Origin of the sequence: Arthrobacter sp. B3I9, assembly GCF_030816935.1 — a bacterium.
In the GTDB taxonomy this organism is placed as follows: domain Bacteria; phylum Actinomycetota; class Actinomycetes; order Actinomycetales; family Micrococcaceae; genus Arthrobacter.
Genome location: NZ_JAUSYO010000001.1, coordinates 336465 through 392570 on the forward strand (window position 1 = coordinate 336465; position 56106 = coordinate 392570).

Here is a 56106-nt window from a genome sequence, read left to right on the forward strand (position 1 = left end):
ACCTCCGGGGTCTGCTCCGACGCCCGGTCCTGGGTCCTGTTCCGTGGCGGACGCCGCTCCGCGGGGTGTACCTCTGTTCCTCATCCACGCCCCCAGGGCCCGGTGTGACGGGCATGCCGGGGTTCCACGCCGCGAGATATGCCTTGAAAGACATATTTAGCCTAGCGGTGCCGGGCCTTTCGGCGTAGCCGGCGGCTCGGGGTCCGGGCGCTGCGCTGCCGGCCTTCACGAGGTGCGGCCGGGTCCGTGTCCTTTGTGTCCGTCCCGCGGTCCCCGCAGCGGGCGGAAATCGAGCAATGTCGCCAGCCCGGGGCATAATGGCGCGGTGGGGAACTCATCAAAACTTTCACTTGTCCTTGTCGGTCTCGTTCTCGGCGCCTCCCTTGTGGGCTGCGATGACGGCCGTGCGGGCGCCCAGGAGGCGGCGAAGCAGCTGGCGTCGGCCGTAGCCGCCCAGGACGTCAGTTCCGTCGCTTTCGACGGCAAGGACTCCGGCGCCGCCAACGGGCAGCTCCATGACGTGTTCAAGGCGCTGGATCCGGACAAGCCCACCGTTGACACGGGCGAGCTGAAGCTCGAGTCGGGCACGGCCACGGTCCCGCTGACCTACAGCTGGAACATCGGGCCCAAGGAGTGGAAATACACGGTATCCGCCCAGCTGAAGAAGTCGGGCGACAAGTGGCTGACCGTCTGGACCCCGGCAATGCTGGTTCCCGAGCTGGCTGAGGGAGAGGTCCTCAGCCTGGCCGCGGAGTCGCCGCAGCGCGCTGCCATTCTCGGCGCCGGAGACGTCCCGCTGGTCACGTACCGCCCGGTGGTGAATGTCGGCATCGACAAGCCACTGCTCGCCGGGGCCGACGCCGCGGAGTCTGCGGGCAAACTCGCCCAACTGGTGGGAGTGGACCCCGCGGCCTTCGTACGGCAGGTGGAAGCCACCGGAGCGGAGGCCTTCGTCACCGCCATCACCTTGCGGGCGGAGGGGCGCACCATCACCGACGAGCAGATCGCTGCGATTCCGGGTGCCCGCGCCATCCCGGACTCGCTTCCGCTTGCTCCCACCCGGACCTTTGCCCGCGCCTTGCTGGGAACAGCCGCCCCGGCCAGCGCGGAGCAGATCGAGGCGTCCAACGGAGCTTTGAAGCCCGGAGATACCACCGGAACAGGCGGTCTCCAGCAGCAGTATGACGCCCAGCTTCGCGGCACCGATTCAACCGTGATCCGGGCGCAGAAGGCCGGCCTGACTGCAGAGGAACTCCGGGCCTCCCCCGATCCGCGCAGGATACTGTTCCAGGTGGAGGGTGCGCCCGGAACGCCTCTGAAAACCACCCTCGACGTGAACCTCCAGCAGCTCGCTGAGAACGTCCTCGCCAAGGTGGGCCCGGCGTCGGCCATCGTCGCCCTCCGACCCTCCACCGGCGCCGTTCTGGCGGCCGCGTCCGGCCCCGGCAGCAACGGCTATGACACGGCCCTGCTGGGGCAGTACGCGCCCGGCTCGATCTTCAAGATCGTGGATTCGCTGGCCATGCTCCGCAACGGCATGACCCCGGATTCAAAGGTCGAGTGCACCCCGAGCCTGACGGTGGACGGCCGGACCTTCAAGAACGCCGAGGGCTATCCCGCCTCGTCCCTGGGGTCGGTGACGCTCCGTGATGCCTTCGCCCACTCCTGCAACACCGCCTTCATCAATGCCCGGGACGGTGTGAGCCAGGCCCAGCTGGAGAGCGCCGCGACGTCCCTGGGGGTCGCCGTCGAAGCCCCCGCCCTTGGCGCGGCAGCATTCCTGGGGTCGGTGCCTGGCCAGTCCGAGGGCACCGAGCATGCCGCTTCCATGATCGGCCAGGGCAAGGTGCTGCTGTCCCCCTTGGCCGCCGCCGTGATGGCCGGATCGGTTGGCAAGGGTGCGCCGGTCTCGCCGCAACTGGTGTTGAATCCCGGTGCGGGCACCGGCCAGTCGGCGCCCACCGCTTCCACTCCTCCAGCATCGGCCTTGCCGACGGCATCCACCCCGACGGTGTCGGCGGAGCCTCCGGCGGAAAGCCCGGGTACTCCGGTGACACCAACCGAGGCAGCCTCGCTGGCGGACATGATGCGCGCCGTGGTGACTTCCGGCCACGCGGGCTTCCTGTCAGCCGTGCCGGGCGCTCCGGTGGGCGCCAAGACCGGCACTGCGGAATTCGGCAACGATAATCCACCCAAGACGCATGCCTGGATCGTGGCCGTGCACGGGGACCTCGCTGTTGCCGTGTTTGTTGAGGACGGCGGTCTTGGTGCCACCACGTCCGGGCCCCTGCTCAAGGAGTTCCTCACCGCCGCCGGCTGAGGCCCGCTGCCGCTCAACGCTGTGCGGGGTTCCTGGAACGGCGGGGAGCCGCGCAGAATGCGACCATTGACGCAAGGCCAAGCCTTTCACTTTGACCCAGCTGCGGTACTTCGCGGTGGTCGCCGAGCTGGAAAACATGACAGCGGCAGCCGAACGGCTCCTCGTAACGCAGTCCACGCTCTCCACCGCCATGGCCCAACTCGAAGCCAGCTTGTCGACCCAGCTGTTTGTCCGGCTCAGGACCCGGGGCCTGCGGCTGACGCCATCCGGCCGGCAGCTTGCCCAGGACATCAAGGTGCTGTTGGAGCATGCCGATTCCCTGTACGAGTCGGCCCGGGGGCTTGCGACAAGCCTCGTCGGGGAGCTCAAGGTGGGCGTATTTGCGCCCCTTGCCCCCTTCAGGCTCCCGGCCATCCTGCAAACCTTCGAAGTCCAGCATCCGGGAGTCGAAGTCTCCTTTCTTGAGGCCGATTTGGCGAGCCTGCAGACGGCTCTCCTCGAAGGACAATGTGACGTCGCGCTGACGTACGGTCTCGGCCTGGGACGCGGCTTCACCTACACAGTGCTCGAGCGTGTGCCGCCTCATGTGCTCGTCCACGCCGAGCACCCTGCGGCGTCCCGGCCGGAGCGGAGCATCGCCCTGAAGGATCTTCAGGGTGAACCTGCGGTGGTGCTGGATCTCCCGCACAGCCGGGAATACTACGAGCAGCTGTATGCGATCGCAGGAGTCGTTCCCAACGTCCGGCACCGCTTCGCCGGGTACGAGACTGTGCGCTCGTTTGTGGCGAAAGGGCATGGTTACGCCGTATTGAACCAGCGTCTCTACAGCGACCTGACGTACTCCGGCGGAAGGGTGGTGGCCCTGACCCTGACGGACGACTTCCCGCCGATCGAGGTAATGCTGGTCCGGCCCGAGGGGGTGCAGCCCACCCGCCGGGCGCTGGCCTTCGAGGAGACATGCATCCGGCTCTACGGTTCCGCCCGCGAGTAGTGGTGCGGCGGCCGCCTAGCCCGTACCAACGGCTACGCCGCGACCCAAGGCGGAGGTTCGTCATTGGCAAAATCTATCGGTCCGCCCAAAACTATCCATTGGACAGATGTGAGGCGTATCACAGAGAGTTGTTCAAGTGCGTGGTGCTGGTGGCAGTCCAGCGGCAAATCCCACGCAATGACGGCTCTGGCCGCACCCTGAAGCGCGACAACCATGTTGATCAAAGGAGATTCAATGGTTCCGAATCACGCCCCAAGTGTCCGACACATGTCAGGACCGTGGCTTGCCGGCAACACAGCGGCAACATCAGCAGATTTGATTTCCCGCACCCGTAACACGGCGGGAAATTTCGGAAACACGGCGCCCGTAGCGTGGCGTTCATGATTATCAACGAGATCAACGACCCGCCGTTGTCCGCTTCCCAGGCGGCACAGCCCGCCCAGGCCCTGACCCCGCCCCTGGCCAAGGACGAGACGCGGTCCGGACCGCTCGGCATCACCAAAATGCAACGGCGTGTCCTCGCCGGCGGCAGCATCGGGCAGTTCATCGAGTTCTACGACTTCACCCTCTACGGCCTCACGGCTGTCATCTTTTCCCAGCTGTTCTTCCCCGGCAGCAACCCCGTCGCGGCCATGCTTGCCACTTTCGCCACTTTCGGTGTCGCTTTCGTGGTCCGTCCCGTCGGCGGCCTGTTCTTCGGCGCGCTCGGTGACCGGATCGGTCGTCGCCGGGTCCTGACGATCACGCTCATCGCAATCGGCGGGGCCACCGCCCTCATGGGGCTGCTGCCGACCTACGGCCAGATCGGTGCTTGGGCCCCGGCATTGCTGGTCCTCTGCAGGCTGATCCAGGGCTTCTCCGCCGGCGGCGAGTCGGTGGGAGCACCGTCGTTCGTCTTCGAGCATGCCCCGGTCAGCCGCCGCGGCTTTTGGCTCAACATCACCATTGCCGCCACCGCGCTGCCCTCCGTCGTCGCCGGGTCGATGATCCTCATCCTGAGCCAGTCGATGCCCAATGAAGCGTTCATGGCGTGGGGCTGGCGCTTCCCGTTCCTGCTGGCTTTGCCGCTCGCCTTGTTTGGCGTCTGGATCCGTAGCCGGACGGTGGAAAGCGACGCGTTCAATGAGGCGAAGGCCGCCAGGACCAAGGAGTTCAGCCCGGTGCGCGAAGCTTTCCGCGAAAACCGGCTCCGCATGGTCCAGGTCATCTTCGTGATGGGCCTGACCGCCATGGGCTTCTACTTCCTCTCGGCCTATTTCGTCTCCTACGTCCAGACCACAGGCCACCTGAGCCGCGAGCAGTCCCTCCTGGTCAACGCCGGTGCCCTCGCCCTCTATGCCGTGCTGCTGCCTCTCGGCGGCCGGCTGGGAGACCGCTTCGGCCGCAAACCGATGCTGATTGCAGGTTCGGCCGCGTTGGCAGTGCTTTCAGTGCCGAGCTTCATGCTGGTGACCAGCGGAAGCCTCGCTCTCGCCCTGGTGGGTCAGTCGCTCTTCGTGGTGGCCCTCTGCATCTATGGCGGAGGCTGCTACACCTTCTTCGTCGAAATCTTCACCACCCGCACCCGCTTCACCTCTGCGGCGATCAGCTACAACGGCGCCTACGCGGTCTTCGGCGGCACCGCGCCGTTCATCGGCACCGCCTTGGTCGGCGGCACCGGAGTGCCGCACGCTCCCGGTTTCTACATGGCCGCCGCAGCCGCCATCGTGTTCCTTCTGGTGCTGTTCACCAAGGTTCCCGAGACGCGCGGACGCATGGGCTAGTCCCACAAGCCCACCGTTCTCCCCCGCAACATACAAAGGATTCCCCATGACTTCAGCAGCTTTCCTCGAAGACTTCCACCACGTCGCCGGCATCGGTGCCACACCCGACAACGGTGTCGACCGCCAGGCAGCCACCCCGGAGGATGCGCAGACACGCAACTGGTTCGCCGGTTGGGTGCGCGACGCCGGCTGGGAACTGCAGGTGGACGGCATCGGCAACATGTTCGGGCTGGTGGAGTGGACGCCGGGGGCGCCCTTTGTGCTGATCGGTTCCCACCTGGACAGCCAGCCGCTCGGAGGCAGGTTCGATGGCGCGTACGGCGTCCTGGCCGCCCTGCACGCGGCCCGGCGGCTGGACGCCGAGGTCGCGGAAGGCGGTGTCGCGCCGAGGTTCAACCTGGCGGTGGTGAATTGGTTCAATGAGGAGGGCGGCCGGTTCGCTCCGAGCATCATGGGGAGTTCGGTCTTTGCGGGCCTCCTGGCGCAGGACCAGATGCTGAACGTGGCGGACCTGCAGGGCGTTACCGTCCGTGAGGCGCTGGACGGCATCGGGTACCTGGGCACGGACAAGGGGCCCGAGGTTGCCGGATATGCCGAGATCCACATCGAACAGGGCAGGATCCTGGAACGTGAAGGCATCTCCATCGGCCTGGTGGACAGCAGCTGGTACACCCAGAAACTGGACATCGAGGTGCTCGGCGAACAGTCCCATACCGGGGCGACCGCCATGGCGGACCGGCATGACGCCCTGGTGGCGGCTTCGAAGATCATTCTCATGGTGCACGACGTGACTGAAGATTTCGCGGAGGAGGCCCTGGTCTCATCGGTGGGGCAGCTGACACTCGAACCCAACTCGCCCATCGTGGTGGCGCGAAGGGTGCATCTCGTCGCCGACCTCCGCTCCGGTGACCCGGACATCGTCAAGGCGGCCCGCGCAAAACTCATCGAGCAGATCGATGTGCTGGCGCGCGAGCACGACATCAAAGTCAACGTCAAAGACTTCGATATTCGGCCGATCCGCCGCTTTCCCGAGGCCGGGCTGGAACTCGCGGACAAGGTGGCCGCAGACCTGGGTCTTTCCGCAAGGCGGATCCAGACTATGGCCGGCCACGATTCGGTGGCCATGAACACGGTGGCGCCGTCGGTCATGCTCTTTGTACCGAGCGTGGACGGCGTCTCGCACTGCGAACGGGAATTCACCACCGACGAGGACATGGTTGCCGGTGTGGACATGCTTACGGGCGTAGCCCGCGAGCTGGTTGCCGGCGCCCTGGCCGAAACCTCCTCCCAGCCGGCAACGGCCACCGCATGACAGAGCTGCACTACCTCGACGCGAGCACGGCGCTGCGGCTCTTCCGCTCCCGGGAGCTTTCCCCCGTGGAGCTGATGGAAGCAGTGATCGCGCGCACGGAGGCCGTCAACGGAGGAATCAACGCCCTGACGGAAACCCTGTTCGAGGAGGCGTTGCCGGCGGCACGGCAGGCAGCTGCCCGATATGCGCGCGGCAGGGACCTCACACCATTGCTGGGGCTACCGGTAGCTACGAAGGAAAAGCACGGGCTCAGCGGGCGCACCCTCTCCCAGGGGCTCGTGGCCCGCAAACATGAGCTGGCACAGACAGACCATCCCGTCGTCGACCGGATCCGGCGGGCCGGCGGAATCATCCATGCCCGCACCACCACCCCCGAATACAGCTGTGCCACCGTCACGCACAGTCCTCTGTGGGGAGTCACGCGCAACCCATGGAACCGGCAGTATTCCCCAGGCGGCTCGTCCGGCGGTTCCGGTGCAGCACTGGCGGCCGGGCTAGCGCCGCTCGCCACCGCCTCCGACATCGCCGGTTCCACGCGTCCGCCCGCCTCCTTCACCGGCACCGTCGGCTACAAGGCGCCCTATGGCAGGATCCCCGGCCAGGCCCCGCTCTCCGCGGACCACTACCGGGGCGACGGCCCGATGGCGAGGACAGTGGCGGACGCTGCGCTGCTCGCCAACATCATGGCGGGCCGTCATCCGGGGGACCACACCTCCCTCGCGGGGACTCCGGCGATATCCAGCCCGCCCGGCGCCGCCGCCGTTTCGGCAGTCGCCGGCATGCGCATCGCGCTGTGCATCCGGCTGGGGAACTACCCCGTCGCCGCAGACATCGAGGCGAATACACGCGCTGTTGCCGCCGACCTCCGTGACGCCGGAGCCGTGGTGGAAGAGGTCGAGCTGCCTTGGACCACCGAGGAAATCAGCCGGACGATGTTCACCCATTTCGGGTACCTCCTCGGACCGGCCATGGAGGACGAAACGGAGGCTTCCCTCGAATTGCTGGCCCCGTACACCCGGCAGTTCATGGCGGACGCCCGGGCGGCCGCCGGAGAAAACCGCTTCATCGACGGCATCCGGGCGGAAACCCGGATCCAGGCCCAACTGTCCGCGGCGATGTCGGGCTTCGACGCACTGGTGTGTCCGGCCTCGGCCGTGGCCGCCCTGGATGCGGACGGCACGTACCTCGACGGCATCGACGCGGAGGGCGTGCGTCTGGGGCACTACTGGCAGGGGCATATGACGGGACCGTTCAACATCAATAACCGTTGCCCCGTCCTCGCCGTGCCGAGCGGTATGGCCGACTGCGGCATCCCGACGGGCGTGCAAATCGTGGGCCATCCGTTCGAGGACGCCACGGTCTTCACCGTGGGTGCCGCCCTGGAGACGGTGCGGCCGTGGGCAGGGCGGCGTCCGGACCTCCTGGTAGGCAGCTAGCTGTACCCAGTACAGCTAGCCGCGCACCGCGGCCGCAAGGGGCAGGACGGTCCGTGGGAGGATTGACTGCGTGGCCCATATTGACGTTTCCAACATCGACTACTTCCTTTCCGACGGCACGCAACTGCTCAACGGCGTGACCTTCAAGGTCCCGGACGGCACCAAGACGGCACTGATCGGTCCCAACGGAACCGGAAAGACGACGCTGTTCCGGATCATCTCCGGCGATCTCGTTCCCGATGAAGGCGTGATCGGCCGCTCCGGGAACATGGGCATCATGCGCCAGTTCGTGGGCCAGGTCCGGGATGATTCCACAGTGCGCGACCTGCTGGTGTCGGCAGCACCGCCTGCGCTGGCAGCCGCGGCCCGTGCGGTAGATGAAACCGAAATGGCCATGCTGGAGCACGACGACGAGCCCACCCAGATGAACTACGCCCAAGCGATCGTGGACTGGGGCGATGCCGGCGGATATGACGTCGAAACGGTCTGGGACGAGGTCTGCATGGCGGCACTGGGCCTCCCCTTCGACCGGGCGCAGCACCGGCCGGCCTCGAGCCTGTCCGGCGGCGAGCAGAAACGGCTGGTGCTGGAGGCGTTGTTCGCCGGGCCCGACGACCTGCTCCTCCTCGACGAACCGGACAACTACCTCGACGTGCCGGGCAAGCGCTGGCTTGAGGCGAAGCTGAACGAGTCGAAGAAGACCGTGTTCTTCATCAGCCACGACCGCGAACTCCTCAACAACGCCGCCGGCCGCATCGTCACCCTGGAGCCGGGCATCAACGGCGCCGGCGCCTGGGTCCACGGCGGCGGCTTCGGCTCCTACGTCGAGGCGCGCGCAGACCGCAACGCCCGCTTCGAGGAGCTGCGCAAGCGCTGGGACGAGGAGCACGTGAAGCTCAAGGAACTCGTCAACATGTACAAGAACAAGGCCGCCTTCCGCTCTGACATGGCCAACAGGTACCACGCCGCGCAGACCCGGCTGGCAAAATTCCTTGAGGTCGGGCCGCCGGAGGCCCTGCCCATCGAGCAGAATGTGCGGATGCGGCTCAAGGGAGGCCGGACGGCCAAGCGCGCCATCGTCGCCGAAAAGCTCGAGCTGACCGGGCTGATGCAGCCGTTCTCCACCGAGGTGTGGTTCGGCGACCGTGTCGGCGTGCTGGGCTCCAACGGCTCGGGCAAGAGCCACTTCCTGCGCCTGCTCGCCACCGGCGGGACCGACCCGGAACGCGAGCACCTGCCGGTGTCCGACGTCGAGATCGCCGAGGTCCCGCACGAAGGCACCGTCAAACTCGGCGCCCGGATCCGCCCCGGCTTCTTCGCGCAGACCCACGTCCGGCCGGACCTGCTGGGCAAAACGCTGCTGGAAATCCTGCACCGCGGCGACGAACACCGGTCCGGACTCGGCCGCGAGGCCGCGGCAGGGGCGCTGGACGGCTACGGGCTGTCCTCACAGTCGGAGCAGAAGTACGAGTCGCTCTCCGGCGGCCAGCAGGCCCGCTTCCAGATCCTGCTGCTGCAGCTCTCCGGGGCCACGCTGCTGCTCCTCGATGAGCCGACCGACAACCTGGACCTGCACTCGGCCGAGGCGCTGGAACGCGCCATCGACCACTTCGAGGGCACCGTTCTCGCCGTCACGCACGACCGCTGGTTCGCCCGCACCTTTGACCGCTTCCTCGTCTTCGGCTCGGACGGCAAGGTCTATGAGTCGGCCGAGCCGGTCTGGGATGAAAAACGAGTGGAGCGCGCACGCTAGTGGTGGAAAGCAGTGATCGTATGGCTCAAACCGCAACGGCGCCGCAGCTCAAGGCCGCGTCCGCCGCCACTTTCGTGGTCTTCGGCATCAACGGACTGGTTTTCGCCAGCTGGGCCGCCCGCATCCCGGCAGTCACTGCCACCCTGCAGATCACTTCGGGACAGATGGGGACACTGCTGCTGTGCGTGGCAGTCGGTTCCCTCATTGCCCTGCCGACGGCGGGACATGTCGTGGGCAGGATCGGCACGTCCAACACCATCCGGGCGGCAGGCCTCCTGGCCGCGGCTGCCGGCGCGGGAATCGCGCTGTCGTTGGGCGTCGAAACCGTTCCGGGCACAGCATTGTCGCTCTTCTTCTTCGGCATTGGCATCGGGTTGTGGGATGTATCGCAGAACATCGAAGGGGCCGCCGTCGAGCATAAGCTCGGCCGCACCGTCATGCCGCAGTTCCACGCCGCCTTCAGCGGCGGTGCCTTCATTGGCGCCCTGATCGGCGCCGGACTGTCAACGGTCGGCGTCGGGCTGCCGGTCCACCTGCTGGTGATCGTTGCGGTCGTTGCGGCGACGGCATTGTGGGTGCCGCGCTACTTCCTGCCGTTCGAACCGGTGGCTGCCCGGCCCGCGGGAGAGACCGGCCTTCCCCGCGGGCCGCGCGCCTGGCGTGATGGCCGCACCCTGCTGGTCGGCGTCGTGGTTCTCGGCGCAACGCTCACCGAGGGCGGGGGAAACGACTGGATCGCGAAAGCCGCCGTGGACGGTCTGCGCACCGAGGAGTCCACGGGGGCCCTGCTGTTTGCCGTCTTTGTCCTGGCCATGACGGCCATGCGCTTCTTCGGCGGACGGGCGATCGATGCCTACGGCCGGGTGGCTGTGCTCAGGGCCAGCATGGCTGCTGCCGCGCTCGGGCTGGGCCTCTTCGTTCTTGCCGGCGACCTCTGGCTCGCGACCGCGGGCGCTGCACTCTGGGGAATCGGGGCTGCCCTGGCGTTCCCGGTGGGCATGTCCGCGGCCGCCGATGATCCCCAGCACGCGGCCGCCCGGGTCTCGGTCGTCTCGACCCTGGGTTACATAGCCTTCCTCGCCGGCCCGCCGCTGCTGGGTTACCTGGGCGACGTGACCGGCATCAGGATGGCCCTGCTGGTGATCGTGGTTCCGATTCTGGTGGCCCTCCTGCTCGCCGGCGCCGCGAAGCCCCTCCGCACCAGGTGACGCCCTACTAGCTGAGCGCCGCCGCAGTATGGTGGTCCAATGCGAAGCGTGCTGAGGAAAGCGCCCGGACGGCTGGCGGGGCTCGACCGGAAACTGGTGCGCGCCGTCTCCGCGTTTCCGGGAGGAAGCCATGATGATTTCTTCCGTCGGTTGTCCGCCGCGGCAACCAAGGGAAAGCTCTGGTTCGGCATCGCGGCCCTGATGGCCCTGGTGCCGGGAAGGACCCGGCGGGCGGCCCTTCACGGGTTGCTGGCGCAAGGCGTGGCATCCGCCATCACGAACCTGGGCTTCAAGACCCTCCTGCCGCGGGCACGTCCCCTTCCGGAACATCTCCCGGTCTACCGGTTTGTCCACCCGCAGCCGACGAGCTCCTCCATGCCCTCCGGCCATTCGGCCTCGGCCGTGGCCTTCGCCCTCGGTGTGGGGCTGGTCCGCCCGGCTGTGGGTGCTGCGCTGGCTCCCGTCGCGGCCGGCGTGGCCTACTCCCGGGTCCACACCGGGGCCCACTGGCCCTCGGATGTCGTTTTCGGCTCCGCCCTCGGTGCCGCCGCTGCCCTTGCCACCCGTAAGTGGTGGCCTGTCCGGCCACCCTTCCCCGAGGTCCGGCGGACCGCTGTCAGCGCCGCCAAACTCCCCGACGGCGAAGGGCTGGGAATCGCGGTCAACACCCTGGGCGGGTCCTATGCCGCGGAGACGGCCGCGGCCCTGCAGAAAGTATTCCCCAAAGCGTATATAAAGTTGATTCCGCCCGGCGCGGATATCGCGGAGGCGGTTGCCGCTGTGGCCACCAGGGCCGGAGTCCGTGCGCTGGGCGTCTGGGGAGGCGACGGAACCGTCGGCACCGCCGCCGCGACCGCCGTCGAACATTCCCTGCCACTGCTGGTCCTGCCCGGCGGAACGCTCAACCATTTCGCGCGTGACGCCGGAATCCCGAATCTGAAGGCTGCCGTCAAAGCGGCAACCCTTGGGGAGGCGGCCCGGGCGGACCTCGGGCTCGTTGCCGTCGAGAGGGGACTTCCGGACAGCCCCGAGGTGCAGCGCCTGACCATGCTCAACACCGCCAGCATCGGGCTGTACCCCAACCTTGTCCGGCGCCGGGAACTGCTCCAGGCGGCCCTGGGCAAACCCCTGGCCGGTGTGGTTGCCATGTTCCGGACCTTCGCCGCGGGAACGCCGTCCAGCCTCACCGTCGACGGTGCACGGCACAAGCTGTGGATCCTTTACATCGGCCGCGGGCGGTACTACCCCCGCGACCATGCCCCGCTGGTCCGCCCCGTCCTGGACGACGGGGTCTTTGACCTCAGGATGATTACCGCGGACGAGTCGTTTGCCCGGCTCCGGCTTCTCTGGTCCGTGCTGACGGGGACGGTGGCAACTTCGGGGATCACGCACCTGAGTGAAAGCAGGAGCATCCGGGTGGAACCGGGCGACACCAGCATGGTCCTGGCGGTGGACGGAGAAGTGATGCCCGGTGTGCGCGCCGTCGACTTCTCCGTCCTGCCCGGTGCCCTCACCTACTACTCGCCTGCACCCTGAGCAGCCGCCGTCATCCTGACGGACTACCCTGGACCGACCCTGAATCATCCCTGAGACCGGCGAAAACGGCCAGCGGCCTCGGTAGCGTGGTGTCTGCACCAAGCCCACCGCAACCAAAGGAACGCTTCCATGATCGAAGCACGAGGCCTGACGAAGGTTTACGGCGACAAGACCGCCGTCGCCGGCGTTAATTTCACTGTGGAAGCCGGCCGGGTCACCGGTTTCCTGGGTCCCAACGGGGCCGGCAAGTCCACCACCATGCGGATGATCATGGGACTGGACCGGCCGACGTCGGGCACCGTAACAGTCAACGGGATCCCGTTCGCGCGCCATGCCTCGCCGTTGCGCGACGTCGGAGCCCTGCTGGACGCCAAAGCCGTCCACACCAGCCGTTCGGCCTACAACCACCTCCTGGCAATGGCCGCCACGCACAGCATCACCAGGAAGCGCGTGCACGAGGTCATCGAAATGACCGGCCTGGCCGACGTTGCGAAGAAAAAGGTCAAGGGCTTCTCGCTGGGCATGGGCCAGCGGCTCGGCATCGCCGCAGCGCTCCTCGGCGACCCGCAGACGATCATCCTGGACGAGCCGGTCAACGGCCTGGACCCGGAAGGTGTCCTCTGGGTGCGGAACCTCGTGAAGTACCTGGCGTCCGAGGGCCGCACGGTGTTCCTGTCCAGCCACCTGATGAGCGAAATGGCAGTCACTGCGGACCACCTGATCGTGATCGGCCGGGGCCGGATCATTGCCGACGCCCCGATCCAGGAGATCATCAACGGCAAGGGCCAGAGCCGCACGCGCGTCCGCAGCGACCAGCCGGACCAGCTCATGCGCCTGTTCGCCGGAGCCGGTGTCACCGTGGAGCAACAGGAGAACGAACTGCTCGAGGTCACCGGCCTCGACCCGCGGCAGATAGCCCGGATCGCCCTGGACGGCCAGGTCCTCGTCTACGAGCTCACTCCGCTGCAGGCCAGCCTCGAGGAGGCCTACATGGAGCTCACCAAGGATGACGTCGAATACCACTCGCTGATCACCACGGGCGCCGACGCCCCCGTCCAGTCCGGAGGCAACCAGCCATGAGCTCAACCACCCTTAAGTCCGAAGCCTCCGTCCGTGGCGCCCGCACCGGCAACGGCACCAGCCCCGGCCCCGGACCGTCCTTCCTCCGGGTCCTGAACTCCGAATTCATCAAGTTCCGGACCCTGCTGTCCACTTTGATCCTGCTCGGCTCCACGGTCCTGGTGGTGGTGGGCTTCGGTGCCCTCTCCGCATGGGGCACCGGACAGTTCTCGGAGGCCGCCTCGAGGGATCCCCGCGCGGCCGCCGCCTTCGCCGCCCAGGGCGGGGATCTCGCCGTGGGCGTCCCCACCTCCGGCATCGCCTTTGCCCAGCTGATCCTTGGCTCGCTCGCCGTGCTGTTGATGAGCTCGGAGTTCACCACCGGCATGGCCCGCTCCACCTTTGCCGCCGTGCCGCGGCGGATCCCCGCGTTTGCCGCCAAGCTCCTCGTCGTCATGGTGACCGCCTTCGTCCTGACCGCGGTTTCCGTCCTCCTGGCGGGCCTCGTGTCGCTGCCCATCCTGGACAATTACGATCTCAAGCTTGATGTGGCCAGCTCCCAGTCGGTCAAACTGCTGCTGGTCAACAGCCTCTATGTGGCAGCCGTGGCCGCGATCGGCATGGCTCTCGGTTCGCTGATCCGCAACTCCGCCGGCGGCATCATGAGCCTGGTGGGGCTGTTCTTCGTGGCACCGATCGCTTTCCAACTGATCCCAGGGGACTTCTTCGTGGAGGCCCGGAAGTACCTTCCCGGCAGCACCGTTGAACCGATGACCGCCGTCGAGCACGTCCCTAAAGCGCTCGAGGCCTGGCAGGCGGCCCTGGTGCTGGGCGCCTGGGTGGTCATCCCGCTGCTTCTTGCCGCGTTCCTGCTGAAAAAGCGGGATGTCTAGGGCCGCCCGCCCGGCCACCGTCTAGGCTCGGGGAATGATCGATCCAGCCTCTGTGAAGGACGCACCAGCCAGCCAGGCTGATGCGTCCTTCGCCGAAATTACCGCGCGGCGGCGCGGCCGGCTCCGGCGCTACCTGTTCCAGCACCCTCGCGTCATGGACGCCGTCGTGGTGCTTTGCTATCTGATCCTCGTGACGCCGGCCGCGGTGGAATCTGTCCGGGCCGGTGCCTGGCCGGTCGCCGTGCTGCTCACGGTGGCTGCCGGAGTCTTGCTCCTCCGGCGGGCCTATCCTGTGCCGGTGGCGGCCATCGTGGCGGTGATCGAAATAGCGATCACCCTGATGCACCCCTGGGGATCCAACGTTTCCGCGGGGCTGTGGTTTTCGCTCTACGCGGTCGCTGCGGTGCGCACCCGGCGCTCCGCCGTCATCACGCTTGCGGCCGTCACAGCTCCGCTGGCGCTGATGTACTTCGTCCTCGCGGTGGGTCCTCTCGACGGCCGGCTGCCGGACACCGTGAGAACCACGCCCGAGAACTTCCAGCTCATGGCCGGCATCGCCGCGGGGATCAGCATCACGCTGTCCAACGTCATTGCCACCGGCATCGGAATTTCGGTCCGGCAGCGCCGGGAGCACGAGCACGAGATTGCGGCCTGGGCCGAGAGGTCCGCGCAGCTCGGTTCGGCCAGGGAACGCAACCGGATCGCCCGGGAAATGCACGACGTCGTGGCGCATTCGCTCACGGTGATGGTCAGCCTCTCGGACGGGGCCGCCGTCGTGGTCAAGAAGGACCCGGGGCGGGCCGGCGAGGTGCTGGGCGAACTCTCGCGCACCGGACGCAGCGCGCTGGCGGACATGCGGCGCGTGCTGGGTGTGCTGCGCGACGACTCTGCCGTCGGTGCCCCGCGGGAGCCGCTGGTGGACGGTGAGAACCTGGCCAAGCTGCTGGAGGGCTTCCGCACGGCGGGCCTGCCGCTGCACTATACGCACACGGGTCCCTCGCTGCCGGAGGACGCGGCGTTCCAGCTCGCCGTATACCGGATCGTGCAGGAATCTTTGACGAACGTGTTGCGCTACGGCCGTGCGCTGGGGCGCGTGGAGGTGAACGTTGTGCGCGACGGCGGCCAGGTCATGATCGACGTCTACGACGACGGCAAGGGCACCATGGAGACCGCGGCGTTCCTGGGCAGCGGCCAGGGGCTGGCCGGGATGCGCGAACGTGCCCGCATCTACGGAGGCACCGTGGAGGCGGGCCCCACCCCGGATGGCGGATGGCGTATGCGGGCAGTCCTGAACTGCAACGGGGGAATCGGAAATTGACGCAGGGGGAACTGATGAGCGAATCCGAAGCGATCCGCGTACTGCTAGTGGATGACCAGCCGCTGCTCCGGATGGGCTTCCGGCTGATCCTGGAGGGCGAGGACGACCTCGGCATTGTGGGCGAAGCGTCCGACGGCGCCGAAGCTGTGCGCCGGGTCCGGGAGCTGGACCCCGACGTCGTGCTGATGGACGTGCGGATGCCCGTCCTGGACGGGATCGAGGCGACGCGTGCCATCACCGCCTCGCAATCCTGCGCCAAGGTCATCATCTTGACGACGTTCGATTTGGACGAGTACGCGTTTGCCGGGCTGCAGGCGGGAGCCTCCGCTTTCCTGCTGAAGGACGTGGCACCGGCTGAACTCATCAGCGCGGTCCGGGTGGTGGCCAGCGGTGACGCTGTGGTGGCGCCGCGGATCACCCAGCGGCTCCTTGAGACGTACGTCAGGGGCGCCGGCCCAGGCGCGGGGCCGGGCGGCCCGGGCGCGGGGCCGGGCTCCCCGGGCACCGGGGCGGGGGCCGGGATCGCAGCTGCGGGCGGTACTGGCACCGGGGTGGGAGCCGGGATCGCAGCGGCGGACGGTACTGCCGGCGGTGCTGCCGGCGGTGCTCCTGCGGGCGGCACGGCGGATGCCGCGTCCAACCAGGCTGGATCGGGTGCAGCTGGACGACAGGCAAGGGACCCCCTGCTGGAAGACCTGACCCCGCGCGAAACGGAAATGCTTGGAGCCATGGCCGAGGGGCTTTCGAACGCCGAGATAGCTCATCGCTATTTTCTCTCGGAGGCTACGGTCAAGACGCACGTGCGGCGCATCCTGACCAAGCTGCACCTCCGCGACCGGGTGCAGGCTGTGGTCTACGCCTACGAAACCGGCCTGGTGGTGCCGAGCAACCCGGACTACTGAAGCCACGGTCCGGTGCCAGTGGTTTCAGGCACATCGTAGTGTTGCCTCGGAGGCAACCAAAGTTGCCAAATAGATCTTCCTCCTGTATTCCCGCCTGATTGCGCGGCGCGTCATTTGTCGCACTGCACAGAACGCGGAGCGCGCGCCCCGGTCTACTGTGGGACGACACTGTGGCCCGCCGCACATCAGGCCGGGCCATCGCTGACGCACCAACATCCCCTCTTAGGACGGCGCTACATGCAGGCTGACCAGCAACTCTCGAAATCCCTTAAACCGCGGCATTTGTCCATGATCGCCATCGCCGGCGTGATTGGTGCCGGGCTCTTCGTCGGCTCCGGTGCCGCCATTCAGCAGGCAGGACCTGGCATCCTCATCGCCTACATGGCCGCGGGCCTCGTGGTCATCATGGTCATGCGCATGCTCGGGGAAATGGCGGCGGCCAACCCGGAAACCGGTTCCTTTTCCACGTACGCGGACAAGGCGCTCGGCCGCTGGGCCGGATTCAGCATCGGCTGGCTTTACGCGTGGTTCTGGATCATCGTGCTTGGCATCGAGGCGACGGCGGGGGCGGCCATCATGCACCGCTGGGTTCCGGGCGTCGACCAGTGGGTCTGGGCGCTGGTCCTCATGGTCCTGCTGACCCTTACCAACCTGGGCTCGGTGAAGTCCTATGGAGAGTTCGAATTCTGGTTTGCCTCCATCAAGGTGGCGGCGATCGTGCTGTTCCTGCTGTTCGGCGTGGCCGCGATCCTCGGGCTCATCCCCGGCGTCCCTGCCCCGGGACTGAGCAACCTGATTGATAACGGCGGCTTCCTGCCCAACGGCCCCGGCGCGGTGCTGGCGGGCATCCTGGTGGTTGTCTTCTCCTTCTTCGGCGCCGAAATCGCGACCATCGCGGCGGGTGAATCCGAAAATCCGGTCGACGCAGTGAAGAAGGCGGTCAAGTCCACTGTCTGGCGCATCCTGGTCTTCTACATCGGCTCAATTGCCGTGGTGGTGACCCTGCTGCCCTGGAACTCCGCGTCGGTGGCCAAGAGCCCCTACGTCGCCGTGATCGAACTCTTCGGTATCCCCGGCGCCGGCACCATCATGGACATCGTGGTTCTGACCAGCGTGCTGTCCTGCCTGAACTCAGGGCTCTACACGGCCAGCCGGATGCTCTACTCGCTCTCCAGCCGCGGCGACGCCCCCAAATCCTGGATGCGCATTTCCAGGCGCGGCGTCCCGGCCTCGGCGGTTCTCGCCTCCACGGTTGTCGGCTTCATTACCGTGGGCCTGAACTACATTGCTCCGGACACGGTGTTCCTGTTCCTCGTCAACACATCCGGTGCCATCGCGTTGTTCGTCTGGCTGGTCATTTCCAGCTCGCAGCTGATCCTGCGCCGCCGGATGGGTGCGGCAGCCAAGGACCTGCAGCTGAAGATGTGGCTCTTCCCGTACCTGACCTGGGTGTCCATCGTCAGCATCGTGGCCCTGCTGATCGGCATGGTGATCCTGGAGTCAACGCGGGAATCGCTGCTGCTTTCGCTCGCCCTCGCGGCCGTCGTTGTCGGCATTGGTCTGTGGCGCTACCGGAAGCAAGGCGGGACGTCCGCCGGCCTGCCCGCAAAAGCCCCGGCCGAAGAAGCCCCGGCTGAAGAAGCCGCCCAGGAGCCCGCCCTCGGCGCGGGAAGAGCCTGATAGGTGCCAGGCACGACGGGACCCGGACCTGGACCCGGATTTCCGTCGGCCGGACCCGCGGGCACTGGACATGCTCCGTTGTGGCCCGCGGCCGCAGGGCATGCTCCGTTCTCGTGCCTCGCCACCGCTGGACATGCTCCGCTCTCAAGCCCAGGAATAAACATATTGGCGCCATGCCCCTCCTTCAGCCCTAGAGGAGGGCATGTCCGGTGCTGGGCGTGCCCGGAGGGGGACATGCCCATTCGTCGGCGCGACCGGAGAGCATGTCCTCGTAGGCTGGGACATCCCCAGTACCCGGCGGTGGGAAGGGGGACATGCCCATTCCTCCACGCTGGAGGAGGGCATGTCCGGGGGTGGACGGGGGACGTGTCCGGTCCTCGTAGCAGCCCAGGGCCGGGGCGCTGCCGGGGCGGGCATCGCGGCTCTGGTGCGGCGTTAGACTCGGTGCCATGCCTACCCATGCCAGTGCCACTGCCCACATCCAGGACCTGGGCGCATACGTCTCCGCGTCGCCGTCCAGTTTCCATGCCGTCCAGGAGGCGGCGCGCCGGCTGGATGAGGCCGGTTTCACCGTGCTGGACGAAATGCAGCCCTGGGACGAATCGGCAGGCAAGGCCGGCAAGCACTACGTGATCCGCGACGGCGCCCTGATCGCCTGGGTGATACCCGAGGGCGCCGGCCCCACCACCGCCTTCAACATCCTGGGCGCCCACACGGATTCGCCCTCCTTCAAACTCAAGCCCAAGCCGACCACCGGAAAGTTCGGCTGGCTGCAGGCCGGCGTCGAGGTCTACGGAGGGCCGCTGCTCAACTCCTGGCTGGACCGGGAACTGCAGCTCGCCGGGCGGCTCGTCATGCTTGACGGCACACAACACTTGACCGCCACGGGGCCGCTGCTCCGCTTCCCCCAACTGGCCATCCACCTTGACCGCGCCGTGAACGACGGGCTGGTTCTGGACAAGCAGCAGCACATGAACCCCGTCTTCGGCCTTGGCGATCCAGCCGGGGAGGACCTGCTGGCATTGCTCGCAGCACGGGTCGGGTCGGCGAAGGTCGATCCGGCGAAGATCGGCGGCTACGACGTCGTGATCGCGGACACCCAGGCGCCCGCCGTCTTCGGCGCAAAGAACGAGTTCTTCGCCTCTGGCCGGCTGGACAACCTCTCCTCAACCCACGCCGGGCTCCAGGCCCTGATCGCCCATGCCCAGTCCACGCTGCCGGCGGACGCGCCGATCGCCGTTCTGGCGGCTTTCGACCACGAGGAAATCGGGTCCGCGTCCCGCTCCGGCGCCTGCGGACCCATCCTGGAGGACGTCCTGGTGCGGATCTCCGATGGCCTCGGGGCCTCGGCGAGCCAGCGGCGGCAGGCGTTTGCGGCGTCGTTCTGTGTCTCTGCCGACGCCGGCCACGCTATACACCCGAACTACCCCGAGCGGCACGACCCCGCCAACCGCCCCGCACTCAACGGCGGCCCGCTGCTGAAAATCAACGCCAACCAGCGCTACGCCACCGACGCTCCGGGGGCCGCCCTCTGGGCGCGCCTGTGCACCGAAGCAGGGATCCCCTACCAGGAGTTCGTCTCCAACAACGTGATGCCCTGCGGCTCCACCATCGGCCCGCTCACCGCTACCCGTTTAGGGATCAGGACGGTCGACGTCGGCGTGCCCCTGCTTTCGATGCACTCCGCCCGCGAGCTCTGCGGAGTCGAGGACCCCTACCGGCTGGCCAAGGTGACGGAGTATTTCTTCCGAACGGCGGCATAGGCCTCCGCTGCCCCGGCTCCGCGGCCGGGTGAGCGCCCGGCCCTGCCGGCCGGGCTAGGCGGCGAGCCCGATCACAAGGTTGATGGTGGCCGCCAGGATGACCGTGCCGAAGACGTAGGAGAGCAGGCTGTGCTTGAGGGCCTCGGCGCGGATGCCGTGGTTCTGCAGGGCCGTGTCCGACACCTGGTAGGTCATGCCCAGGCTCGTTGCGAGGTAGGCGAAGTCCGTGTACTGCGGCGGCCGCTTCTGGTTGAAGTCCACTCCGCCCACCTCGGAGCCGGCTTTCCGCCCGGTGCTGTAGTACAACTGGGCGTAGCGCAGGGTGAAAAGCGTCTGGACCAGCATCCATGACAAAGCCACGGAGGCGAGGGCCAACAGTCCGCCGCCGAGCCGGGTCAGGCCCTCCGAGTTGTTATGGGAGTCAGCGACGACGGCTCCCACCGCCGCAAGGCTGGCCACGTTCGCGGCCAGGATCAGCAGGTCCGTGGCGCCCCGCGACGGATCCTCCGCGGTGGCATGGGAACGTGTCTGCTCCGGGTCCATGCGTCCGATCACCAGCCACACCCAGACCAGATAGGTCAGCGCGGCGACGTCCCAGAAGATCGTGGGAGCCTGCACCCAGCGGCCGGTGAGGGCGGCGGCGGTGGCGGCGGCCAGCCCGGCCAGCAGCATGACGGCGAAGCGCAGGCGGCTCCTGCGCGTGGGCACGGTACCTCGGGAGGCGGATCCGGTGTTCATTCCCCGATCATGGCACGCTGCCCGCTGCCGGCGTCTTCCGCCGGCCCACCGGGGCCGCTGTCGCCCACCGGCCCGTCGCCGGCCGCGCCGGTTGTCCACATGGCGGCCGGCGTCCTTCCGGAACGGTTGTGAAGCCCGTACGGTGGGGCCAAGGAATCGCGGAAAGCACCCCGCATGCACTAAGCTATTGAAGTCTGTGCTGCGCCCTGCCCCCGTTCCGGGGGTGTTGCGACGCGCTAGGCACCGCAAATGAACCTCCTGTTACGGAAATGCCGTAACCGCTTAGCCCAAAGGAGGTGGGTTCACATATGCGTCCTTATGAATTGATGGTAATCATCGACCCCGAGGTCGAAGAGCGTACCGTTGAGCCAACGCTTCAGAAGTTCCTGAGTGTCATCACCAACGATGGTGGAACCATCGAAAAGGTTGACATCTGGGGCCGTCGTCGCCTGGCCTACGAAATCCAGAAGAAGTCTGAGGGTATCTACGCCGTGGTGAACTTCACCGCTGAGCCGGCTACCGCCAAGGAACTTGACCGCCAGCTGAGTCTCAACGAGACCATCATGCGCACCAAGATCACTCGCCCCGAGGTACAGAAGGTCGTTGCTGAGTAATCTCAGCCCCGGTTTTCACACTTCAACCCCGCAGGAACGAACAAGGAGGCAGTAGATGGCAGGCGAAACCACTATTACGGTCATCGGTAATCTCACCAATGACCCCGAACTGAGGTTCACACCGTCCGGTTCGGCAGTAGCGAACTTCACCATCGCTTCTACTCCCCGCACTTTCGACCGCCAGTCCAATGAGTGGAAGGACGGGGAAACCCTGTTCCTCCGCGCGTCGGTATGGCGCGAAGCAGCCGAAAACGTCGCCGAGTCCCTCACCAAGGGCATGCGGGTGATCGTTTCCGGCCGCCTGAAGAGCCGTTCCTACGAAACCAAGGAAGGCGAGAAGCGCACCGTTATCGAGCTGGAAGTCGACGAAATCGGCCCCAGCCTGCGCTACGCCAACGCCAAGGTCAACCGCACCCAGCGCTCCGGCGGTGGGGGTGCCGGAAACGGCTCCCAGGGCGGCTTCGGCGGCGGCAACAGCGGCGGTGGCTTCGGTGGCGGCTCTGGTGGAAACCAGGGCGGCAATTCCGGCGGAACCTGGGGCGGCAACCAGCCCGCACAGCAGGATGACCCCTGGGCTACGCCCGGTGTCAGCAATGCTGGTGGCGGCTGGGGCAACGGCCCGGATTCCGAACCTCCCTTCTAAACAACATTTAAAGGTTCAACGCCGACCCTGACGGCCCGCCCAAAAGGCGGACTCCCGCAGGCCAGCGTCGGATCACCACCATCCCGTGGATCAATGTCCACGGGCTCCATCGAATAGGAGCTCCACGATGGCTAAGGCTGAACTCCGTAAGCCCAAACCAAAGTCCAACCCCTTGAAGGCCGCTGACATCACTGTCATCGACTACAAGGACGTAGCATTGCTGCGCAAGTTCATCTCCGACCGCGGAAAGATCCGCGCCCGTCGCGTCACTGGCGTCACGGTGCAGGAACAGCGCAAGATCGCCCAGGCAATCAAGAACGCCCGCGAAGTTGCTCTGCTGCCTTACTCCGGCGCTGGCCGCGGCTAAGGAAGGGATTAACTAACATGGCAAAGCTCATTCTGACCCACGAAGTAACCGGTCTCGGTGCTGCTGGCGATGTTGTCGAGGTCAAGGACGGTTACGCACGTAACTTCCTGCTGCCCCGCGGCTTCGCTCTGACCTGGTCCAAGGGTGGCGAGAAGCAGGTTGAGTCCATCAAGACTGCCCGCGTTGCCCGCGAGCACGCTTCCCTGGAAGATGCTCAGAAGCAGGCAGCTGCACTCTCCTCCAAGCCGGTCAAGCTCGTCGTCAAGGCTGGCGAGACCGGACGCCTGTTCGGCACCGTCAAGCAGGCCGACGTGGCCGACGCCGTTGAGGCCGCTGGCCTTGGCAGCATCGACAAGCGCAAGGTTGAACTGCCGGCACACATCAAGTCGGTCGGTTCCTACCAGGCCAACGTCCGGCTGCACGCCGACGTTGCCGCTGTGATCGAACTCGACGTAGTCGCAGGCAAGTAGCCCTCACCGGCTAGCAGCCTGGTCTGCTGGAAGGCCCCCGCAGTCGGTTCCCCCGAGGAACCCGGCTCGGGGGCCTTCTGTCGTTAAATCCGGCACCACGCGTCCCCCCGGCGGCGGGCCCGGCGCTGCGGTCCCTGCTGCCTAGGCCTGATGCAGCGCCGTGGTCACATGCCGGTAGCCGAGCCGGACGAGCTCCGCCAGCACAGCCTCGTCGACGTCGTCGAGTTTGTTGACATAGAGGCAGCCCGCCCCTGTCTTGTGCTTGCCCAGCCGGCCCAGCAGTGCGGCGGACTCCTGGCCGTAGGTCAGGCCGTACAGGGAAAGGCTTCCCTTCCGGGGCGAGAAACCCACGGCCGCGGCATCGCCCTCGCGGCCGGTGGCGTACTTGTAGTGGTACCGGCCGAAGCCCACAATCGTGGGACCCCACATCTGTGCCGGTTCGCCGGTGATGCCGGACATCAGGTCGAGCAGCCGGTAGGCGTCGGCCCGACGGACCGGATGTTCGACGGCGGCCAGGAACGCCCCCACGGACGCCTCGGTCGGCTGGGTCTTGTTCTGGTCCTTGTGTGCCGCCATGGGTGCAGTCTGACAGAGTGCGGGCACCTTATCAGGCGCGCGCGGTTGCCCGCGGCCCTGTGTCCCGGTTGCCCTATCGGTTGTGGCTGCCATTCCGCGGCCAAAGCGCCCAAAGTGACAGGGCAACGGGGAGCGGGAATAAACGGTGCAGGCCGCCGCTTCTAGAGATAGATGCAAACGCATGCAAACGGCCCGACCGGCCGTATGACACCCAAGGAGCACCCGTGGAAACCCGCCGAATCACCGTTCTCTCCGCCGGACTCGGCGTCCCGTCGTCGAGCCGCCTCCTGGCGGACCAGCTGGCAGCCTCGGCCGAACGGCAACTGGCGGCAGCGGGATACGCCGTCACCGTTGACGTCGTCGAACTCCGGGATCTCGCCGTGGACATCGCCCACAATTTCGTGACCGGCTACGCGGCGCCCCGCCTGGCCGAAGTGATCGCCGGCATCGACGCCGCCGACGGCATCATAGCCGTCAGCCCCGTCTTCAGCGCCTCCTACAGCGGCCTGTTCAAGTCCTTCATCGACGTGCTGGATCCCAAGTCGCTGGAAGGCAAGGCCGTCCTGCTGGGCGCCACCGCCGGCACGGACCGGCATCAGATGGTCCTGGACTTCGCAATGCGGCCGCTGTTCACCTATCTGCGCACCAGGGTCGCCGCCACTGCCGTCTTTGCCGGCCCGCAGGACTGGGGAAACAACGACGGCGGCGGGTCACCCCTCTCGGCACGGATCGACGCCGCGGCGGGCGAGTTTGCCGCCCTGTTGCAGGGCACCCAGCCGCAGCAGAAGCCGGCGCCCCTGGAGTCGGTGCCCTTCGAGCAGCTGCTCGCCGGCATCTCCGGCGGCCGGTAGCCCCGGCCGTCCGGCGCGACTCGTCCGAACCATTCCGGCCGCCCGCTCGTTGTCCGGGACATGAAGTGTCCTGTGGATTCAATAGACCTGATCATGAGCGAACGAAGCGGCGTCGAAATCGACTACTGTCCGCAATGCCGGGGGGTGTGGCTGGACCGCGGCGAGCTCGACAAGATCATTGACCGTGCGGCGGACGTGGGCGGGGCTGCGGCCCCGGTGGCCCCGCCGCAGGGGCACCTTCCGCCCCCGCTGTACAACGTCGCGCCGCCCCGGGACGACCGCCGCTATGACGAGCGCCGGGACCGTCCCCGTTATGACCAGCCGAGGTACGACGACCGCCGGCGGCCCAAGAAGAAGGAAAGCTGGCTCGGGGAGATCTTCGACTTCTAGCCGGCGATCCTGCACAGTGCCCGTCCGCCGGCGGAACCCGCGAAACGTTCCCCGGCGGCCGGCCGGGGCCGGCGAGTCAGTCGTCCAGCAGGGCGATGAACTCCAACGCCTGCTTCATGGAGATATCCGAGTGGCGGGTCAGCGCTGTGGCCGCCGCCTCCGTGTCGCCGCTCCTGGCAAGAGTGCGGATCCGGCCGTAGATCTCATCGTTGAGCATGTTGCTGCTGACCTCGCGCGTGACGTCACCCTTGCTGGCGATGGCACGGTAGCGGTACGGGAAGCGCTGCGGCGTGTCGTCCTCGTCGTCGGCAGGGGCCGGCTCGGAAGCAGGCGGCCGGAACGGCTGCGGGTGGGCCGCCAGAGCCCCAACGGCGTCGCGGGAGGCACGCAGGCCCTCGCCCGTGGACTCAAAGTACAGTTTGATGGCTGCCATGGCCTGTCCCTGCGCGATGAGGGCGTAGAGGCGCCGGTGCTGTTCCTGGTCCAGCCTGGCGGCGGCCGTTCGCGCCAGCTCGACGGGATCCCGGGGGGACTCTGGCTCTGAACCCGGCTGGACCTTGGCCGCGCGCCGGCCGATCGCCTTGGCCGCCAGCAGCACGCCGGCTCCGACGAGTGCCAGGATCAGGACGGGGATGATCAGGGATTCCATGTACTACAGCCGATCTACGTAACTCTTGGCGGTCAAGAGATCTGAGTGCGTCGCCTGGCGCAACAGCTTAATGGCCTGGACCTTCTTGCCGCTCCGGACCAACGATTGCAGCTGCCCGGTTAGCTGGGGATTCAGTTGCCCGCCCGGCAGCGCCGGACTCTGATGGCCATGCTGAAACTGTTGTTGCTCGTTCTGGCTTGGACGTGTGACGGCGTCCACCCGGGCCCGCGCCGCCGTGGCCGCCTGGACCTGTGCCGCGTAGTGCGCCTGGGAGCGGGCCGCCAGCTCAAGCTGATAGCGCTCCGCGTCCGACATGCCGAAATCGCGGGGTCTGAGGGCCGTGGCGAAGGCCCACAGGACCGCCGCCAGGATGAGGGCGGGGAGGATGACCAGCAATACTTCGCCCATGCTTAGAGCATAAGCCAGATTGCGGTTGTTCACAGCAGGTTTCGGCGGCGCCCGTACACGGAGCAGGGCGCTTCGTCAATTCCGGCGCGGGCGTGACTGACGTCACGAAATGCCCGTTTTTGGGCCCTTGTGTGCCTTCCCTTCGGACTGTGTATCCCCAGCGGCCGCCGCGGGCTGTGGATGAAAATAATCGGAAAAAGTTTTGTGTCCACAAGGTGAAGGCTACGTTTTCGCAGGTCAGGGCCCTATTGGGAGGCTAACTAATATTCTATCCACAGGACTTCCCACAGGCTGTGCACAAGCATGATGCGGAAGTGCACAGGTTATCCACAGCGCCGCGGCCCGTGCGGGTTGGTGCGGGCTCGGTGGGGGGATAGCGTAGCTGGAGACCGGGCGCCGGACGCGGACGGCCGGGAACTTGGACCCAGCTTCTTTGGCTCTCCGGTGTCCCTGAAGGGGTGCCCGGCACCGGTTTTCGGTGACGGCGACAGCACTGTCGGAGCCCCCTGATAGGACTGGGCTTGTCGGATACGCCGGGCCGGACGCCTCGGCTGGGCGCTTGGTCACCAAGGCGGCCACCACGTCATTCACCAGGCAGTTGGCTTATGAGGCCGGCGATGATCATCCGTCGCGGCACACGATAGAGGACGGCAGTTTTGTCAGTAACGCATCTGGATACACTCGAGGGCACGCGCGCATCCGAGGGCAGCCGCAGGCCGCCGCAGGACATCCCTGCGGAACAATCGGTGCTGGGCGGCATGATGCTGTCCAAGGACGCCATTGCCGACGTCGTCGAGATCCTGCGTGGCCAGGACTTTTACCGGCCGGCCCATGAGACGGTGTACGAGGCCATCATCGATCTTTACGGCCGCGGTGAACCTGCCGACGCTGTCACGGTCTCGGACGAACTGACAAAGCGCGGCGAAATCAACCGGATCGGCGGCCCGGCGTACCTGCACGAGCTGATCCAGACCGTCCCCACCGCCGCCAATGCGGGGTACTACGCCGAAATCGTCGCAGAGCGCGCGGTCCTGCGCCGCCTGGTGAATGCCGGAACCAAGATCGTGCAGCTCGGTTACGGGCAGGACGGTGAAGTGGAGGACCTGGTTAACCAGGCCCAGGCCGAGGTGTACGCCGTGGCCGAGCGCCGTACGGCGGAAGACTACGTCGTCCTCAAGGACGTCATGGAGTCCACCGTCGACGAGATCGAGGCCTCCGGCCACCGCGGGGAGGGAATGACGGGTGTTCCGACCGGCTTCTATGAGCTCGACGAACTGACCCACGGCCTGCATCCGGGCCAGATGATTGTCATCGCCGCGCGTCCGGCCGTCGGCAAGTCCACCTTCGCCCTGGACTTCGCGCGTTCGGCCGCAATCAAGAACAACCTCGCCACCGTCATGTTCTCACTGGAAATGGGCCGCAACGAGATCGCCATGCGCCTGCTGTCCGCCGAGGCGACCATCGGCCTCCAGGACCTCCGCAAGGGCACCATCAAGGATGAGCAGTGGTCCAAGATCGCGACCACTATGGGCCGGATGAATGACGCCCCGCTGTTCATTGACGACAGCCCCAACATGTCGCTGATGGAAATTCGTGCAAAGTGCCGCCGCCTCAAGCAGCAGCACGACCTCAAACTCGTGATCCTGGACTACCTGCAGCTGATGAGCTCCGGCAAGAAGGTGGAATCACGCCAGCAGGAAGTGTCCGAGTTTTCGCGTGCGCTGAAACTGCTCGCCAAGGAGCTACAGGTTCCCGTGATCGCCCTGTCGCAGCTGAACCGTGGCTCCGAGCAGCGCCAGGACAAACGGCCAATGGTCTCCGACCTGCGCGAGTCCGGCTCCATCGAGCAGGACGCCGACATGGTCATCCTGCTGCACCGCGAGGATGTCTATGACAAGGAATCCCCGCGTGCCGGCGAAGCGGACATCCTCATCGCCAAGCACCGTAACGGCCCGACCAAGGACATAGTGGTGGCGTTCCAGGGCCACTACTCACGCTTTGCCAACATGGCCGCCGACGCGGGCGGCGGCGGCTTCTAACGTTCAGCTGGCGCCGCCCCGGCGTCCGGGTGGGCCTGCCGCGGGAAGCTGCTGCGGGTCGCCGGGCGGGAGCAGGTGGTTGGGCAGCCGGTTTCCGGGGGCCCGTCCGCGGATCTCAAGCAGCTCACGGGCGTGGGCGTGCAGACGCTTGTCTTCCTCGGACACGGGAATCCACTGCGGGATGGGGACTGACGTGCCGGTCTCGTCGCGGGCAACCATCACGGTCAGGCAGTACGTCGTGAGCGCCAGCTCGCGTCCCTTCGGGTCTCCGGAGCGGACGTGGACGGCGACGTGCATGCCCTTGGTCCCCGTGTAGACCAGCCTCGCCTCAACCTCCACCACGTGCCCGATCAGCAGCGGCCGGTAGAAGCGGACGCCGCCGGAAAATACCGCCACCGTGTCCAGCCCGCAGTAACGGGAGGCGCACACGTAGGCAGCCTCGTCGATCCACTTCATCACGATCCCGCCGTGCACCTTGCCGCCCCAGTTCACGTCTGTGGGGGCAGCCATGAACCGCAGGACCACCCGTTCAGCCGTGCCGGCATCCGTATATTCCTGGTCTTTCATGGCCTGGACGATGTCCTCGCGGACCTTGATCCGGGCGATGGCGTCCTCCCGCTCCTCGATTTCCGCGGGAGATCCCGGTGCAAACTGCGGCACGGGAATCGGTTTGCCGTCTTCACCGACGGCAACGAAGATGACGATGCATTGGCTGCGCATGGTGGCCGGGCCGCCTTTGGGGTCGCCCGAGGAGACAACGGTCCGGATGTGCATCGAGGACCGTCCCGTGTAGACGATCGTGGCTTCGACCTCAACCATGTCGCCGCTGTTGACCGGGTCCGCAAAGTGGATGTTCCCGACGTAGGCCGTCACGCAGTAGGACTTCGACCAGCCGACGGCGGCGGCGTAGGCTGCCTTGTCCACCCACTCCAGCACGGTGCCAGCGTCAACCGAACCGCTGTGGCCGACGTCGGTGGGGGCGGCAAGGAAGCGGAGGGTCACGGAGTTGGCGGCGGTCTGACTCATGCTGGAAGTTTACTGAGGCTCCGCCGAACCGGCCCTGGCAAGCGACACAATCGCGACCGGGACCGCCACAAGCCGGTACCCGGAGGACGACGACGGGCGGCCACCAATGGTGGCCGCCCGCTGTGCCGGCTCATGGCCGGGGGTGGAGCCTGCTGCGTGCAGACAGAGAGGTGCGGGGCCTAAACCAGGGCGCCCAGCTTCGAGCCGTGCCGGCCGAACAGCACCTTGTCCGCGGAGACCTTGCCCGCGCCGACCAGGGCTACGGCCGCGGCTGCGGCGGCCAGCAGCAGCACCAGTTCGAAGCCACCGCTTGCGGCGAAGACACCCGCCGGGGCGTGGACCAGGACCAGGGCGCCCAGCATGTCGAGAGCGAGGAGCGCCGCGAATACGCGGGTGAGCACTCCGAGGATCAGCGCAAGGCCGCCCACCAGTTCCAGGGTGGCGACCACGGGGGCGGCCACTTCCGCGGCCGGAACACCCATCTTCACAAACGAGGCCTGGGTGCCCGCGATGGTGAATTCGTTGAACTTCTGCCAGCCGTGGGCGGCGAAGAGAAAACCGGTGACGAGGCGCAGGATGGTGCGGGCGGAGGTGGTCAGGACGGACTGGTTCATGGTTTCTACCGTTTCGTAAAGGGGAGCTCCGCGACTTCGGGCCTGCGGCAGCGGTTGCGTTCAGAATTAAGTCTCCACCGTGATTAGTTGAAATGTCAACTAATTATTTCGCGCTTTGCCTTCGGGAGCCCCCGCCTCACGGTTAGGGTTGTTCCGTGCATGCGACTCCCCCGCCCTCCGCCACCATGCCGGCCCCGGGCAGCCGGCGACGGGACATTCTTCGCCTTGCCGTCCCGGCCTTCGGTGCCCTGATCGCCGAACCGCTGTTCCTGCTCGCCGATTCGGCGATCATCGGCCACCTCGGCGTGGCCCAGCTCGCCGGCGTCGGCCTGGCCTCCGCGGTGCTGCATACGGTGGTGGGCCTGATGGTCTTCCTGGCCTACTCCACGACGCCGGCGGTGGCCCGGGCGGTTGGCAACGGACAGCTGTCCCAGGCCCTCGCCGCCGGCCGCGACGGCGTCTGGCTCGCCCTGCTGCTGGGAATCATTCTGTCGGTGGCAGGTTTCATTGCCGCCGACCCTCTCCTGGGGCTCATGGGAGCGCAGGGCGAGGTGCGGGTCTTCGCCGTGGACTACCTCCGCTGGGCCATGCCCGGCCTCGTCGCGATGCTGCTGATCTTCGCGGGCACCGGTGTGCTGCGGGGCCTGCAGGACACCCGCACCCCGCTCGTCGTCGCTGCCGGCGGTTTCACGCTGAACATCCTGCTCAATCTCGCCCTGGTCTACGGGCTGCACTGGTCCGTCACGGGTTCCGCCGTCGGCACCAGCATTGCGCAGTGGGCCATGGCCCTCGTCTATGTGGTGATAGTCCGGCGCAACGCCAGCAGCCACGGGGTGTCCCTGCTGCCGGACTGGCGCGGCATCAGGTCAATGACTCGGGTCGGCTCGTGGCTGATGCTGCGTACGCTCAGCCTGCGGATTGCCATCCTCGCCACGGTCCTGGTGGTCACCGCGCAGGGCCCGGTGAATCTCGCTGCGCACCAGCTCGCGATGACCGTCTTCACCTTCCTGGCGTTCGCGCTGGACGCCCTCGCCATTGCGGCGCAGGCCCTGATCGGCAAGGAGCTCGGCGCGGGCCATCCGGCGGCGGTCAGGGAACTAACCGGCACCATGATCCGGTGGGGTCTCGGCTTCGGGGTGCTCACCGGCGTAGTGCTGGCTCTCGTCGCTCCGTGGGCCGGCCTCCTGTTCACCTCGGATGCGGGGGTCCGTTCAGCACTCACGCTCGCGCTGTGGGTGCTCGCGGCGGGCCAGCCTATCGCCGGATATGTGTTCGTCCTGGACGGGGTGCTCATCGGGGCGGGGGATGCGAAATACCTGGCCGTCGCGGGCGTCGTCAACCTTGTCCTCTACGTTCCGCTGTTGCTGGCCGTGTGGATGTCCGGGGCCGATGGCGGTGCAGGGCTGCTCTGGCTGTGGGCGGCGTTCTCGCTGGGCTACATGCTGGCCCGCGCCCTGACTCTGGGACTGCGCGCGCGTACGGACCGGTGGATGGTGCTCGGCGTGCGCTGAACCGCAGCACGCCGGCCCGGCCGCGTCCCACTAAACTGGACGGGTGACTCTCCCCGCAAACCCTGATGCGCCCACCGCCCTGAATGCCGCAGCGGACCTCTGGAAGCCCGTCCTGGTCCGGGCCGCCGTCGCGCTGGGCTTCGGTGCGCTCACCGTATTCTGGGCTTCCCCCACCGAAGCCGGGATGGGCTGGGCGGCCGGGCTCTACCTGCTCGGCACCGGAGCGGTGTTGATCTGGGGCGTCAACAAGGCGGGCTTCCGGAGCGGTACCGGAGCCGGCAAAATCCTGGCCGCCGCGGGCTCGCTGCTCGCCGGCACCGGCGCCGCCGTCGGGCTGCTCGGGAGCAGCCTCGTCTTCGGCGTCCTCGGGGCGCTCGGCCTGGGACTGGCCGCTGTTGCGGAACTGTACCTCGGCACCACCAACCGCGGCCGCAGCGTTTTGGCGCGGGACTGGACCGCCTCCGGCGTGATCGGGATCGGCACGGCGGCCGCGCTGCCCTTCTTCATCGGCCTGGGGCCGCACGCGCTCCTCGGTGTTGCGGGCGGGGGCGCCATCATTGGCGGGGTCCTGTGGCTGCTTGCGGGATTGACCCTGCGGCATGATGCGCGGCGGGATTCCGCAAAGGACGTAAACTAGTAAGGACAGGTTCTACCCGGCGTAGAAAAACGCCATAGAAAAAAACCCGGTAGATCAGATGGCGGTAAACAACCGCAGCACCACAACCGCCACGCCCCCGGCGTCGGCTCCAGGAGGAAGTACCTTGGCTCAGCAGAAACCCGGAGAACCGCGAAGCCTGCGGACCTCGGTCAAGGGACCCCTCATGTTCTCCGCGTTCTGGGCAGTGCTCGCCTTCGTCGCCGTCCTCATCTTCGCCTCCGGCGGCAGCGCCAAGGCCCCCCGGTTCGACCTCGCCTTCACCGGTGCCGGCATCGCGTTCATCGTCACCCTGGTCATGGCAGCCATGTTCTCCATGAGCTACAAAGGCAACGACGAGCACCTGGGCAAGGGCTCGGGCATAAACCTGAGCTCCCGGAAGCCCGCTTCCGGTCCCGGCGGATACCCGCCACGTCCTGGGTCGGAAGCCCCGGGGACGAACCCCGACGGCACTGCCGGAGACGATTTTCGCTAGCCGGCCGGTAGCCGCGGTGGCCCCGTCGTGGCGGGGTTGACGACGCCGGTTCACGCCGCCTGCGGGCTCACGATGCCGCCTTGCGCGCTTACGAGGCCGCCCTACGCGCCCGGTAGGCCGCAACGTGCGCCCGGTTCGCGCAGTTTCCGGTGTCACAGTAGCGTTTGGAGCGGTTGCGGCTGAGATCCAGCACCACCGCGTCGCAGTCATCCGCCGCGCAGACCAGCAGCCGGTCCATCTCCTTGCTGCGGATCACATCGACGAGGGCCATGGCCGCCTCAGTGCTCATCCGGTCGGCCAGCGGAGCCTCGGGTGTGGTGGCGTGCAGGTGCCAGTCCCACTGGTCGTGCTTGACCAGCTGGGGGAGCGCCCGGGCCTCCCGCAGGAGCCGGTTCAGGGTGTCCACGGCCGCAGACTCGCCGGCAAGCCAGAGTCCCGCCAGCTCACTCCGGAGGCGGTGCACGCTGGCGAGTTCGGCCGCATCCCGGGTCCGCGAGCCCGTGAAGCCCTCCGCCGCCAGGAAGCGGTCCAGGTCCGCCGTCGTCGCAAGCTCCTCGTCGCCGTTTGCGGCGGTGTTGATGAGATGGACCACGGAACGCAAGGCAACTTCCGTGTCAGGGGCAAAAACCATGTTGACTCCTTACGTGGCGGTGGCGTACGGTCATGACCATAACCCCATTTTACTCCTGACAGGAGACAGTCCGTGTCTGCAGCACACCGCCCCGCCGACGCACCGCCCCGGAACCCGGCCGACGCGCGGGGCACCGACGCGTGGGGCACCGACCCGCGGACAACCGCAAAGCGCGCGCCTCGAACCGGCAGGACCCGCGTGGCCCGCGTGGCCTCCGGATTCGTGGCATCCGGACTGGGAGTGGCGGTGTTTTCCTCCGCCGTGTTCGGGCTATCCGGATCGTTCGCGAAGGCACTGCTGGAAACCGGCTGGACGCCGGGTGCGGCGGTCACGGCGCGCCTCACGGGGGCCGCGCTGATCCTGGCCGTTCCCGCCGTCGTTGCCCTGCGCGGCCGCTGGCACCAGCTGCGCGATAACTGGATCACCGTGCTCCTCTTCGGGCTCATCGGCGTCGCTGCCTGCCAGCTTTTCTACTTCAACGCAGTGGAGCGGCTCTCCGTAGGCGTCGCCCTGCTGCTCGAGTACCTCGCCCCGGTGATGATTGTGCTTTGGCTCTGGGCCGCGGGCCGGAAACGTCCGGGCCCCTTGACCATCGCCGGCGCCGTCCTGTCCCTGGGCGGCCTGGTCCTGGTTTTGGACCTCACGGGGGCCGTCAGGATCGATCCCGTGGGTGTCCTGTGGGGGATCGCGGCCGCCGTCTGCCTCGTGATCTACTTCTTCATCACCGCCAAGGAGAACGACACCCTCCCGCCGATCGTGCTCGCCTCCGGCGGGCTGATGGTGGGCGCGTTGGTCATGTGGCTTGCGGCCGCGACCGGCCTGCTGCCGATGGCGTTCAGCACCGCCGATACCCACCTGGGCCCGTGGACCACCCCCTGGTGGGTGGCGCTGGGCGGGCTCGTGGTGCTCGCAACGGTCCTGGCATACGTCTCCGGCATAGTGGCCGCCCGGTCCCTCGGCTCCAAGGTGGCGTCCTTCGTCTCGCTCACCGAAGTGCTGTTCGCGGTGCTCTGGGCATGGCTGTTGCTCGGTGAACTGCCCGGGCCCGTACAGCTCCTGGGCGGCGTCCTGATTGTCGGCGGCGTGGTCCTCGTCCGGCTGGACGAGCTTCGCGGCGCAGCGGCAGGGACCTTCCTGCCGCCGGCGACGCCGTCGGAGGCGGTCGCAACCCTCGATCCCGAGCGGTCCGGCGCCTAGCATAGGGATATGTGCCGCAATATCCATACCCTGCATAACTTCGAACCCCGCGCCACGGCAGCCGAAGTGGAGGCCGCCGCACTGCAATACGTGCGCAAGATCAGCGGCAGCACCAAGCCGTCCAAAGCCAACGAGGAAGCCTTCAACCGGGCCGTCCACGAGATCGCGCACGCCACCGAGCACCTGCTCGAATCGCTGGTGACGCACGCTCCGGCCAAGGACAGGGACGCGGAGGCGGCCAAAGCGCGGGCCCGGGCCGAAATCCGCTACGGCACCGCCTGAAGTCCGGCGCGGCCTCCGCGGGAGCCGTGGCGGGGGAACCGGCTACTTCCCGAAGCCGCGGAGCCGCAGCGAGTTCGCCACCACCAGGACGGAGCTCGCTGCCATCGCTGCGCCGGCGATCATGGGGTTGAGCAGCCCCAGAGCGGCCACCGGAATGCCGACGGCGTTGTAGAAGAACGCCCAGAAGAGGTTGGCCTTGATGGTCCTCAGCGTCCGGCGGGACAGCTCGATGGCCATGGCCACCTGCCCAAGATCATTGCCCATGACCGTCAGGTCCGCCGCCTCGATGGCGACGTCCGTGCCGGAGCCCATCGCGATGCCCAGGTCGGCCTGAGCCAGCGCCGCAGCATCGTTCACTCCGTCTCCGGCCATGGCCACGGTGGCGCCTCCTGCCTGGAGGCTCCGCACCGCCTCCACCTTGCCGGCCGGCAGGACCCCCGCAAATACGTCACCCGGGCTGATTCCGACGGCAGCCGCAACCTGGGCCGCCACCGCCTCGTTGTCTCCGGTGAGCAGGATCGGCCGGAGGCCCAGCCGACGGAGCCGGTCGACAGCAGCCGCGGAGCCGGGCTTGAGCGTGTCACGCAGGCTGATGATACCGGCCAGCTCGCCGTCCACGGCCAGCCAGACGGCGGTGGCCCCGGTCTCCTCCGCGCGGCGCAGCAGACCCTGGCGGGCGGACGGAAACTCCACCCCGTTTTCCTGCAGCCAGCCGGTGCGGCCGGCGGTGACGCTCCGCCCGGAGACGGTTCCCTGAACGCCGCCGCCGGGGGCCGAATGGAAGCCGACGACGGCGGGCAGCCGGGCCGCGTCGTTGCGTTGCCGCTCTGCCGCGAGGGCTGCTGCGGCGATGGCCCGGGCAATGGGGTGCTCGGACGCGGCCTCCACGGCCCCGGCCAGGCGCAGGACTTCGTCGTCGCTGAACGGGCTGAACGCCTGCGTGCCGTCGACGGCGAGGCGGCCGGTGGTGACGGTTCCGGTCTTGTCCAGGACGATGGTGTCCACCGTCCGGGTGTCCTCCAGGACCCGGGGCCCCTTGATGAGGATCCCCAACTGGGCCCCGCGGCCGGTTCCGGCGAGGAGCCCGACCGGCGTCGCGAGGCCCAGCGCGCAGGGGCAGGCGATTACCAGCACGGCCACGGCTGCCGTGAAGGCGGCACGGAGTCCGGCATCGGTGACAGAGGGTCCGGCAGCGAGGAGCCACGCGGCAAATGTGATGGCGGCGATGGCCAGGACCACGGGGACGAATACCGCGCTGATCCGGTCCGCGAGGCGCGCGATCGGAGCCTTTCCGGTCTGCGCCTGGGAAACCAGCCGGCCCATCTGGGCAAGAGTGGTCTCTGATCCTACGCGGGTGGCGCGGACCAGGAGCCTTCCGGAGGTGTTGATCGTGGCACCCGTGACCGCGCTGCCCGGCCTGACTTCCACCGGAACTGACTCGCCGGTCACCAGGGAGGCGTCCACCGCTGAGGAGCCATCGAGGACCACGCCGTCAGTGGCGATCTTCTCGCCGGGGCGGACCACAATCACGTCGCCCACGGCCAGCCGGTCGGCCGGTACCTGGTATTCGCTCCCGCCGCGCAGGACGGTGGCATCCTTGGCGCCAAGATCCAGCAGGGCACGCAGGGCGTCGCCGGCTTTTTGCTTGGCATTGGCCTCCAGATAGCGGCCTAGCAGCAGGAAGGTGGTGACGACGGAGGCCACCTCGAAGTACAGCCCGCCCGGATCCGGCTCCGCGCCGCCCATTGCCTGGGGTCGTCCGGTCAGCCCCGGATCAGCGACGAGCTGCCAGGCTGAGAACAGATAGGCTGCGGTCACACCGAGGGACACGAGGGTGTCCATCGTGGACGCGAAATGCCGGGCGTTAACTGCGGCCGCCCGGTGGAAAGGCCACGCCGCCCAGCTCACGACCGGCAGGGCGAGGGCGCCGGCCACCCACCCCCAGTTGGCGAACTGGAACGCCGGGACCATGGAGACCAACAGCACCAGGACCGTAAGTGCGGCGGCCACGATGAGTCGCGGGCGCAGCGTCACCGCGGTTCCACCGTGGGCAAGATGGTCCTCCGCGGAACGGGAACTGGCCGGCTCCCCGGTGCCGGCGCTCAGTTCGGCCGGCCCGGGCGCAGTGGTTCTGGTGCCCGGACGGATCGTGGCCTTGTAGCCTGCTGCCGCCACCGTGGCGGTGATCTGCTCGTCCGTGATGTCCATGGGGACCTTCACGTGCGCCGACTCAAGGGGAAGGTTGACCGACGCCTCGACGCCGCTAAGCTTTCCCAGCTTGCGTTCGACGCGGTTGACGCAGGAGGCGCAGGTCATGCCCTCGATGTCGAGGTCGATCATGCGGCTTCCCGGCTGGTCCAGCAGGTGTTCGGTACTCACGGCTTCTTCCTTGTTCGCACAGCGGTGGTGCGGCTTGCCGCCGATTTGCGGCTGCCCCGGTCTCAGGCTTCGTTGGCCACCATCAGATAGCCTGCTTCGGCGATCGCCTCGCCGATCTCGGCGGCGGACAATGCTTCGGTGGAGGTGATGGTGACTGTCGAAACGCCGCCGGCGTTCAGGTCCACGTCGACCTGCTCGACGCCGGCAAGCGCCTCCAGCTCTTCGCTGACCGAGGACACGCAGTGGCCGCAGGTCATGCCGGAAACGTTGACGGTGGTGGAAACGGTGCTCATGGCTTGCTCCTTGGTGGGGGACGGTGTCGGGGAAAGCAGGGTAGCGGCAATCCGATGGTGTGCTGGGAGGGGCGGCCGCTACCGCAGCAGGCGGCCGATGGCATCGGTGGCCTCTTTGACCTTGGCGTCGATGGCGCCGGCGCGGAGCTCCGGGTCGGGTTCTGAGGCCGCCCCGACAACACAGTGGCCGATGTGTTCCTCCACCAGCCCCAGGCTGACCGCGTGCAATGCCTTCGTGACCGCGGCGACCTGCGTGAGGATGTCGATGCAGTACTTGTCCTCGTCGACCATGCGGGCGATGCCGCGGACCTGACCTTCAATCCGCTTCAGCCGGCGTAGGTAGGCCTCCTTGCTGGGGCTGTAGCCGGGCAGTCCGTGCGCAGCGTCAGCAGGAGTCATCGTTTGGAGTTCAGACTCGTTCATGCCGCAAACCTATACCCCACGGGGGTATCCGTCAAGTACCCCCTAGGGGTATCCATAGGCTCCAACCCGAACAGTCAGGGCACAAAAAGGCTCCGGAGCGCGTTATTGGGGGATACGCACTCCGGAGCAGCTTTTGGGGTAGTCCCTTCATCGGGCTACGAAAATAAGCTTACTTGGTGATCTCCGGGGAAGGCCAGCGCCTCGAATAACTACTTTCGCTTTACTTTTTGGACGGGCAGAAAGCCGCGGATTTCCGCCACGGTCAGGCACTGCCGGCGGGACCGGAAGTACGTGGCAGGCGCGCCGGGCCGAGCTCGGGGGCGGGGACGATCAGGACCGGGCAGTTCTGGTGGTGGCTGAGCCACGCCGCCACGGATCCGTTGAGGGCCTCGGAAATCCGGTGCCCGAGACCGCGCTCGGGCGTGCCGACGATGATCATGCCCGCGCCTGCTTCGGCGGCGAGCCTGCCGAGCGCCCGGGCAGGGTCACCGGCCAGAGTCCGCAGAGTCCACGCAACCCCCAGGCCGTCACAGGCCGCCCCGGCCACGGAACGCAGCTCCTGGGTCACGGCCCGGATTTCGGCATCGTCCGCGTCGGGGTGCAGGGACAGCCGGTGCGCCAGCCGCGCCGGATCCCACTCCACCAGATAGCTGGCCTCGTCAACGTAGGCGCAGATTAGCGGCGCGGACAGACCGTCGGCCAGTGTTGCGGCCGCCCGCAGCACTTCCGGGTACTGCCCCGGCACGACGCCGACCACGAGGGGTGCCATACCGGTGGGGCCGTCGTCGGACATACTCAATTGTTGCCCGCCCGGCGGGGCCTGAACAGGGGCCAGCCCGGCGGATGCAGCTCACGGCTTTTCGTTCAGACCCGCTGGCGGGTACACTTCGACGTTGGCGGCGACGACTTCTCCATCGGCCCGGGAATACCATACCCATCGTGTATGTTGCACTCCCGTCAGACAAGAACGACAGAAAAGAGAACCACCTAAGTGGCAACCGATTACGACGAAGTACGCTCCGACGTCAAGGAGTCCCAGGACAGTTCCCTGGAAGCGCTGCAGTCGGCGAATGCACCCGACGCCCGCAGCGTGGTCCGGGAACTGGATGAATCCGACGCGCTGGATGACACGATGGTCCCGGGCGGCGAGTTTGTTGCCGAGGAACTCATTGTGCAGGTCATCCCGCAGGCCGAGGACGAGTTCACTTGCTATTCCTGTTTCCTGGTCCGGCACCGGTCCCAGATCGCCCGCGAAAAGAACGGCCACAAATACTGCGTCGAATGTGAGGGCTAGAGTTCCTTCGCAAGAATGCGGCGGTGAGGCCGGGAGCCTGCGGGCCCGGGTGGCCGCCGCCAGCGGGTGGCCCTTGAAGACCTCCGGTGCGCGGCCTAACGTTTAAGAACGTAAGGGAGGGTGACCACCGTGGAAATCTTCATGTGGTGGCTGGATCTGGATCTGGCAAGCAAGGAGTGGCTGCGGGAGAACCTCCGCGCCGACGAGATCCCGCTGCCCGTGCTGCAGGGGATCGCCGAAGCCGGCGGTCCCCGACGGGAGGACGTCCCGCAGGTGCTCGCAGACGCGGACTGGGACTTTATCGAGATCCAGTCCGAATTCGTCGACTGAGCCCCTCCTGCGGGCAAAACCAGCGGGCTGAAACCGTTGCGGCCCCCCGGCCGGGGTGGTTGCATGGGGGCATGGCTACCGCAGACAGTTATGTCCTGGCGATCGGCACCAAAAAAGGGCTCTGGCTGGCCAGCAGTCCCGACCGCACGGCCTGGTCCCTGTCGGGCCCGCATTTCCTGATGAGCGAGGTCCCTAGCATCGCGATCGACACGCGCCAGGGCGGGACGCGCGTCCTGGCCGGTGTCCGGTCCGAGCACTGGGGACCGACGGTTTTCCACTCCGATGACCTCGGGGCGAGCTGGAACGAGCCCGAGCAGGGTGCCATCCGCTTTCCCGAAGGTACGGAGGCGGCCCTCGAACGCGTCTGGCAGATCCACCCCGACGCCGAGTCCCGCCCCGGAGTGGTCTGGGCCGGCTGCGAACCCATTTCCGTCTGGAAGTCCACGGACGGCGGCGAACACTTCGAACTGAACCGGGGGCTCTGGGACCACCCGCACCGCAGCCAATGGGGTGCCGGCTATGGTGGCGCCGCAGCGCACTCGATCGTGGTGGACCCCACCGGGGAAAAGGTCCACATTGCCATGAGCACCGGCGGGGTTTACCGCTCGCTCGACGGCGGTACCTCCTGGGAGCCCAGGAACAAGGGGATATCCGCGTACTTCATGCCGGATCCGAATCCGGAATTCGGCCAGTGCGTCCACAAGATCGCAGCCGATGCGTCAGTGGAGGGCCGCCTTTACGCGCAGAACCACCACGGCGTGTACCGCACCGACGATGACGCCGAACACTGGGAATCGATTGCGGAAGGGCTTCCGGCCGATTTCGGGTTTGTCATGCTCACCCACCCACGCCGGGCCGGCACGGCGTGGGTGATCCCGCTGAAGGCCGACGGGGAAAGGATCCCGCCGGAAGGCAGGCTGGCCGTCCACCGGACCAGTGATGCGGGTGCCAGCTGGACCCGGCTCGAGGCGGGGCTTCCGCAGGCCGAGTTCAACTCCGTGCTTCGCGACGCAGCGTGCGTTGATGCGGCGGAGCCGGCCGGCGTGTACTTCGGAACCCGCGGCGGCAGCGTGTACGCCAGTGCGGATGAGGGCGAAACCTTTGCGGAGGTGGCCTCGCACCTCCCGGACGTGCTGTGCGTGCGGGCTGCTGCGGTGTCCCCGGCAGGAGCCGCCGTGCCGGACGTCGCCCTGACCGCGCAGGTCCCCCATGGATGAGATCAGCGTCCTGCTCCCCAGTGTGCTTCAGCCGCTGGCCGGCGGGCAGTCCGTCCTGACTGCGCCCGCCGACGCGGCGGTTACGGTAGCGGGAGTGCTGGACACGGTGACCGGGGGCTATCCGGCCCTTTCAAGGCGGCTGCGCGATGAAACCGGGAAAGTCCGCCGCTACGTGAATATATACGTCAACGGGAATGAGATCCGCCGGTTGCAGGGTCTGGCCACCGAGGTCTCACCCGGCCAGGAACTGCTGATCATGCAGTCGGTCGCAGGAGGCTAGCGGCCTCAAGCGATCCGCCAAAGGCTGCACTCGTCCGTATTGACGGCTTTGCGGGTGCCCGACGCCCGGTCCAGAATCCAGACGACGCCGATTCCCGGGGCGGTCTCCTGGACACTGCCGCGGCGGACCACGACGTCGTCGTAGTTCGGGCCGACACGCAGGCGGGCTTCTATTTCGTCGCCGCGATGCAGCTGGTCCACGGCGCGGATACGGGTCACATGGGCGTTGGCTTCCTTTAACATGGCGGGGCCTCCCGGACTGGAGCTGGTGCCTGCTGTTGCCGGCCCCTCAAGTCTCCTGCGCCAATGTTGCCGCCGGATTTCCGCACGGTAAGCGGTGGGTAAGGATTGGGCGGCCGGGCCGTTACCGACCCTCACGGAATGTGGCGGTCCCCGGGGTGCCGGATCCGGAACCAGCGGTAACCGTAACGGTCCAGCTCCAGCTCAAAGCCGCCGTCGTCCGCCACCGGGACATCGTGTCCACCCAGCAGGTCACGCAGCACGGCACCGGAAAAGCCCGGTTGCGGATTTCCGGGCGAGGTGGCGTTGGCGGCCACCGATGCCGGTTCCGCTCCAAAGTTGTGCGCGAGGACGACCGTTGATCCGGCCCAGTTGCACCGATGCAGCAGGACTTTGTCTGCCCGGTGCGGAATCAGCTCAAACTCACCCCAGCCGAGTTCGGGACTTTCACGGTAGCGCTGGATAAGCGTGGCAATGAAGTTCCAGAGTGACTCCGGATCCCGCTTTGCGGCGGCCGCGTTGATGTTCTTTGGCCCGAAGTATCCGTCCACCACGGGAGCCACCAGATCCTTGGCCGGTGCCGTGGAGAAGCCGCCGTTCTCGGCGTCGTCCCATTGCATCGGGGAGCGGACGGCCGAACGGCCCTTCGCGCGCAGGTCCTCGCCCATACCGATCTCCTCGCCGTAGAACAGCACCGGCGTGCCGGGCAGCGAGAACATCAGCGAATAGACCATCCGGATGCGCGCCGGGTCTCCCTTGAGCATGGTGGGCAGCCGGCGCCGCAGGCCCCGGCCGTACATCTGCATGTCTTCGTCCGGCCCGAAGGCGGCGAAGACCTCTTCGCGCTCCGCGTCACTGAGCTTGTCCAGCGTCAGTTCGTCATGGTTCCGGACGAACATCGCCCACTGGTTGTCCGGATATATGTCCGGGCGGTTGGAGAGGCTCTTGGCCAGCGGCCGCGCATCCTCGCGCGCCAGCGAGAGGTACATGTTCTGCATGGAGAGAAAATCGAACTGCATGTTCAGCTCGTTTCCCCGGTCCCCGCCGAAGTACTCCAGCTGCTCCTCGTACGGAAGGTTGACCTCGCCGAGCAGGACCGCGCTGCCGTAGCGCCGGTTCAGGAAGCTGCGCAGGGCACGCAGGTACTCGTGCGGGTCGGTCCTTGCGGCCGCGTCCGCCGGTTCGCCGCGCAGCTCCAGAAAAAACGGGACGGCATCCAGGCGGAAACCGTCCAGGCCCAGCTGAAGCCAGAATCCCATGGACTTGGCAATCTCGTCCCGCACCTTGGGATTCATCACGTTCAGGTCCGGCTGGTGCTTGGCGAACATGTGCAGGTACCACTCGCCGCTGCCCTCGTCCCGGGTCCAGAGGGAGTTCTCCTCGCCGGGGAACACAACTTCGGTGGAGGTGTCGGGGGGAGTGTCCTTGCGCCAGACGTAGTAATCCCGGAAGGGGTTGTCCACCGACTTCCGGGCCTCGATAAACCAGGGGTGCTTGTCCGAGGTGTGGTTGATGACAAAGTCGGCTATCACCCGGATGCCGCGGTCCTTCGCCGTCCGGATGAATTCCACCACGTCCCCGAGGGTGCCGAGGCGGGGATCGACGCCGTACAGGTCGGTGACGTCGTAGCCGTCATCGCGGTCCGGAGAGGGGTAGAACGGCATGAGCCAGATGCAGGTGACCCCCAGCGCGGCCAGGTAATCGACACGCTGGATCAGTCCGCCGAAGTCCCCGGTGCCGTCGCCGTCGTCGTCGAAAAAGGTTTCCGGGTCCAGGCAGTAGATCACCGCGTTCTTCCACCACAGGTCCGAGGTCTGCGCGATTCTCACAGCAGCAACTCGCGTGCCTCCGCGGGGCTGCTGCCGGCTGCCCGGAGCTGGGGGAGCACGCGCTCCGCGAAGGCGTCGATAAAGGGCTCCTGCTCCTGGCCCACGAAATGCAGGTAGAGCTCGTCGAAGCCCAGGTCGAGGTAGCCTGCAAGCCACTCGGCGTGCTGCCCGGTGTCGGCGGAGATGTTGACCGTGGACCGGACCTGCTTTTCGCCGACCTCGGCGCTCACCTGGTCGAAGTGCGCCGCGGTGGGGAGGTCCCATGGAATCGGCGGGTCGAAGACGTTGCTGCGCCATTGGTCCAGGGCTATCGCGACGGCATCCTCCTCCGCCGGCGCCCAGGACAGGTGCACCTGCAGGGCGGCCGTGCCCCGGCCGCCGGCATCGCGGTAGGCGGCGAGCATGTCCTTGAGCTTCGCGGCCGGCTGGTTCACGGTGACAAGCCCGTCCGCCCAGGCGGCCGAGCGGCGGGCCGTTTCCACGCTCACGGCCGGCGCGATCAGCGGCGGCTTGATTGCCGGGACGTCCCAGAGCCGGGCCTGCTGGACTTTTACCAGGCCGTCGCGGCTGACCTCCTGGCCGTCATGCAGTTCGCGGATGATCTGGACCGCCTCCTCCAGGCGCCGCTGCCGCGTCTCCTTGTCCGGCCAGGCCTCGCCGGTGACGTGCTCGTTCATGTACTCGCCGCTGCCGGCTGCCATCCAGAAGCGGCCCGGGAACATGTCCGCCAGCGTCGCCGAGGCGTGGGCGATGATGGCGGGATGGTAGCGCTGCCCGGGGGCCGTCACGACGCCGAAGCGCAGCTTTGTGGTGGCCAGCGCGGCGCCGAGCCAGGACCAGGCGAAGCCGGAGTGGCCCTGCCGGGCCGACCAGGGCTCGATGTGGTCCGAGCACATCGCGGCGTCGAAGCCGGCCCGCTCCGCCAGCTGGACGTCCTTGAGGAGCTGCCCGGGGCTGATTTGTTCGTGCGACGCGTGGAATCCAAGGGTTGCCATCGTTAATGTCTACCGTCACGGGGTGCGCGTGTCGAGGAAAACGCCCTGCGGCGGGGTGGCGGCATCCGGAGAGCCGGGTAAGAATGGGCCCTATGCGACTGCCCCTGATGCCTCCGATCGCGCCGATGCTGGCGAAAGCCGTAACTTCCCTTCCGGGAGCTCCCGGAAAGGCCGGGGACCCCGGGCCCGGATGGAGCTATGAGCCCAAGTGGGACGGGTTCCGGTCCATCATTTTCCGTGACGGCGAGGACGTGGAGATCGGCAGCCGCAACGGCAAGCCGCTGACCCGGTACTTCCCCGAGCTGGTCGAGGCGCTGAAGGCGAACCTGCCCCCGCGCTGCGTGGTGGACGGTGAGATCATCCTGGTGGGGGCCTCCGGGGACCGGCTCGATTTCGATGCGCTCCAGCAGCGCATCCACCCGGCCGCCAGCAGGGTGCGGATGCTGGCCAAGGAGACTCCGGCAAGCTTTGTCGCGTTTGATCTGCTGGCGCTGGACGACGAGGACCTGACCGCGCGCCCCCTGGCCGAGCGCAGGTCTGCCCTCGAGCGGGCGCTGGTCGCCAGTGCGCCGCCCATCCACCTGACGGCCGTGACCCAGGACCGGGAGACCGCCGGCCAGTGGTTCACCCGGTTCGAAGGGGCCGGGCTGGACGGGATCGTGGCCAAGGCCCTGGACGGGACGTATCAGCCGGACAAACGCGTGATGTTCAAGGTCAAGCACGAGCGCACCGCTGACTGCGTCCTGGCAGGATACCGGGTCCACACGTCCGGCCCGGACCTCATCGGGTCCCTGCTCCTGGGCCTGTACGACGACGACGGCGTCCTCGCCAACGTCGGGGTGGTGGGGGCATTTCCGATGAAGCGGCGCAAGGAGCTTTTTGAGGAGCTCCAGCCGCTGGTGACGGATGCGGCTGACCACCCGTGGGCGCCGATCCAGCAGGAGGAGGGTACCCGGACGCCGCGCAACTCGGAAGGCAGCCGGTGGAGCGGGGGAAAGGATCTGTCCTTCACGCCCCTGCGTCCCGAACGCGTCGTGGAGGTGAAGTACGACCATATGGAAGGGGCCCGGTTCCGCCACACGACGCAGTTCGTCCGCTGGCGCGAGGACCGGGAACCCCTCTCGTGCACCTATGACCAGCTCGAGGAGCCGGTGTCCTACGACCTGTCCGACGTGCTGGCGACCGGCCGCTAAAGGGGCAGTCCAACGCTGACGGCGGCCCGCCCCCGGAAGGGGACGGACCGCCGTCGGGCTGGTCCTTTTGCTCCGGCCGCGGGGTCTTAGCGCAGGCCGAGTTCCTTGGTGGGCACCTTGAATGATTCCTTGGCCGTCAGGGCCGAAACGGCCGCGATGGCACAGATGATGGCGGTGAAGATGCTGATCTGGACCCAGCCTCCGGGCTTGATTCCGCCCATGGCCGCGACGATCGCCGGGGCGAAGCCGGCCATCAGGAAGCCGAGCTGGGTGCCGATGGCGAGTCCGGAGAACCGGACCTTCGTGCTGAACATCTCCGCGTAGAAGGACGGCCACACTGCGTTGGCGGCCGCGTAGCCGAAGGAGAAGTAGCCGATCGCGGCCAGGAACATCAGCGGAACGCTGTGGGACTCGAGGCTGAGCAGGAACACCGGCGTGAGGATGGCACTGGACAGCGCGCCGTAGATGAAGACCGGCTTGCGGCCGATCCGGTCGGCGAGCATGCCGAACAGCGGTTGGGTGCCCAGGGCGACGAGATTGGCGCCGACGACCAGCCAGAGGGTAGTGGTGCCGTCCACGTTGGCGACGGTCTTGGCGTAGCTGATGGCGAGGGTGCCGAACACGGTGGAGACCGCGGCGATGAAGGCGCAGGCGATCACGCGGAGGACATCGCGCCAATGGTGCTTCAGGAGATCCGCGACGGGGACCTTGGCGATCTGCGCGGTCTTCCGGGCTTCCTCGAAGGCCGGCGGCTCGTGCAGGGTACGGCGGATCAGGAACGCTACGACCACCACGACCGCGCTCATCCAGAAGGGGATCCGCCAGCCGATACCGTACTTAAGCTCGTCCGGCAGCGCCAGGACCGGGATGAAAACGAGGGCGGCGAGGATCTGGCCCCCCTGGGTGCCGGTCAGGGTCCAGGACGTGAAGAAGGAGCGGCGGTTGTCCGGGGCATGCTCGAGCGTCATCGAGGAGGCACCGGCCTGTTCACCTGCTGCGGACAGGCCCTGGCAGAGCCGGGCCAGCACCAGCAGGATGGGAGCCCACCAGCCGACCGTCTTGAAGTCGGGGAGGCAGCCGATGATGAAGGTGGAGGCCCCCATCAGCAGAAGCGTGAACATGAGGACCTTCCGGCGGCCCACCCGGTCCCCGAAGTGGCCGAGGATGACCGCGCCTACCGGCCGGGCGACGTAGGCGAAGCCGAATGTCGCGAAGGACATGATCGCGGCGTTGGTGTCCGCGTCCGGGAAGAAAACCTTGGGGAAGATCAGCGCCGCCGCGGAACCGAAGATGAAGAAGTCGTAGTACTCGACGGCGCTGCCCAGGAAGCTGGCTAGGGCCGCCTTCTTCGGCGTCCCGCCCGTGGCGGTACCCGGCGTCGTGGACGGGAGTGTCTGGCTCATGGTGTTCCTTTGTGTGACGACATTGTCGCGGATGGATCAGGAAGGTCCCAGCCGATGGCTCCAGTGTGCCGCAGCCGAAGGTTCGTGGAAAAGACCGGGATTCGTAGCCACATGGTGGGAGCTACTTGTGCGATGTAGCAATCATGACTGTGAGCGCAGTCACTTGTCAACAAAAATAATCACCATCTAGAAACAGCTCTCACGATGTGAGAGCATTAGGCATGAGTGTGAATCAAGACACAGCCGTCCCAGTAGCCCCCCCAACCTCTTCCGCCGCCGTCAAAGGTGCAAAGGCCGGGAAGGATGACGCCCGGACGGACATGGTGGGCAAGGCCCTCGGCCTGCTGGTCCTGCTCGGCGATGAGCCTCGCGGTGCGAGTGCGGCCGACCTCTCCCGCCGGGCGGAGCTGCCGTTCAGCACCACCTACCGGCTCCTGGGATCCCTGACCCGCGACGGGTTCGTGGACTATGAGCCGGACGGCCGCCGCTACCACCTCGGCCTGCGCGTTTTCCAGCTTGGCCAGCGCGTGTCCAACCACCATGGCTTCGCCGGCACGGCCCTGCCCATTCTGCGGCGCGTCACCGAAGAGACGGGGGAGGCCACCATCTTGTCGGTGCGCGACGGGGTGCACCACCTCACGGTCAACAAGGTCGACGGCCCGCAGACTTTCCGCGTCACGAGCGATCCGGGACATCTCGGGGCGCTGCACACGACGTCGGTAGGCAAGGCGCTGGTGGCCTTCGCCGACGACGCCAGCCGCACCGAGCTTCTGGAGAGTCTCGAGCTGGAACCGCTGACGCAGTTCTCCATCACGGACCGCGAGGCCTTCCGTGCCGAGATCGACCTCGTCCGCCGCCGCGGCTTCGCCACGATGGACGAGGAAAACGAGCTCGGCATGCGTGCCGTCGCCGTCCCGGTCTTCAATGCCCAGGGACAGGCCTTCGCCTCCCTGGCCACCGCCGTGCCGGTGTTCCGCATGAGCATGGATGCGCTCGAGGCCTTGGTGCCGCTGCTGCAGTCCGCTGCGGCGGAGCTCGCAGCGCGGCTTCCGCAGCAGTAGGTCCTAGGCGATCCGCAGAAATGTTCGCTAGGAGAACAAGAGTGCGACATATGAACGAGTGCGATAAGGTAATCCCCATCACCCGGCCCGCCGGGAGCGCCATAGGCGCCTCCGCCTGCCGAGTGCCGTTGTCAAAGGAGCTACACGGATGAGCAGTCGAGCAGAGTCCTTCCTCGTAGGACTGGTGGGTGATGGCGTAATGCCGTCGCTCACTCCTTACATGCATGAACGCGAAGGCGATGTGCAGGGCCTCCGGTACCTCTACCGGCCGATCGACCTGCTGGAGCTCGAGCTCCCCGGCGAGGCCGTGGGTGGGCTCCTTGCCGGCGCGCGGCAACTTGGATTCAACGGGCTGAACATCACCCACCCGTGCAAGCAGCTGGTCCTGGAGCATCTGGACGAGGTGACTCCCGACGCCCGGCGCCTCGGCGCGGTGAACACGGTGACCATCAGGGAGGGCCGCTTCGTCGGCCACAACACCGACTTTTCCGGGTTCGCTGCGGCACTGGCCTCCGGCCTTCCCGCCGCGAAGCTGGACCGCGTGGTCCAGCTGGGGGCCGGCGGCGCCGGATCCGCGGTCGCCTATGCCCTGCTGACTGCCGGGGTCCGCGAACTCGTGCTGGTGGACACTGACGCCGGGCGCTGCACGGCCCGCGCCGCGCAGCTGGCCGCGCTCTTCCCGGACCAGTCGGTCACTGCCGGGACGACGGCGGGGCTGCCGCGGCTGATGCCGCAGGCCGACGGCCTGGTGCACTGCACACCCGTGGGCATGGCCGCCCACCCCGGTGTTCCGCTGGACATGTCCCTCCTGGAGCCGCCGCACTGGGTGGCCGACATCGTCTACCGCCCCATCGAGACCGAACTGGTCCGGGGCGCAAGGGCGAAGGGCTGCGAGGTGCTTGACGGCGGACGCATGGCCGTGGGCCAGGCCGCCGACGCCTTCCGCATCTTCACCGGCCTCGAACCCGACGCCGACCGCATGCGGGCCCACTTCCTCGAACTCGTCGCCGCGGAAGAGGTGGCCGCCTGATGCGCACCGGAATCGCCACCGTCTGCCTGTCCGGCACGCTGAAGGAAAAGATGCAGGCCTGCGCCATCGCCGGGTTCGACGGCATCGAAATCTTCGAGCAGGACCTGGTTACGTCCCCGCTGAGCCCCGAGGACGTCCGGGCGATGGCGGCCGACCTCGGCCTGGGCCTGGACCTTTACCAGCCCTTCCGGGATTTCGACGGCGTCACCCCGGACCTGCTGAAGACCAACCTCCGGCGGGCCGAAGCGAAGTTCAAGCTCATGTCCCGGTTGGGCATGGACACCATCCTGGTATGCTCCAACGTTGCGACGGCCACCATCGACGACGACGCCGTCCGGGCGGAACAGCTGGCGCAGCTCGCCAACCTCGCCGGGGACCACGGCGTCAAGGTGGCCTACGAGGCCCTGGCCTGGGGCAAGTACGTCAACGACTACGAGCATGCCTGCCGGCTGGTGGACATGGTGGACCACCCCAACCTGGGAACCTGCCTGGACTCCTTCCACATTCTGTCCCGGGACTGGGACACCGCGCCGATCGAAAACATCAACGCGGACAAGATCTTCTTCGTCCAGGTGGCGGACGCCCCGAAGCTCTCCATGGACGTGCTCTCGTGGAGCCGCCACTACCGCGTCTTCCCGGGCGAAGGGCAGTTCGAACTGGCGAAGTTCATGGGCCACGTGGTCCGCGCCGGCTACAGCGGACCGGTCTCGCTGGAAGTCTTCAACGACGTCTTCCGCCAGTCGGACGTGGAACGCACCGCCGTGGACGCCATGCGCTCCCTCATCTGGCTGGAGGAGCAGAGCGCCAAGTGGCTCGCCGGCACCTCCGCCGACGCCCCGGAGGTCAAGGGCGGTACGGCCCGGCATCGTTATCCCATGGAACTGGCCACGCTGCCCAAAGTGAACGAACCCGCCGGCTTCAACTTCGCCGAGGTCAAAGCCGACGATACTGCGCAGCTGGAGAAGCTCCTGGGCCAGCTCGGTTTCGATTTCGCCGGACGCCACCGCACCAAGGACGTCCAGCTCTGGACCATGGGCCAGGCCCGCGTCATCATCAACGAACAGGCCGCTTCGCACACCGAGCCATCCATCGCGGCACTGGGGTTTGACGTTGATTCCCCCGTGATCGCCTCCGCACGGGCCCAGCAGCTCAAGGCTCCCGTCGTGGCCCGGAAAGTCCAGGCGGACGAAGAAGTTTTCCAGGGCATCTCCGCTCCTGACTCCACCGAAATCTTCCTCTGCCAGGGCAGCCCGGACGGCACCGCAGCCTGGACGCACGAATTCGGGGAAGGCCTGGAACACGTCGGTTCCGCTACCCGCGCGGTCATCGACCACGTCAACCTGGCCCAGCCCTGGCAGCACTTCGACGAGGCGGTACTCTTCTACACCAGCGCACTGGCCCTGGAACCCCAGCCGTTCGCCGAGGTCCCCAGCCCCAGCGGGCTGGTCCGCTCACAGGTCATGCAGACCAGCGACGGCGCTGTGCGGCTGGTGTTGAACCTGGCGCCCGTGCAGCAGGCACAGAGCGAAGTCCGCCAGACCTACCAGGAACACATCGCCTTCGCGGTGGATGACCTCGTGGCCACCGCGCGGGCAGCCCGGAGCCGGGGTTTGGAATTCCTGCAGATCCCGGCGAACTACTACGAGGACCTGGACGCCCGGTTCGACCTCGAGCCCGGGTTCCTGGCCACCCTTCAGGAGCTCAACCTGCTGTTCGACCGGGATGCCAACGGGGAATTCCTGCACTTCTACACCGCCACGGTGGGCAGTGTCTTCTTCGAAATGGTGGAACGCCGCGGCAGCTACGACGGCTACGGCGCCCCGAACGCCCCCGTAAGGCACGCCGTGCAGTACGACTCCCTGCACCGCTCCTGAACCACCTTCAGACACAACAAATCAACAGAACAGAAAGGAGTCAGCCCGTGCCGGAAGACATCAACGCCCAGCTGGAAACGGACGAGCTTGTGCCCCATGCCGAGCCGAAGGCAGCCCACCTGCCCCTGGACAAGGCCATTGAATCCCAGGCGGACCTCAGCGCGGAGATCAGCCTCCTTGGCGAGGCCTACGCAAGGGCCCTCAAGGACGGCGCCCAGCCCGAGACCCAGCCGCGGCTGGACTACCCGCCGTACCGCAGCAGCATCCTGCGCCATCCCACCAAGAGCCTGCAGCACGCGGACCCGGAAACCATCGAGCTCCACTCGCCGGCCTTCGGGCACCAGGACGTGCACGCACTGGAATCCGACCTGACCATCCAGCACAACGGCGAACCGCTGGGCGAGCGGATCATTGTGGCCGGCAGGGTCCTGGACGGCGACGGCCGCCCCGTGGCCGGACAGCTGGTGGAGATCTGGCAGGCGAACGCCTCCGGCCGCTACATCCATAAACGCGACCAGCACCCGGCGCCGATCGATCCGAACTTCACGGGCATCGGCCGCTGCATCACCGGCCCGGACGGCTCCTACCGGTTCACCACCATCAAACCCGGCGCCTACCCGTGGAAGAACCACCTGAACGCCTGGCGCCCGGCGCACATCCACTTCTCGCTGTTCGGCACCGAGTTCACCCAACGCATCATCACCCAGATGTACTTCCCGGGTGACCAGCTTTTCCCGCTGGACCCCATCTACCAGACCGTCGTGGACCAGGACGCCCGCGACCGCCTGGTGGCCAGCTACGACCACAGCCTCACCGAGCCCGAATGGGCCCTGGGCTACAACTGGGACATCGTCCTGACCGGTCCCAAACGGACCTGGACCGAAAACGAGGCGTTTGGTACAGCAGGCGACAGTAGTGAAGAGGCAGGAGAGTAGGAAAGATGAGCACCAAACTTGTTCCCACCCCGGGACAGACCGTCGGCCCGTTCTACGGCTACGCGCTGCCGTTCGAAAAGGACAACGAGCTCCTGCCCCCCGGATTCCCGGGATCCATCCGGTTGCAGGGCACCGTCTACGACGGCGCCGGACACACCATCCCCGACGCCATCCTGGAAATCTGGCAGCCCGACGCGGAAGGCAAAATCGTCCGGCGCACCGGCTCCCTGGTCCGCGACGGCTACACCTTCACAGGCTGGGGCCGCGGTGCCGTGGGCAACTCCGGCGTCTTCACCTTCACCACCGTCAACCCCGGCCCCACAAAGCCGGGCGCCGCACCCTTCATCTCCGTGGCACTCTTCGCCCGCGGCCTCACCAACCGCCTGTTCACCCGCATCTACCTGCCGGAGGACACGGAGGCTTTGGCTCAGGACCCGCTGCTGGCCTCGCTGGACCCGGACCGCCGCAGGACACTGATCGCCCGCCGCGACGCCGACGGCGGCCTCACCTGGGACATCCGCCTGCAGGGTGAGGGCGAAACCGTCTTCCTGGACTTCCAGTGACCGAGGCCGCCCTGGGAGATGCCGGTGCCTTCGCGGGGGAGGGCGACGCCGGCCTGCTCAGTCCCGTCTCGGCGTCCCCTCTGGTGGCGGCGCTGACCGGCGACCGGGCGGTGCTGGCGGCGATCCTCGCCGTTGAATCCGGCTGGGCCGCGGTGCTGGAGGGGGCGGGCCTGGCACCTGACGGTTCCGCCGCCGTCGTCGCCTCCGCTGCCGAGGCCGGGCGCTACGACGTGGCCGACATTGCGTTGCGTGCCCAGGGCGGCGCTAACCCGGTGATCCCCCTGCTGTCCGACCTCCGGAAAAAGGTTGCGGCGCTGGACACCGCCGCTATCGGCGCCGGAGAGGCGGTGCACGCCTCGCTGACCAGCCAGGACGTCCTGGACACCGCCCTGATGCTGCTGGCCCGCAACACAGTGGAGGCGGTGCTCGGCGACCTGAAACGCACGACGGCGGCGCTCGCCGCCTTGGCGGAGGAGCATGCGGGCACGCTGTGCGTGGGCAGGAGCCTGACGCAGCATTCCCTTCCCTTTACGTTTGGCCTGAGGGCTGCGCAGTGGTTCCAGGGCCTGGCCGCCGCGGGCCGGCAGCTTGAGGCCCTGGACCTGCCGGTCCAGTTCGGCGGTGCCGCAGGAACGCTCGCAGCCGGAACCGTGCTGACGTCCGGCTCTGCGGAGACCCCGTTCGGCCTCGCCGATGCGCTGGCATCCCAGCTGGGGCTGGCCCTCGCCGCAGCTCCCTGGCACACCAACCGGCTGCCGGTGACGTCCCTGGGCCATGCGCTGGCTTCCGTGCTGGACGCCTCCGGCAAGATCGCCGCCGACGTCCTGTTCCTCAGCCGCCCGGAAGTTGCCGAGCTCGCGGAGCCGCGCGCTGCGGGCCGCGGCGTCTCCTCCGCCATGCCGCACAAGCAGAACCCCGTGTTGTCGGTACTGGTCCGCAGCGCCGCGCTGCAGGCCCCGGGCCTGGCCGCCCAGCTGCACCTCGCCGCCGCCAACTTCAACGATGAACGCCCCGACGGCGCGTGGCACATCGAGTGGCCGGCGCTCCGGCAGCTCCTGGCCCTGGCGCTCGGGGCGGCCGGACATCTCCGCGAGCTGGCCGAAGGGCTGCAGGTCTTCCCGGATGCCATGCGCCGCACCCTGGACCTGGGCGGACCGTTGCTGGTGGCAGAGGGCGTGGGCGCCGCCGTGGGCCCGCTGCTCCAGGAGAAGGACGGCCGCAACGGCAAGCAGCAGCTCCAGGACGTGGTCGACCAGACCCTGCAGGCGCCCCCCGCCGAGCAGGCAGCCACATACCGGAGGCTGCTCCGGAAGGCTGTACCCGCCGGTGTGCTCACCGACCTGCGGCTTCAGGAGCTGCTTGATCCCGCGAGTTACCTGGGCCAGGCCCCGGAAATATCCCGGAGAATCCTTGCTGCCTACCCCGAATTTGTCCCCCCGAACACCGACGCGAACGGAGCCCGCCGTGGCTAAACCAGTTCTGAAAGCCGCACTGCTTTCGCCCCAGCGCCCCCTCGGGGACCATCCCCTGCTGGTCGTGGGACCGTCCCTGGGCACCTCCTCCATCCTGTGGAACAGGGTCGCCTCCCTGCTGGGCAACGACTACGACGTGGTGGCGTGGGACCTGCCCGGCCACGGCGTCTCCCCGGCCGCCACCGAAACCTTCGACGTCCCGGCGTTGGCCGACGCCGTGATGGACCTCGTCCATTCCATCGCCCCCGGCGAGGCGTTCCATTACGCCGGCGTGTCACTGGGTGGAGCCACCGGCCTGCAGCTCGGCATCAAACACGGGGAACGGCTCCGGAGCCTTTCCGTGCAGTGCAGCGGCGCCAGGATCGGCACGCCGGAGGGCTGGCTGGAGCGTGCCGAAACGGTCCGCACCCAGGGAACGCCGGTGATGATCCAAGGCTCGGCGCAGCGCTGGTTCGCGCCGGGCTTCCTGGACCGCGAACCCGAGTTCGGCAGCCGTCTCCTGCACTCGCTGCGGGACGCAGACCGCTTCAGCTACGCCTTTTGCTGCGAAGCGCTGGCCGCATTCGACGTCCGCGAGGAACTGGGCAGCATCCGCGTTCCCACCCAAGTGATCGCAGGTGCACTGGACGACGTTGCCACGCCGTCGATGGCAGAGGAAGTGGCCGCGGGAATCACCGCCGGCGGCGGCACCGCCACCGCCGTCACGCTTGAGGGTGTGGCGCACCAGGCCCCCGCGGAAGCACCCGCACACGTCGCCGACCTGATGCGCAGCCTTATCAACTGGGCCGAATCGACCTGGGCTGAATCGAAGGGAGCGGACGCATGAGCACGGACACCTCCCGGCACGGCCCCGAGCGCAACGGGGTGGTCCAGCCGGGCGCCACCAGCCAGGAAATTTACGACGGCGGCATGGCGGTCCGGCGCGAAGTGCTCGGCAACGCGCACGTGGACCGGGCCAACGCCAAGAAGGATGATTTCACCGAGGACTTCCAGGACATGATCACGCGGATAGCGTGGGGTGGCATCTGGACACGCCCCGGGTTGACGCGGCAGATGCGCTCCGCCGTCACCATCACCGCCATGGTGGCGCACGGGCATTGGGAGGAACTGGCGATGCATATCCGCGCCGCGGTCACCAATGGCCTCAGCAGGGACGAGATCAAGGAAATCCTGTTGCAGACAGCGATCTACTGCGGGGTCCCCTCCGCCAACACCGCCTTCAAGACAGCCCAGCAGGTCTTCCATGCAATGGACAACACAGCAATGGACAACACAGACATGGATGCCCAGGAAACATCCACCGCGACAACACCATAATTTCGCTCACCCAGAATCAGAGGAGCACAATGAACCACGCTTTTGTGTACGACGCCGTGCGCACCCCGTTCGGCAAGTTCGGCGGCGGGCTCGCGGCCGTCCGGCCCGATGACCTCGCCGCACACGTGATCAGAGAATCCGTGAAGCGGGCCCCGGGGCTCGACGTCGACCGCATCGATGAGGTGGTGTTCGGCAACGCGAACGGGGCCGGTGAGGAAAACCGGAACGTCGCCCGGATGGGCACGCTGCTGGCCGGCCTGCCGGTGTCCATTCCTGGCACCACCGTCAACCGGCTCTGCGGGTCCTCGCTGGACGCCGCGATCATTGCCTCGCGCCAGATCAACACCGGCGACGCCGACCTGGTGCTGGTGGGCGGGGTCGAATCCATGTCCCGCGCGCCCTGGGTGCTGCCCAAGACCGAGAAGCCGTATCCCGCCGGGGACCTGACCCTGGCCTCCACCACCTTGGGCTGGCGGCTCGTCAACAAGGCCATGCCGGCCGAGTGGACCATCTCGCTGGGGGAGGCCACCGAGCGGCTCCGTGAGAAGTACGGGGTGACGCGCGGGCAGCAGGACCAGTTCGCCGCTGATTCGCACAACCTTGCCGCCGCCGCCTGGGACGAGGGTTTTTACGACAACCTCGTCACGGTCGTCCCCGGCACGGACCTGCCCCGGGACGAAGGCATCCGCCCCGGTTCCACGCCGGAGAAGCTCGCTGCCTTGAAGACCGTGTTCCGCAAAGAACCCGAAGGCGCCGAAGTCGGCGGCACCGTCACGGCCGGAAATGCTTCCCCGTTGTCCGACGGCGCCTCCGCGGCCTGGGTCGGCAAGCGAGAACGCCGCCGGGCTGCTCGGGATGGAGCCGCTGGCCCGCATCGCAGGGCGGGGCGCGCACGGCAACGATCCGCAGTTCTTCGGCTACGCGCCGGTGGAAGCGGCGAACAAGGCCCTGGCAAAGGCGGGCATCGGGTGGGACCAGGTGGGCGCCGTCGAACTCAACGAAGCCTTCGCCGCGCAGTCCCTGGCCTGCATCAATGCCTGGGGCATCGACCCGTCCATCGTGAACCGGCACGGCGGCGCCATCGCGATGGGGCACCCGCTGGGCGCGTCGGGTACCAGGATCCTGGGCACCCTGGCCCGGAGCCTGCAGGCCTCCGGTGAACGCTGGGGCGTCGCGGCGATCTGCATCGGCGTCGGCCAGGGCCTCGCCGTCGTTCTCGAAAACATGACTGCCGCTCCGTCGGCACAAACCAGTAAGGCGTAAGGAATGCTCACCTTCGTAGACACGGTCAACGAGGCCGTCGCCGGAATCAAGGACGGTTCCACTGTGATGATCGGCGGTTTCGGCAACGCCGGGCAGCCGTTCGAACTGATTGACGCGCTGATGGACTGCGGCGCAACCGACCTGACGGTGGTGAACAACAACGCCGGCCAGGGTGACCAGGGCCTGGCGCTGCTGATCAAGGAAGGCCGGGTGAGGAAGATGATCTGCTCGTTCCCCCGGCAGTCCGACTCCTGGCATTTCGACACCAGGTTCCGCGCCGGCGAGATCGAGCTCGAACTCGTCCCGCAGGGCAACCTGGCCGAGCGGATCCGGGCCGCAGGCGCCGGGATCGGCGGGTTTTTCACGCCCACCGGCTACGGGACCATGCTCGCAGAGGGGAAGGAAACCCGGATCCTCGACGGCCGGGGCCAGGTGTTCGAGACGCCCATCCACGCCGACGTCGCCCTGATCAAGGCGCTCAGGGCGGACGGCAAGGGAAACCTCGTCTACCGCAAGACCGCCCGGAACTTCGGCCCGATCATGGCCGCCGCCGCGAAACACACCGTGGCGCAGGTGTCCGAGATCGTCCCCACCGGCAGCCTGGACCCGGAAAACATCGTCACCCCCGGAATCTACGTCAACAGCA

General features: G+C 67.3%; 56 protein-coding genes and 1 pseudogene (2 of these 57 running past the window's edge). 42 read left to right on the top strand and 15 right to left on the bottom strand.

All coding sequences use genetic code 11. From position 1 onward, the window contains the following. The 15 genes from QFZ65_RS01700 to QFZ65_RS01770 all read left to right on the top strand — a co-directional run. Positions 1-188, top strand: partial view of an NAD(P)/FAD-dependent oxidoreductase gene (locus QFZ65_RS01700; RefSeq protein ID WP_306907772.1) — the end only. 1252 nt of this gene lie to the left of the window's left edge; 188 of the gene's 1440 nt are visible here — the last part of the coding sequence; the start codon falls outside the window, past its left edge; its stop codon occupies positions 186-188. A gap of 137 nt (positions 189-325) precedes the next feature. Then, complete coding sequence (locus QFZ65_RS01705) at positions 326-2320, top strand: penicillin-binding transpeptidase domain-containing protein (protein ID WP_306907773.1); 1995 nt, start codon at positions 326-328, stop codon at positions 2318-2320. A 91-nt stretch (positions 2321-2411) separates the two neighbouring features. Next, positions 2412-3311: a LysR family transcriptional regulator gene (locus QFZ65_RS01710; protein ID WP_306907776.1), complete on the top strand. Its 900-nt coding sequence runs from the start codon at positions 2412-2414 to the stop codon at positions 3309-3311. A gap of 380 nt (positions 3312-3691) precedes the next feature. Then, positions 3692-5074 (top strand): MFS transporter, encoded by a 1383-nt coding sequence (locus QFZ65_RS01715; RefSeq protein ID WP_306907778.1) that lies wholly within the window; start codon positions 3692-3694, stop codon positions 5072-5074. A 46-nt stretch (positions 5075-5120) separates the two neighbouring features. Then, positions 5121-6386 (top strand): M20 family metallo-hydrolase, encoded by a 1266-nt coding sequence (locus QFZ65_RS01720; RefSeq protein ID WP_306907780.1) that lies wholly within the window; start codon positions 5121-5123, stop codon positions 6384-6386. After that, positions 6383-7822, top strand: a complete 1440-nt coding sequence (locus QFZ65_RS01725) for an amidase (protein ID WP_306907782.1) — start codon at positions 6383-6385, stop codon at positions 7820-7822. Before QFZ65_RS01720 ends, QFZ65_RS01725 begins: the two co-directional genes overlap by 4 nt. A gap of 70 nt (positions 7823-7892) precedes the next feature. Beyond that, complete coding sequence (locus QFZ65_RS01730) at positions 7893-9575, top strand: ATP-binding cassette domain-containing protein (protein ID WP_306907784.1); 1683 nt, start codon at positions 7893-7895, stop codon at positions 9573-9575. A 20-nt stretch (positions 9576-9595) separates the two neighbouring features. Beyond that, a complete protein-coding gene (locus tag QFZ65_RS01735) occupies positions 9596-10783 on the top strand; it encodes an MFS transporter (protein ID WP_306907786.1) in 1188 nt (395 codons plus the stop codon). 39 nt (positions 10784-10822) lie between these two features. Beyond that, positions 10823-12319 (top strand): bifunctional phosphatase PAP2/diacylglycerol kinase family protein, encoded by a 1497-nt coding sequence (locus tag QFZ65_RS01740; protein ID WP_306907788.1) that lies wholly within the window; start codon positions 10823-10825, stop codon positions 12317-12319. Between the two features lie 129 nt (positions 12320-12448). After that, on the top strand, positions 12449-13399 hold the full coding sequence (locus tag QFZ65_RS01745) for an ABC transporter ATP-binding protein (protein WP_306907790.1): 951 nt from the start codon (positions 12449-12451) through the stop codon (positions 13397-13399). Then, positions 13396-14271: an ABC transporter permease gene (locus QFZ65_RS01750; RefSeq protein WP_306907792.1), complete on the top strand. Its 876-nt coding sequence runs from the start codon at positions 13396-13398 to the stop codon at positions 14269-14271. Before QFZ65_RS01745 ends, QFZ65_RS01750 begins: the two co-directional genes overlap by 4 nt. Positions 14272-14305: 34 nt before the next feature. Then, positions 14306-15589 (top strand): sensor histidine kinase, encoded by a 1284-nt coding sequence (locus QFZ65_RS01755; protein ID WP_306907794.1) that lies wholly within the window; start codon positions 14306-14308, stop codon positions 15587-15589. Between the two features lie 14 nt (positions 15590-15603). Continuing rightward, positions 15604-16491, top strand: coding sequence for a response regulator transcription factor (locus QFZ65_RS01760; protein ID WP_306907797.1), 888 nt, complete (start codon positions 15604-15606; stop codon positions 16489-16491). A gap of 237 nt (positions 16492-16728) precedes the next feature. Then, a complete protein-coding gene (locus QFZ65_RS01765; protein ID WP_306907799.1) occupies positions 16729-18171 on the top strand; it encodes an amino acid permease in 1443 nt (480 codons plus the stop codon). A gap of 449 nt (positions 18172-18620) precedes the next feature. Then, positions 18621-19934 (top strand): M18 family aminopeptidase, encoded by a 1314-nt coding sequence (locus QFZ65_RS01770; RefSeq protein ID WP_306907800.1) that lies wholly within the window; start codon positions 18621-18623, stop codon positions 19932-19934. 54 nt (positions 19935-19988) lie between these two features. On the opposite strand, the gene QFZ65_RS01775 is transcribed toward QFZ65_RS01770, so the two are convergent. Beyond that, positions 19989-20672, bottom strand: a complete 684-nt coding sequence (locus QFZ65_RS01775; protein ID WP_306907803.1) for a DUF1345 domain-containing protein — start codon at positions 20670-20672, stop codon at positions 19989-19991. Between the two features lie 308 nt (positions 20673-20980). On the opposite strand from QFZ65_RS01775, the gene rpsF reads away from it, so the two are divergent. The 4 genes from rpsF (at position 20981) to rplI (ending at position 22766) form a co-directional block, all read left to right on the top strand. Next, a complete protein-coding gene (rpsF, locus tag QFZ65_RS01780; protein ID WP_232084085.1) occupies positions 20981-21286 on the top strand; it encodes a 30S ribosomal protein S6 in 306 nt (101 codons plus the stop codon). Between the two features lie 55 nt (positions 21287-21341). Beyond that, the gene (locus QFZ65_RS01785) at positions 21342-21929 is read left to right on the top strand and encodes a single-stranded DNA-binding protein (RefSeq protein WP_306907806.1); all 588 of its coding nucleotides are present in this window, start codon (positions 21342-21344) and stop codon (positions 21927-21929) included. Between the two features lie 127 nt (positions 21930-22056). After that, the gene (gene rpsR / locus QFZ65_RS01790) at positions 22057-22296 is read left to right on the top strand and encodes a 30S ribosomal protein S18 (RefSeq protein WP_003800144.1); all 240 of its coding nucleotides are present in this window, start codon (positions 22057-22059) and stop codon (positions 22294-22296) included. A gap of 17 nt (positions 22297-22313) precedes the next feature. Beyond that, on the top strand, positions 22314-22766 hold the full coding sequence (gene rplI / locus QFZ65_RS01795; RefSeq protein ID WP_306907808.1) for a 50S ribosomal protein L9: 453 nt from the start codon (positions 22314-22316) through the stop codon (positions 22764-22766). Between the two features lie 141 nt (positions 22767-22907). On the opposite strand, the gene QFZ65_RS01800 is transcribed toward rplI, so the two are convergent. After that, on the bottom strand, positions 22908-23342 hold the full coding sequence (locus QFZ65_RS01800) for a DUF1801 domain-containing protein (protein ID WP_306907810.1): 435 nt from the start codon (positions 23340-23342) through the stop codon (positions 22908-22910). A 224-nt stretch (positions 23343-23566) separates the two neighbouring features. On the opposite strand from QFZ65_RS01800, the gene QFZ65_RS01805 reads away from it, so the two are divergent. Both QFZ65_RS01805 and QFZ65_RS01810 read left to right on the top strand, forming a co-directional pair. Further along, positions 23567-24193 carry an FMN reductase gene (locus QFZ65_RS01805; RefSeq protein WP_306907812.1) on the top strand — a complete coding sequence of 209 codons (627 nt, stop codon included), beginning with the start codon at positions 23567-23569 and terminating at the stop codon, positions 24191-24193. Between the two features lie 60 nt (positions 24194-24253). Further along, positions 24254-24583, top strand: coding sequence for a zf-TFIIB domain-containing protein (locus QFZ65_RS01810; protein ID WP_306907814.1), 330 nt, complete (start codon positions 24254-24256; stop codon positions 24581-24583). Positions 24584-24659: 76 nt separating this feature from the next. On the opposite strand, the gene QFZ65_RS01815 is transcribed toward QFZ65_RS01810, so the two are convergent. Both QFZ65_RS01815 and QFZ65_RS01820 read right to left on the bottom strand, forming a co-directional pair. After that, on the bottom strand, positions 24660-25232 hold the full coding sequence (locus tag QFZ65_RS01815; RefSeq protein WP_306907816.1) for a hypothetical protein: 573 nt from the start codon (positions 25230-25232) through the stop codon (positions 24660-24662). Positions 25233-25235: 3 nt separating this feature from the next. Beyond that, the gene (locus tag QFZ65_RS01820; protein WP_306907818.1) at positions 25236-25640 is read right to left on the bottom strand and encodes a hypothetical protein; all 405 of its coding nucleotides are present in this window, start codon (positions 25638-25640) and stop codon (positions 25236-25238) included. 656 nt (positions 25641-26296) lie between these two features. Here QFZ65_RS01820 and dnaB point away from each other — a divergent pair. Beyond that, the gene (dnaB, locus tag QFZ65_RS01825) at positions 26297-27679 is read left to right on the top strand and encodes a replicative DNA helicase (protein WP_306907820.1); all 1383 of its coding nucleotides are present in this window, start codon (positions 26297-26299) and stop codon (positions 27677-27679) included. A gap of 3 nt (positions 27680-27682) precedes the next feature. Here dnaB and QFZ65_RS01830 read toward each other — a convergent pair whose 3' ends face one another. Both QFZ65_RS01830 and QFZ65_RS01835 read right to left on the bottom strand, forming a co-directional pair. Next, entirely contained in the window at positions 27683-28705 is a 1023-nt protein-coding gene (locus QFZ65_RS01830; RefSeq protein WP_306907822.1) for an acyl-CoA thioesterase, read from the bottom strand. 179 nt (positions 28706-28884) lie between these two features. Beyond that, positions 28885-29319 (bottom strand): DoxX family protein, encoded by a 435-nt coding sequence (locus tag QFZ65_RS01835; protein WP_306907824.1) that lies wholly within the window; start codon positions 29317-29319, stop codon positions 28885-28887. 185 nt (positions 29320-29504) lie between these two features. On the opposite strand from QFZ65_RS01835, the gene QFZ65_RS01840 reads away from it, so the two are divergent. The 3 genes from QFZ65_RS01840 to QFZ65_RS01850 all read left to right on the top strand — a co-directional run bounded on the left by QFZ65_RS01840 (position 29505) and on the right by QFZ65_RS01850 (position 31960). Next, positions 29505-30830: an MATE family efflux transporter gene (locus QFZ65_RS01840; RefSeq protein WP_306912473.1), complete on the top strand. Its 1326-nt coding sequence runs from the start codon at positions 29505-29507 to the stop codon at positions 30828-30830. Between the two features lie 43 nt (positions 30831-30873). Then, positions 30874-31467: a hypothetical protein gene (locus tag QFZ65_RS01845; protein ID WP_306907826.1), complete on the top strand. Its 594-nt coding sequence runs from the start codon at positions 30874-30876 to the stop codon at positions 31465-31467. Between the two features lie 124 nt (positions 31468-31591). After that, entirely contained in the window at positions 31592-31960 is a 369-nt protein-coding gene (locus QFZ65_RS01850; protein WP_306907828.1) for a hypothetical protein, read from the top strand. Positions 31961-32048: 88 nt separating this feature from the next. Here QFZ65_RS01850 and QFZ65_RS01855 read toward each other — a convergent pair whose 3' ends face one another. Then, complete coding sequence (locus tag QFZ65_RS01855) at positions 32049-32591, bottom strand: CGNR zinc finger domain-containing protein (RefSeq protein WP_306907830.1); 543 nt, start codon at positions 32589-32591, stop codon at positions 32049-32051. 198 nt (positions 32592-32789) lie between these two features. Here QFZ65_RS01855 and QFZ65_RS01860 point away from each other — a divergent pair, with 198 nt between their 5' ends. After that, positions 32790-33788, top strand: coding sequence for a DMT family transporter (locus QFZ65_RS01860; RefSeq protein ID WP_306912474.1), 999 nt, complete (start codon positions 32790-32792; stop codon positions 33786-33788). A gap of 9 nt (positions 33789-33797) precedes the next feature. After that, on the top strand, positions 33798-34070 hold the full coding sequence (locus tag QFZ65_RS01865) for a DUF2277 domain-containing protein (protein ID WP_306907833.1): 273 nt from the start codon (positions 33798-33800) through the stop codon (positions 34068-34070). Between the two features lie 42 nt (positions 34071-34112). On the opposite strand, the gene QFZ65_RS01870 is transcribed toward QFZ65_RS01865, so the two are convergent. The 4 genes from QFZ65_RS01870 to QFZ65_RS01885 all read right to left on the bottom strand — a co-directional run bounded on the left by QFZ65_RS01870 (position 34113) and on the right by QFZ65_RS01885 (position 37958). Next, entirely contained in the window at positions 34113-36449 is a 2337-nt protein-coding gene (locus QFZ65_RS01870) for a cation-translocating P-type ATPase (protein WP_306907835.1), read from the bottom strand. A 62-nt stretch (positions 36450-36511) separates the two neighbouring features. Continuing rightward, on the bottom strand, positions 36512-36742 hold the full coding sequence (locus tag QFZ65_RS01875) for a heavy-metal-associated domain-containing protein (protein ID WP_306907837.1): 231 nt from the start codon (positions 36740-36742) through the stop codon (positions 36512-36514). A gap of 78 nt (positions 36743-36820) precedes the next feature. After that, positions 36821-37165 (bottom strand): metal-sensitive transcriptional regulator, encoded by a 345-nt coding sequence (locus QFZ65_RS01880; RefSeq protein ID WP_306907839.1) that lies wholly within the window; start codon positions 37163-37165, stop codon positions 36821-36823. 262 nt (positions 37166-37427) lie between these two features. Continuing rightward, positions 37428-37958 (bottom strand): universal stress protein, encoded by a 531-nt coding sequence (locus QFZ65_RS01885; protein WP_306907841.1) that lies wholly within the window; start codon positions 37956-37958, stop codon positions 37428-37430. 198 nt (positions 37959-38156) lie between these two features. On the opposite strand from QFZ65_RS01885, the gene QFZ65_RS01890 reads away from it, so the two are divergent. The 4 genes from QFZ65_RS01890 to QFZ65_RS01905 all read left to right on the top strand — a co-directional run bounded on the left by QFZ65_RS01890 (position 38157) and on the right by QFZ65_RS01905 (position 40286). Continuing rightward, the gene (locus tag QFZ65_RS01890; protein WP_306907843.1) at positions 38157-38459 is read left to right on the top strand and encodes a DUF4193 domain-containing protein; all 303 of its coding nucleotides are present in this window, start codon (positions 38157-38159) and stop codon (positions 38457-38459) included. Between the two features lie 129 nt (positions 38460-38588). Beyond that, positions 38589-38789: a hypothetical protein gene (locus tag QFZ65_RS01895; RefSeq protein WP_306912475.1), complete on the top strand. Its 201-nt coding sequence runs from the start codon at positions 38589-38591 to the stop codon at positions 38787-38789. A gap of 71 nt (positions 38790-38860) precedes the next feature. Beyond that, positions 38861-40006: a sialidase family protein gene (locus tag QFZ65_RS01900; protein ID WP_306907845.1), complete on the top strand. Its 1146-nt coding sequence runs from the start codon at positions 38861-38863 to the stop codon at positions 40004-40006. Next, the gene (locus QFZ65_RS01905) at positions 39999-40286 is read left to right on the top strand and encodes a MoaD/ThiS family protein (RefSeq protein ID WP_306907847.1); all 288 of its coding nucleotides are present in this window, start codon (positions 39999-40001) and stop codon (positions 40284-40286) included. The genes QFZ65_RS01900 and QFZ65_RS01905 overlap by 8 nt, the downstream gene beginning before the upstream one ends. Before the next feature lie 5 nt (positions 40287-40291). Here the strand turns inward: QFZ65_RS01905 and QFZ65_RS01910 are convergent, their stop codons facing one another. The 3 genes from QFZ65_RS01910 to QFZ65_RS01920 form a co-directional block, all read right to left on the bottom strand. Next, positions 40292-40528, bottom strand: a complete 237-nt coding sequence (locus tag QFZ65_RS01910) for a hypothetical protein (protein WP_306907849.1) — start codon at positions 40526-40528, stop codon at positions 40292-40294. Between the two features lie 131 nt (positions 40529-40659). Then, positions 40660-42354, bottom strand: a complete 1695-nt coding sequence (locus QFZ65_RS01915; protein ID WP_306907851.1) for an alpha-amylase family protein — start codon at positions 42352-42354, stop codon at positions 40660-40662. Continuing rightward, complete coding sequence (locus QFZ65_RS01920; RefSeq protein WP_306907853.1) at positions 42351-43349, bottom strand: TIGR03885 family FMN-dependent LLM class oxidoreductase; 999 nt, start codon at positions 43347-43349, stop codon at positions 42351-42353. Before QFZ65_RS01920 ends, QFZ65_RS01915 begins: the two co-directional genes overlap by 4 nt. Before the next feature lie 92 nt (positions 43350-43441). On the opposite strand from QFZ65_RS01920, the gene QFZ65_RS01925 reads away from it, so the two are divergent. Next, positions 43442-44542, top strand: a complete 1101-nt coding sequence (locus tag QFZ65_RS01925; RefSeq protein WP_306907855.1) for an ATP-dependent DNA ligase — start codon at positions 43442-43444, stop codon at positions 44540-44542. 86 nt (positions 44543-44628) lie between these two features. Here the strand turns inward: QFZ65_RS01925 and QFZ65_RS01930 are convergent, their stop codons facing one another. Then, positions 44629-45945, bottom strand: coding sequence for an MFS transporter (locus tag QFZ65_RS01930; protein ID WP_306907856.1), 1317 nt, complete (start codon positions 45943-45945; stop codon positions 44629-44631). A 221-nt stretch (positions 45946-46166) separates the two neighbouring features. Here QFZ65_RS01930 and QFZ65_RS01935 point away from each other — a divergent pair, with 221 nt between their 5' ends. The 10 genes and pseudogenes from QFZ65_RS01935 to QFZ65_RS01980 form a co-directional block, all read left to right on the top strand. Further along, positions 46167-47006 (top strand): IclR family transcriptional regulator, encoded by an 840-nt coding sequence (locus tag QFZ65_RS01935; protein ID WP_373427554.1) that lies wholly within the window; start codon positions 46167-46169, stop codon positions 47004-47006. Between the two features lie 148 nt (positions 47007-47154). Next, positions 47155-48036, top strand: a complete 882-nt coding sequence (locus tag QFZ65_RS01940; protein WP_306907857.1) for a shikimate dehydrogenase — start codon at positions 47155-47157, stop codon at positions 48034-48036. Next, positions 48036-49910, top strand: coding sequence for a bifunctional sugar phosphate isomerase/epimerase/4-hydroxyphenylpyruvate dioxygenase family protein (locus QFZ65_RS01945; RefSeq protein ID WP_306907858.1), 1875 nt, complete (start codon positions 48036-48038; stop codon positions 49908-49910). The genes QFZ65_RS01940 and QFZ65_RS01945 overlap by 1 nt, the downstream gene beginning before the upstream one ends. 47 nt (positions 49911-49957) lie before the next feature. Continuing rightward, positions 49958-50845 (top strand): protocatechuate 3,4-dioxygenase subunit beta, encoded by an 888-nt coding sequence (gene pcaH, locus QFZ65_RS01950; RefSeq protein ID WP_306907860.1) that lies wholly within the window; start codon positions 49958-49960, stop codon positions 50843-50845. 5 nt (positions 50846-50850) lie between these two features. After that, positions 50851-51408, top strand: a complete 558-nt coding sequence (pcaG, locus tag QFZ65_RS01955; RefSeq protein WP_306907862.1) for a protocatechuate 3,4-dioxygenase subunit alpha — start codon at positions 50851-50853, stop codon at positions 51406-51408. Next, positions 51405-52880: a lyase family protein gene (locus tag QFZ65_RS01960; protein ID WP_306907863.1), complete on the top strand. Its 1476-nt coding sequence runs from the start codon at positions 51405-51407 to the stop codon at positions 52878-52880. Before pcaG ends, QFZ65_RS01960 begins: the two co-directional genes overlap by 4 nt. Beyond that, the gene (locus QFZ65_RS01965; RefSeq protein WP_306907864.1) at positions 52873-53706 is read left to right on the top strand and encodes an alpha/beta fold hydrolase; all 834 of its coding nucleotides are present in this window, start codon (positions 52873-52875) and stop codon (positions 53704-53706) included. Before QFZ65_RS01960 ends, QFZ65_RS01965 begins: the two co-directional genes overlap by 8 nt. Beyond that, the gene (gene pcaC, locus QFZ65_RS01970) at positions 53703-54197 is read left to right on the top strand and encodes a 4-carboxymuconolactone decarboxylase (protein WP_306907866.1); all 495 of its coding nucleotides are present in this window, start codon (positions 53703-53705) and stop codon (positions 54195-54197) included. Before QFZ65_RS01965 ends, pcaC begins: the two co-directional genes overlap by 4 nt. Before the next feature lie 29 nt (positions 54198-54226). After that, a pseudogene (locus QFZ65_RS01975) lies at positions 54227-55460 on the top strand (acetyl-CoA C-acyltransferase). 3 nt (positions 55461-55463) lie between these two features. Then, positions 55464-56106, top strand: the 5' portion of a protein-coding gene (locus tag QFZ65_RS01980) for a 3-oxoacid CoA-transferase subunit A (RefSeq protein ID WP_306907868.1). It continues 35 nt past the right edge of the window; the window shows 643 of its 678 coding nt (coding positions 1-643); its start codon is at positions 55464-55466; its stop codon lies beyond the right edge, outside the window.

Excerpts from the sequence above, each read along its gene's own strand:
- QFZ65_RS01715 (WP_306907778.1), top strand. The coding sequence starts at position 3,692 with ATGATTATCAACGAGATCAACGACCCGCCGTTGTCCGCTTCCCAGGCG.
- QFZ65_RS01720 (WP_306907780.1), top strand. The coding sequence starts at position 5,121 with ATGACTTCAGCAGCTTTCCTCGAAGACTTCCACCACGTCGCCGGCATC.
- QFZ65_RS01725 (WP_306907782.1), top strand. The coding sequence starts at position 6,383 with ATGACAGAGCTGCACTACCTCGACGCGAGCACGGCGCTGCGGCTCTTC.
- QFZ65_RS01735 (WP_306907786.1), top strand. The coding sequence starts at position 9,596 with ATGGCTCAAACCGCAACGGCGCCGCAGCTCAAGGCCGCGTCCGCCGCC.
- QFZ65_RS01740 (WP_306907788.1), top strand. The coding sequence starts at position 10,823 with ATGCGAAGCGTGCTGAGGAAAGCGCCCGGACGGCTGGCGGGGCTCGAC.
- QFZ65_RS01745 (WP_306907790.1), top strand. The coding sequence starts at position 12,449 with ATGATCGAAGCACGAGGCCTGACGAAGGTTTACGGCGACAAGACCGCC.
- QFZ65_RS01750 (WP_306907792.1), top strand. The coding sequence starts at position 13,396 with ATGAGCTCAACCACCCTTAAGTCCGAAGCCTCCGTCCGTGGCGCCCGC.
- QFZ65_RS01755 (WP_306907794.1), top strand. The coding sequence starts at position 14,306 with ATGATCGATCCAGCCTCTGTGAAGGACGCACCAGCCAGCCAGGCTGAT.
- QFZ65_RS01760 (WP_306907797.1), top strand. The coding sequence starts at position 15,604 with ATGAGCGAATCCGAAGCGATCCGCGTACTGCTAGTGGATGACCAGCCG.
- QFZ65_RS01765 (WP_306907799.1), top strand. The coding sequence starts at position 16,729 with ATGCAGGCTGACCAGCAACTCTCGAAATCCCTTAAACCGCGGCATTTG.
- QFZ65_RS01770 (WP_306907800.1), top strand. The coding sequence starts at position 18,621 with ATGCCTACCCATGCCAGTGCCACTGCCCACATCCAGGACCTGGGCGCA.
- QFZ65_RS01775 (WP_306907803.1), bottom strand. The coding sequence starts at position 20,672 with ATGAACACCGGATCCGCCTCCCGAGGTACCGTGCCCACGCGCAGGAGC.
- rpsF (WP_232084085.1), top strand. The coding sequence starts at position 20,981 with ATGCGTCCTTATGAATTGATGGTAATCATCGACCCCGAGGTCGAAGAG.
- QFZ65_RS01785 (WP_306907806.1), top strand. The coding sequence starts at position 21,342 with ATGGCAGGCGAAACCACTATTACGGTCATCGGTAATCTCACCAATGAC.
- rpsR (WP_003800144.1), top strand. The coding sequence starts at position 22,057 with ATGGCTAAGGCTGAACTCCGTAAGCCCAAACCAAAGTCCAACCCCTTG.
- rplI (WP_306907808.1), top strand. The coding sequence starts at position 22,314 with ATGGCAAAGCTCATTCTGACCCACGAAGTAACCGGTCTCGGTGCTGCT.
- QFZ65_RS01800 (WP_306907810.1), bottom strand. The coding sequence starts at position 23,342 with ATGGCGGCACACAAGGACCAGAACAAGACCCAGCCGACCGAGGCGTCC.
- QFZ65_RS01810 (WP_306907814.1), top strand. The coding sequence starts at position 24,254 with ATGAAGTGTCCTGTGGATTCAATAGACCTGATCATGAGCGAACGAAGC.
- QFZ65_RS01815 (WP_306907816.1), bottom strand. The coding sequence starts at position 25,232 with ATGGAATCCCTGATCATCCCCGTCCTGATCCTGGCACTCGTCGGAGCC.
- QFZ65_RS01820 (WP_306907818.1), bottom strand. The coding sequence starts at position 25,640 with ATGGGCGAAGTATTGCTGGTCATCCTCCCCGCCCTCATCCTGGCGGCG.
- QFZ65_RS01830 (WP_306907822.1), bottom strand. The coding sequence starts at position 28,705 with ATGAGTCAGACCGCCGCCAACTCCGTGACCCTCCGCTTCCTTGCCGCC.
- QFZ65_RS01835 (WP_306907824.1), bottom strand. The coding sequence starts at position 29,319 with ATGAACCAGTCCGTCCTGACCACCTCCGCCCGCACCATCCTGCGCCTC.
- QFZ65_RS01840 (WP_306912473.1), top strand. The coding sequence starts at position 29,505 with ATGCCGGCCCCGGGCAGCCGGCGACGGGACATTCTTCGCCTTGCCGTC.
- QFZ65_RS01855 (WP_306907830.1), bottom strand. The coding sequence starts at position 32,591 with ATGGTTTTTGCCCCTGACACGGAAGTTGCCTTGCGTTCCGTGGTCCAT.
- QFZ65_RS01865 (WP_306907833.1), top strand. The coding sequence starts at position 33,798 with ATGTGCCGCAATATCCATACCCTGCATAACTTCGAACCCCGCGCCACG.
- QFZ65_RS01875 (WP_306907837.1), bottom strand. The coding sequence starts at position 36,742 with ATGAGCACCGTTTCCACCACCGTCAACGTTTCCGGCATGACCTGCGGC.
- QFZ65_RS01880 (WP_306907839.1), bottom strand. The coding sequence starts at position 37,165 with ATGAACGAGTCTGAACTCCAAACGATGACTCCTGCTGACGCTGCGCAC.
- QFZ65_RS01885 (WP_306907841.1), bottom strand. The coding sequence starts at position 37,958 with ATGTCCGACGACGGCCCCACCGGTATGGCACCCCTCGTGGTCGGCGTC.
- QFZ65_RS01900 (WP_306907845.1), top strand. The coding sequence starts at position 38,861 with ATGGCTACCGCAGACAGTTATGTCCTGGCGATCGGCACCAAAAAAGGG.
- QFZ65_RS01905 (WP_306907847.1), top strand. The coding sequence starts at position 39,999 with ATGGATGAGATCAGCGTCCTGCTCCCCAGTGTGCTTCAGCCGCTGGCC.
- QFZ65_RS01910 (WP_306907849.1), bottom strand. The coding sequence starts at position 40,528 with ATGTTAAAGGAAGCCAACGCCCATGTGACCCGTATCCGCGCCGTGGAC.
- QFZ65_RS01920 (WP_306907853.1), bottom strand. The coding sequence starts at position 43,349 with ATGGCAACCCTTGGATTCCACGCGTCGCACGAACAAATCAGCCCCGGG.
- QFZ65_RS01925 (WP_306907855.1), top strand. The coding sequence starts at position 43,442 with ATGCGACTGCCCCTGATGCCTCCGATCGCGCCGATGCTGGCGAAAGCC.
- QFZ65_RS01930 (WP_306907856.1), bottom strand. The coding sequence starts at position 45,945 with ATGAGCCAGACACTCCCGTCCACGACGCCGGGTACCGCCACGGGCGGG.
- QFZ65_RS01935 (WP_373427554.1), top strand. The coding sequence starts at position 46,167 with ATGAGTGTGAATCAAGACACAGCCGTCCCAGTAGCCCCCCCAACCTCT.
- QFZ65_RS01940 (WP_306907857.1), top strand. The coding sequence starts at position 47,155 with ATGAGCAGTCGAGCAGAGTCCTTCCTCGTAGGACTGGTGGGTGATGGC.
- QFZ65_RS01945 (WP_306907858.1), top strand. The coding sequence starts at position 48,036 with ATGCGCACCGGAATCGCCACCGTCTGCCTGTCCGGCACGCTGAAGGAA.
- pcaG (WP_306907862.1), top strand. The coding sequence starts at position 50,851 with ATGAGCACCAAACTTGTTCCCACCCCGGGACAGACCGTCGGCCCGTTC.
- pcaC (WP_306907866.1), top strand. The coding sequence starts at position 53,703 with ATGAGCACGGACACCTCCCGGCACGGCCCCGAGCGCAACGGGGTGGTC.